The organism is Pseudomonas sp. D3-10 (assembly GCF_051132175.1).
Lineage (GTDB): Bacteria > Pseudomonadota > Gammaproteobacteria > Pseudomonadales > Pseudomonadaceae > Aquipseudomonas.
In genome coordinates this window covers 57,672-113,967 of record NZ_CP071668.1, presented here as the reverse complement: position 1 = coordinate 113,967, position 56,296 = coordinate 57,672, and the positions used below count along the sequence as shown (strand labels likewise).

Sequence of the window (56,296 nt, the reverse complement as noted above, 5' to 3'; positions counted from 1 at the left end):
CGACTGTCAGCTCTGTACATAACCCACGAACCGGTAAACCATGATGGAGTCGATCCGTATGGCAATGCCTGATCGACTTCAGGCTATCTAGTAAACGTTTGCTGACCTTCTGTGTTTGCTCGTCGAAGTAGCGCGGAAAATCATAAGTTTCGAGTATTACCTTTAACGCGTTGACGTCGGCCAGCGATAGGTAGTTAAGCGACATGTTGCTGATGAGCTTCCAGAGGAAGTCATTATCCAAGGGGGGCGCAAAGCTTGGCGTAACGGGGCCAATATTGCGGAAACTTAGCGATTCCGGGTTTTTTTCACCTGGCTGGTTGATATCGCCCGGCTTCAGCTGGCACGGCAGGTTCCGGTTGGTACACATCAATTCTATGGAAAGGGTTTCGTCAGCTGGGTTGTGCCGGCCACCAAAGCCCAGGCAAGTGTCCAGGCCACCGTGAAGAACGGACGGGCGCTGCCGGACGCTGTAATAAGCGCGCTTGCCAGAAGCATCAGAACTGGAGTCGTGCTCGAAAGACTCGAACGGCAAATAAGTGTCGTAACCCAGGCCACCGGGACTCCAACCAACGACGCTCTCGACTGAAAATACCCCGCAGTGTTCCGGGTTGTATTGAGCGGGCAAAAGGAGATACTCGTCCTGTTTTCCATCCAGACGAATCGGCTGAGCGTCATGTTTGAAAAGATTGACGATAGGCGTGCAGTAGAGCTTCACATTGTCCTTAGTCGGACGTAACCGCTGGGCGCCACTCCTACCGATATCGAAACGCAGGTCCAATCCTCGCATCTGCTTCAGCGCGTCCTGCGGCAAAGCGTTGAGTACGTCTAGACCATTGACATCGACGAATAGAAACTTGTCCTGGAAGGCATAGTATTCCTGCAGATACCGGTAGCCGCGAAAAGTATTTAATGGATAGGGTACCAACGCATGCTCTTCCGCAAACCCCACCGGGTGGACTTTATTGGCGCAGATGCTGAATGTCAGCGGGACTCCGTTCATGTCGTTTACGACATGCCCTTCCCCATCCAGTGGAACCAACTGGATGCTTTTTAGATTGCGCAACAGATTGAAATAGAGCATCTGGCTGACATAACGCTCGCCGGCCAGGTGAAGGCGCAAATGACTCAACTTCAATTCGCCCAAGTGGCCGTTGCATTGCATTTGCAGACGCAGGTTTAACAATGAACCCTCGCCTTTAATCGAGTAGCTGAGCCCAGTCAGGTCTAGCGAGAGCACCTCGGTTGGGTAACACGTACGGAAACGACAACGCACCTCCTGGACAGGGACGCTTTCGACCGGAGTATCACGCTCCACATGTGCTGCGGGGCCTGTTCGCTGCAGCGGATCGAACTGCAACATGCTGAAAGCTGGTAGGGGCCGCATGTAATTCGGCCACAGCAACTGCATCAGGGAATGGCTCAACTCCGGTAGCTCATCATCGAGCTTCTGGCGCAAGCGCCCGGTAAGGAAAGCGACCCCTTCGAGCAACCGCTCGACATCAGGATCACGTCCCGCCTGCCCCAGGAACGGTGCCAGAGCGGGATTTCGCTCGGCAAAACGCCGGCCCAACTGCCGAAGCGCAGTGAGTTCACTCTGGTAGTAATGATTGAATGACATGCTGTCTATCCTTGACTGACCTTGACTTGTCCGCTGCCACTCAAACAGGCGGAAAAACTCACTTGCCGCCTCAACCCTTCCACGTTCAACAGGGCATCGATGCTGAAAAACAGACTGAGTCGCTCGGCATCGCCAGACCTGGCAGTCACACACACATTGCTCAGGCGCGGCTCGTAAGTCCTGATGAATGCCTGAATCGCATGGCAGGCCTGACTATGCACATCGTGCAAACTAAGGCGCATGTCGTTGAGGTCGGGTAATCCGTAGTCAGGCGCTATTGGCACGCTACCGGCACGAGTGCCAAGCATCTTCGCCAGATGAGCAGCCACTGAAGCCACGATGCAGTCATCGCGGCTCATGAATGCGCGTGTTTCGACGTCGCCGTTCAGCCGCTCGAAAAAGCTGCCGTATCCAGTCATGAGCTAGGCTCCGCTCACGCTTTGTCCAGCTTGCCAACCAACGACAGGGTAAAGTCGGCGCCCATGTACTTGAAATGTGGGCGTACGTGCAGGCTCACGCGATACCAGCCGGGCTCACCTTCGACATCGGTGACGATGACCTGGGCAGCCCGCAACGGCCGGCGACCACGGACTTCAGCACTCGGATTTTCTTGGTCGGCAATGTACTGGCGGATCCACTTGTTCAGCTCCAGTTCCAGATCAGTACGTTCTTTCCATGACCCGAGCTGCTCTCGCTGCAAAACCTTCAAATAATGAGCCAGGCGGTTGACGATCATCATGTATGGCAGCTGCGTACCTAACTTGTAGTTCAGCTCATTCATCTTCCCTTCAGCACTGATCCCGAAAAACTTTGGTTTCTGTACCGAACTGGCAGAGAAAAATGCGGCGTTATCGCTACCTTTGCGCATCGTCAGCGAGATAAAACCTTCTTCGGCCAGCTCGTATTCGCGTCTATCCGAGACAAGAACTTCGGTAGGAATCTTGGTTTCGATTTCGCCCATGCTTTCAAAGTGATGCAGTGGAAGATCTTCCACTGCCCCTCCGCTTTGGGGACCGACAATATTTGGACACCAGCGGAATTTGGCAAAGCTTTCGCTAAGACGAGTACCAAACGCGTACGCCGCATTCCCCCATAGATAATGCTCGTGACTGTTGGCGACGACTTCCTTGTAGACGAAAGACTTTACCGGGTTTTCCTGAGGATCGTAGGGACTACGCAGGAGAAATCGCGGTACGGTCAGCCCCACGTAGCGCGCATCTTCCGATTCACGGAAGCTCTGCCATTTGGTGAATTGCGGGCCTTCAAAATGATCCTTCAAGTCTTTGAGATCAGGCAATCCAGTAAAACTCTCCAATCCAAAGAATTCCGGACCGGCCGCAGCGATAAAAGGCGCATGCGCCATGCTTGCTACGCAGGATATATGCCGCATCAGCTTTACATCGGGTGAGCTTGGAGACAGGAAGTAATTCGCGATAATCGCGCCAACCGGCTGCCCACCGAATTGACCGTACTCGGCGGTGTATACATGTTTGTACAGGCCCGACCGCATGACTTCCGGAGAGTCCTCAAAATCATCCAGCAAATCGCTTTTGGATATGTTGAGCATTTCAACTTTAATGTTCTCGCGAAAGTCGGTGCGATCCACTAACAGTTGCAAACCACGCCATGCTGACTCCAATGCCTGGAAGGCGGGATGATGGAGGATCTCGTCAACCTGCCGGCTGAGCTTCGCGTCGATGTCGGCGATCATGCGGTCTACCATTGCCTTCTTGACCGGCTCGCGGTTGTGCTGAGGCTTGAGAAGCTCCGCGATAAATGCGGCCAGGCCCCGCCTGGCAATGTCGTAAGCATCGTCCCGCGGTGTCAGTCGGGTTTCGGCGATGATGCTTTCGAGGATGCTGCACTCGCTATCGTCGCGGACAACTTGCTGCGCTATTGAGGTGTGCATGTGTGTCTTCCTTGGCTCAGTGAATCAAACAGCCTGCGCTGAAGTCGGCAGGCCTAGTTCGTCCAATATGCGACTGCGTGATTTGTCGTCTGCAAGCACGCCTTCGATAGCTTTGCGAAAGGCGGGGGCATTACCCAACGGACCTTTGAGCGCTACCAACGCATCACGCAGTTCCATCAATTTCTTGAGCTCAGGTACCTGCTCGACGAGGCTAGCGGGGTTGAAATCCTTCATCGAGTTCAAGCGCAATTGAACCGCGAGCTCGTCTATGTCACCTTCTGGTTGGAGGCGATTCGGTACACTCAGGACCAGATTCAACTCCTGCTTGGCCAGCACTTCGTCGAAGGTCATCTTGTCGATGCTGATCGGTTTACGATCCTCAACCTTGCGCCCATCCTGACGGTGGGTGTAATCGCCAACTGCGAGCAGTTTTAGCGGCAACTCAATTTCTTCCTGAGCGCCCCCGGTTGCGGGCTTGAACGTGACGTTGATGCGCTCCTTGGGAGCGACAGAGCCTTCTTTGGCCATGCTTTCTTTCCTTACTATGGGGCCCGTAGGCCTATTCGATTACCCGTTCCAGGTCGAGGTGACATAAGCGGCGGTAAGTTTCATCCCTGCATTCGCGCACGAGATGGTTCTGAGGCAATAGCTCGCAGCAGCGATACAACAGGTGCAGCACCTGCAACGCGAGATCGGGCTCCCATTCGTTCAAATCTGCGCCCAGCAACGTCTGATCGAGCACCTCGAGCTGGGCTTTGGCGAGCTCGTATTTCTTGGCCGAGAAGCACAAACGAGCCATCGCGAACCGCCAAAGGAAGCGCGTACGTCCGCCGTATGTGTTTTGCATTGCCTGGCTGAGAAACTGCACCGCAGACTTGAGACTTTCGTTGCGTAGCATCACCTGAGCTTCTTCCAAAGCTCGTTCCCAAGGCATGTGGTTGTCGTTCACATCGGTTCGGGGCCCAGCGTCTGGAAGATCCAGACGAGGCATGACATGGGCGGCTATCCATGCTCGAGTGGACGGATCCGCGAACGGTTCGCCATCGTGCCAACGCAACTCGATGACTCCGGGCAAACGTTGCAGGAACAATGCGAAATGGATTTCCTGCTCGCGCATGGCAGGCTCCGCACCCAGCCCTTGTAAACACTCCCAGGCGAGCCTCTGGCCATCAAACCAGAAAGGTGCCTTAGCCAAGCTGGCCTCTATTTCAACCAGAAGATTTGCGTAGTTACTTTGCTGGAAACTTTCCCGGTACGCCCTGAGCTTATCCGCAGGAAGCCCACGCAAAAGGGTTTTTAGCTCTACATCATGCTCTGGAACGGCATCGATACTCAGCCAGAGCACGGTACGGTTCAGCCGCAAAGCCCGAGCATCGGTCGCCTTTTGCTTGAGCCACCATGTGCATAACGAACGAGCGCTTTCCTGCTGGGCGCGCAGAGCCCGATGGGCGTCCTTTTCATTTTCGATTGAAACATCGGCAGTGAATAGTTGAGTAGCAGTTTGCTTCACCTGCGCTACTATCGCTTCAACGGCGCTCGGCGGCGGCTTATTATCGATGGAACGCTGCACCAGACTCCTGAGGCGCCGACACAGCGGGAGTAATAGAGGTGCGTCATCGCCCAAGTGATCGGTGAACACCACGTCAAGATCTTCGAGTTGTTCAGCCAGAATCTGGAATAAGGTCAGTTGTGTTTTAATCGCGACATCATCACCCAATGCCTCCTCCAGGCGCGGAAGGAGCCAACTGAGACTGGCCGCACGTGTCCGAACCTTCAAAGGGTACAGCTCAGCCCAATGATTCTTGCAGAGGTATCGCAAGAGACCCACCCCGGCGAGCAGCCCTTGGAACGAGTCTCGCTGATACAACGCCCAAGTCATCCACGCCGCCACTCGTAGATCCTTCGACTGGGTGCGCAACAAAGCTTCCCCTCGCTCCAATATATTCAACCAGTCGACTCGACCGTTTTCATGCACCGACTGGGCTTTGCCAAGCTCCACTTCCAAAACTTCGTATTCGTCTGAAAAACGCATATCCGCGCCCGCGAAATTCCCGTTGGAAATAGGCGTTTGGGCTAGTTTTAAATAATACTCGGACAGTTCTTCAGAATAAGACATGTGTAGCCTTTGATAAGCTTTGGTCGTATAGATCTAATTGTTCCGGAACGAAGGGTAAATTCGATGCGCAGCTATAGAAAACTTAACTCCATGATGATTCTCTGCGAAAGCTGCATCGACATGGCTTTCCGATCGGCGTGAAGCATGCCAAGTTCTAAACGAAAAAAATGTAGGACGTTTCGCTAAATGCGAACCGAGAATGAAAAAAAATGATACCAACACATTTTCTTGCTCGACCGAAGATGGCTACTATTTTTTAGTAATTTTGCCTATAGATGCCGAGCAGTAATTTAGTTCAAATAGTTTCTCCCTCCGAGTGGCTTAACAAAGGTTCGTACGGAAGCTTGAGAGCTCAAAACAAAAAACGCCGATTCGAGATGATGTTCGTGCGAGCAAACACATCTAACAAAGCGGCGTTCTTATGCGCGATACGTTCCTTCCGTTTGGGAGGGCTTTTCTGTTGTCGCCATCAAACCTGATGGCGACACGCTGATCGATCTCATCATCCAGACCAGCCGATTCCCGTGTGACCTGGAGGTGCGCCAGCATTGCCTTCTGGCACGAGTGGCCTACGGCCTGTTCGTGTGGTAGCCAAATACTGAATTAAGGTCATCAAACGGATGGCCATACGGCTACCGAGACAAGGAATTTTTTTCATGTAGATGAAGGTAAGGGGCCGGTGAACACACCTTCCAAGCTCCGCCAACAAGGGTGATTGTGTCCGCGTATTCTTAAGCGGACGCTATTATCATTGAGCTGCCACTCGGCGAGCAATTGATCACCGTGAAGTGGCCAATCTCAGACCCTGACGGATGCGCCCGCTTCGTCCGAGGGCTTGCTCTGTGATCCGCATTGACCATCTGGCTCGCCACCGAGCCGATGGACATGCGAGCGGGCACCAACACCGCGCTGGCCAGGGTGATCGCGGTGTTCGGTGCGGCGAAGCCGCACTGTGCGTATCTATTTGCCAACCGCCGCGCCACGCGCACGAAAGTTCTGGTGCATGACGGCTTCGGGGTCGGGCTGGCGGCTCGGCGTTTGAACCAAGGCAATTCAATTGGCCAGGCATTCACCAAGGCTCTGAAATGGAGTTGGATACCGAACACCCCTGAACATTTTCGCGCTTTGGCGAACGGTTATCGAGAAGCTCACACACGAGATCGCACAACTCCCATGTGGCTGCGTACTCAAGCGTATCGGTAAGGACGTCAGCGAAAAGCTGGACTACACGCCCGGCGTGTTTACCGTTGAGCGCCATATCCGTGGCAAGTGGGTCTGCGATGACTGCGAAACGCTGATCCAAGCGCCGGTTCCGGCGCAGGTCATCGACAAGGGATTCCCGACTGCCGGGTTACTTGCCCACGTCATGATCGCCAAGTTTGCTGACCATCTGCCGCTTTACCGTCAGGAATCGATCTTCGGCCGTGCGGTTTGGCGATTCCACGTTCAACTTTGGCTCAATGGGTTGGTGTGACCGGGGTGCAGTTGCAACCTCTTGTCAATGCACTGCGCGACGTAGTGTTTGGGCAGCAGGTTATTCATGCCGATGAAACACCCGTGCAGATGCTCGTGCCGGGCTCAAAGAAAACTCACCGCTCTTATGTTGGGCCTACGCCACCAGCCAGTTCTCGAATTTGGCAGCGGTGGTTTACGACTTCAGCCCCAGTCGCGCCGGTGAGCACGCTCGCAACTTCTTGCAAGACTGGAAGGGCAAGCTGGTGTGTGATGATTTTGGTGGCTACAAGGCCAGTTTCGAACTCGGAGTGACCGAGATCGGTTGCATGGCCCATGCACGGCGCAAGTTCTTCGAATTAAAACTCCACTAGAATTTCTAGCAATGACAATTTAAGATTATTGTCTGAAGAGGTGCGCAGAGAAATAAGAATGCCGCACTAGGTTTAACAGGCGGCTATGGACTCAACGCGCCTTGTCGAGCTTCCGCTAATGCCGCAAGCAGCCAGCAATCCAGAAGCGCCCCATCAACCCGGCCTGCTACTCCCGATCGTGAAAGAGATGGATAACGGATGCCTGCTGGCCAACTTCTACGAAACCCTCGCGTCGGATCATGCGATGGTGAGTAACCTGGCCTTCGATTTGGAAGGCTCGCCCCACCGCTTTCTATTTGGCGAGCTCTCGCAACGCGGCGAATATCCGGATGACACTAATCGCAGTGTTATGCTCAACTAGACGTTGTTTGTAGCGATCGTATCCGTTGGCGGCTCTGTACGTGGCGTCTGTACCGCCTTGGATAATGTGTAGTGTTTTGCGTACCACCCCCCGGTATCTAATAGCGAGAGATGAGTACCAAGCTCAACTATTGTGCCGTTATCCATAACGATAATTTTATCCGCCTTGCTAGCCTCCACTAAGTCGTGAGTTATTATTATTCGTGTGACACCATTAAGAGCAGCATAGATAGCTGAGGAAAGAATTTTCTTAGTTGCTTTGTCAAGTGAAGAAGTAGGCTCATCTAAAACTATGACGTTTGGGTATCTAGCTATCGCGCGAGCGAATGAAACTCTTTGCTTCTCACCTCCGGACAAGCCATGGCAAGCGTTGCATTCGAGCAACCCCTTATCATCATCAATTCCACTTACCCTCAATATGCGAGGAATCTCCGCCTGATCAAATAATAAATCCCCAAACACATTATCCTTGACAGATCTATCAAACAAAAATGTGTCTTGCGGCACGTAGCCTACATGTTTCCTCAAAGCCCTTATTGCCTCACCCGAAAGTTCCTGCGAATCATATTTAATCACGCCAGCACTCACTTCAACCAAACCAAGCAAAGCTTTAGCCAACGTTGACTTTCCAGCGCCTGAGTTACCCACTACCGCCAAACTGCTCCCACTTTCTATCACGACGCTTATGTCTTTTAGGAGAATTTTCCCGTCAAGTGAATGTATACAAACTTTATTCAACGTAATCACTGGCGGTGGCAGTGGCTGAACTTCTTTCGGGTCGTCGATCAACACGCACGGCTGCACCAGGTGTTCCGCATTTTCGGCTATGGTGACCGAAGTCCTTTTGATGGCGCTCAAAACCATGCCTACATAGCTAACCGGCAACACGAACTGAAGCACATATGCGTTGATTTGCACGAAATCTCCAGCCGTAATAACCCCCCCCGCTAGATCCCTCGCGGCAAACACTGTAATTGCTGTGAGTCCAGCGCCTAACACCATAATTTGCAGGGAGCTTATGGCTTGTGAAAAATTGACGACTCCGATCGCCGATTTTGTAGATGCTAGTAGAGCCTTCTCGATGTGCTTGAACTCCGCCCTCTCGTCTGCGTGGGCAATAATTATAGTGCGGTTTTTTAAGGCATCTAATATTCGCCAATAAGTTGACTGCGCTGACAAATTCGAAAACTTTTGTCTTTCGCCAATACCTTTGTAGCTAAATAAAGAAATTACAACAAAGATCAAAACTGTAGCCGCTAACAGCGAAGCGTAAATTAAAGATGAAAAATGAACAAGCACTGACACCGACAGGATAAGCCTTACCAATAACGGGACGATCTGCCAAACCACACCATCTATGAACATGGGAAGCGCATTGTTGGTTTGACTTAACCTTGTAGCAAAGACTCCACTTGGACTCTCCTTTAGTTCCACCTCTAATTTAAAAATTGAGTTAACACAGAATCGTTTAGTGGCTTCAAATTTAATTTTCTCCACTACGATGGCCGCAAGAACTCCTCTCAGACGAAGTAGTAGTTCTGCGCCCAACCATGTGGCACCATAAACAGCGCCTAACCAGGCGACCTCCGCAACGGCTTCCTTGGCGCTCAGTGAATCAATTAATATCTTAAGTACAGCAGGCGCGGCCACCGACATGAATACTGTTATTAAATCCAACAGGCAGGCCGCTAAAAATGACAACTTAACGCTCAAACTAGCGTTAATTAAGATATTCCAGCAAGCTTTAACGGCGCTTAAAAAATCCTTATCAAGCATTTCCGCTTCCACCAATAGACACTATCTTAGCCAACTCCATGGGTAATTCCTTTCTATCATAGACAACGCCGCTTTCACCTTCGACCCAAGCATGAGAAATGAAAGGATGCGTTTGAACACCGACTATAAATTTACATTTCACATTATGGCTAAATGCGATACGGGCAACTGCGTAAGCAAACTCCAAGCACTTGACCTTACGCCATAGGCAAAATACGGCTAGGTTTACATTGCACGCAATTTTATGCAATTCGGCTTCGTCTGCCGCCATACTATCGGGAGGAAACCGCCGCAGGTCCTGAAGTATTATATGAAGCTTTCCTTTGTCTGAGTTCTTTTTTGCGGATGATAGAAATATCATGGCCCTTATGAAATACTTCGGCCTGAAATCTGATAAGTCGACTCTGCTTTCACCTAACGGCCAGTCGCATTCAAAAGCTCCCTTAGAAATTTTCTCATCTTGAAAAAATTCCTTTGGCAGTTTTTCTCCTAAGCGAATCAAACCTTCGGAAACCAAGTCATTAAGCGAGCCAACCTCGTCCTCTGAGAGTTTCGAAGAGGGCGCACCGAGGATCGAAAACAGCAGGCTGCTTTGTATGTCATCAAAGAATATCAACTCATTAGACGCCTCGTTAAGAGCTGTGATTTTTCCGTTATAGATGGCTGCCGTTACTCCCTTACCCCACTGTACAAATCCCTCCTTTTGCTGTTCAAAATTCATCAACATAACCCTTCCAGTGATTGATATAAATGTTTGCAGTGAATAAATTAATTAGTGACCCTGGACACTTTACAACTCCAGCCGCAACCTCATCTATCAGCCGACACATACCATCTACGTTCACTATATCTGCTCGAACCAAGTAGCCTTCCGTTATGAAACTTTTAATCTCTGATTTGTAATGCAAAAAACAGCGCTGCGTAAGTCCTGCTACGCCACCCTTCCGCCTATACCAAAATTCGTCTGATTGATACTTATCCGCGGCGCGCTTGCGGATGCTGTACCTGTCTATCCCATATTTTAAAAGTTGATCCGAAGGAGTAGCTAGGCCTGTACTTAAAATGTCTGGAGCCAAAAACGGACAAATATAGCGACCTGCAAAAGCAGCCATCGGGGACGATTGCATTTCATATCTATTTACTGCTGAATTCAGGTGTCGCTCAAGCGTACTGACTTCCCTACAGTGGGGATGGGCTGGAATATCAACCTTAAACTCACGAGCACAGTGGCCACTTGCGACAACTTTATTTATACCGTTACTGTTTGCAAAAAAACGTCCAGGATCGTCTAATTTCATTTGCATACATCTATATTCCTCAAAGCTCTCTTTGATGGCGTGTATAAAAGGCGAACGCAAATAATTAGAAATACATAGTGAACTTTTAAACGCTCCAATAACGTCTCCTTTCTTCAATAGCTCAACTGGCAATCCTTTTTGAGGGGCGGCACAAAAAATTGAATCTCCGCCTGCGCCGTTAAATATGGCCGTGCTCTGCGACGAAAGCAGGTGAGACGAGTAGTCTAAGTATCCGATATTCACAAGTCCCGGATGAGGGAAATTTGGCTTAATATTTGAACAGGTGGTGACCTGAAAGGGTTTGAGATCTTCTACGTCTAGAATCGTCAGATCGCAACGATGTTTAGCCGCTAGACTCTTTACGCGCTGCAAGTCATCTACCTGACCGCTAGCAAAGTCAGTGAGGTGAATCAGCTGTAAATCGCCATCAGGCATTACTTCTAAGAGAGAATGCAGCAGTATGCTAGACTCGAGTCCGCCAGAGTATTCCAACATAACTGTTCGAACACCAGCCAGTCTCTTTCTTAACCCATCCTCCAAAGTCTCTAAAACTTCTATTTCTCTAGGGTCAAGCTCCTCCCCCAAATCAACATGCATATCTGAAGAGCTTAATACGCTACCTGGAGGCAAGTAAAAAACATCCAAGAACGGAGTGTGCACTCTTGGCGTTGCACCGCACGCGATATACTCAATGAAATAATTAATATTTGGGGTTGTTCTGCTTTTTTTACAGGAAAGAAGCAGCTCCAAACTGGAGGAGATCAGTAAATTTCCGCACTTTTCCTTATAAACAAACACTTGATGCTCGGAAAATATACTGACTGAAAGTTTGCTCGCACAAAAAGTTAGCAGGCCAACACCCTTAAATTCCAATGTACTGCTTGATCTATGTTGTTCATCGCTACTTAATAGGTATTCGCCATTATTTCCAGAGGGCGAGAATACAAATTCAAGAGAGCCTTGATTTGAAGCTTGTAAAATAAAATCCATAGCACTCTAATCCTTGAGAAAAGGAAGCAGCCCTTCGCCAGCGACTGCATCCACGCTGCTATAGTGTATTAGCTATTTATTGCGTACCTCGACCAGTGCGGCATCTCCAAGTCTGCGAAACCTGGTGCTCCTTGAATATTTGGTGACGCAGGTAGTTTAATCAAGTTTTTGAACATTTCATGCTTTCCTTGTGCTAGTTCGGTTAAAGCCAGCGACAGCTGACTGATATGGAGATTGCCAAATTTAAAAAAATAAAAAAGTAGGACGCTTCTCAAATAAATTGTCTTTTGAAAAAATCAGAATGATCCGTAGTCTTTTGTTCAAACAACTGTTGGATTCGGGCGGTGCCGCTAGCGAATTAGCGGGAGGCGGTGGAAGTTTATCAGCAAGCTATATCCGGCTCTTCAGACTGCAAAAATGCGGGAGTTCGTAGTTTATGAAGCCTATGCGTTCAAAGGAGATCAGACAGTTTTCATGCAATTAGAACTTTATTGATCTGCGGCCAAAGCTTAGGTGGAGCAGTCGCATTGCTGCTCGCGGAAACGCTGCTCACAAGCGCCGTCATAGGTTGACGCGCTCGGCTGGCGGCGCTGAGTACTTTGCTGGTCACCGCCAAGGGACGTTTTCGGGAGCCGGCTGCATGAGTCTCATCAGTCAGGCATTGCCTGCACTCGATGGCGGTTGTGCGCATGGCGCCTTCGGGCGCGCCGGGTTCCGTTGCCTCTACCGGTCTACTAACTTGCGCACAGCTGCCTCCTTTCGTTTAGTAGCGAGACGGTTGCGGCCTACTAAATCAGAGGTAGCGTAACGATGTTCAAAATAACTCCGAATCCTCCAGAAGCAGATCCCAACTCTCCGTACCTCGACGGCCCCAACGCCAAGAAACACGACGAAGCCGCCAAGCACACGCTGGATTATTACCTGGCGCCCAAACCGGGAAAGCCCGAAGAACCCCCTCAACCTGGCCAGCTGTTCACCGTCGTAAAAGACATGGGCAACGAATGCCTGCTGGCCAACCTCAGCGAAACCCTGGCCTCCGCTGACGCGATGGTCAGCACGCTGGCCGTCGACTTGGATGGCGCGTACCGCCACTTTCTCCTAGGCATTCAGCAACTGATCGAGCTGAGTTCGTTACTGGCGAACCGAGTGTTGAACAACGTCGATCCGCGCTAACCGCTGCGCCACGGTTTACTCAGGCACAAAAAAGGCATACCGATCACCATCGGTATGCCTTTTTGTTGCCGCTTCCTTCCCTCGTCAGAGGTACTCGCCGCGATTACGGGTTAACGCTGTCCTTCAAGGACTTGCCCGGCTTGAACGCAACGGTGTTGCTGGCCTTGATCTTCACTGGCTCGCCGGTTTGTGGGTTCTTGCCGGTGCGGGCGCCGCGGTGGCGTTGCAGGAAGGTGCCGAAGCCGACCAGGGTGACGCTGTCCTTGCGGTGCAGGGCGCCGGTGATTTCTTCGAGGACGGCGTTGAGGACGCGGTTGGCTTGTTCTTTGGTGAGGTCTGCTTTTTCCGCGATGGCGGCAGCGAGTTCTGGTTTACGCATGAATGAAGCCCCTTTGACGGTTTTTTTGTTGTTATGTCCGGGCTGTTCTCTTCGGAACACCCCCTAAGGCGCCGCAGGCTCTACTCTGCGGCAGACGGGAGTGAGGATGGCACGGGGCCGCAACCGGCGCCAGTGGCCGGCGGGGGTTTGTGCCCTCAAAAGCAGGTTATTTGTGACAGAACGGCCAGTATTTACGCCAGCAGGGCTGGAAGCTGCTTGTTCAACGCCAGTTTTTCCATCACCGCCGCACCGGTCAGGGCGTAGCCCAGCAGATTGCCTTGGGCGTCGCGGCACAGGGCCTTGATGTCGGCGCCTTGCCCTTCGACGCTCCACACGCCTTCGCTACCCCGTGGTGGCGGCGAAACCACCAATGGGCACACCGGGGTTTTCACCGTGATCGGCATGGCGCCGTAGCCTACGGCGGTGGGGTTGCCGGCCAGGGTTTGGGCCAGGGCGCGCGCGCAACTCATCAGCGGCATCACGTAGAGCAGGTTCAAGCCATCGACTTCGGCGCAGTCGCCCAAGGCGTAGATATTGGCGTGGGAAGTCTTCAGATGACGATCCACCACGACGCCGCGATTGACCACCAGGCCGGCGGCGGCCGCCAGGTCGATGCGCGGGCGCAGACCGATGGCCGAGACCACCAGGTCGCAGGCGATCACTTGGCCGTCCGATAGGTGCGCTTCCAAACCGTCGGCCACCCGTTGCAGGCGATTGAGCACCGGGCCGAGGTGGAACCGCGCGCCAAGGCTTTCCAACCCGGCCTGTACCGCTGCGGCGGCCGCCGGGTGCAGCAGCGTCGGCATGACTTGCTCGCATGGGGCGACCAGTTCTACTTCATAGCCACCCAGAATCAGGTCGTTGGCAAATTCGCAGCCGATCAGGCCGGCGCCTAGCAGCAGCACCCGGCGCTTGCCAGCGGCGGCGGCGCGAAAGCGGGCGTAGTCTTCCAGGTCGTTGATGGGGAAGATCAGGTCCGCCGCGTCGCCTTGCACCGGCACGCGCACGGTTTCAGCGCCCCAGGCCAGAACCAAATCGCGATAGCTCACTGCTTCTTCGCCGATCCACAGGCGCTTGTGGCCCGGGTCGATGCCGCTGATGCGCGTGTGGGTGCGTACCTCGGCATTCAGTTGCTCGGCCATCGCGCCTGGCTCGGCCATGCTCAGGCCATCGGCGTCTTTGTTCTTGCCGAAGCCCGTGGAGAGCATCGGCTTGGAGTAGGAGCGGCCGTCGTCCGCGGTTATCAGCAGCAACGGGGTTTCGCTGTCGAGCTTGCGAAATTCCCGGGCCAGGTTGTAACCGGCCAGGCCAGTGCCGACGATAACGACAGGTGCGCTCATGTTGCTCTCCGTTTGGTGAAACGATCAGTTGATTTCGATCATTTCGAAATCCATTTTGCCGACGCCGCAGTCCGGGCACAGCCAGTCTTGCGGTACGTCTTCCCAGCGAGTGCCGGGCGCGATGCCATCGTCAGGCCAACCGTCAGCTTCGTTGTAGATCAGGCCACAGACAATACATTGCCACTTCTTCATTCCAATACTTCCTCAAGATGTCAGGCTTGGCCGGTATTTTCCGGCTCAGGGCCGTTTTGTACTGATCGGTCGCGACAGATGCAAGCGGCATCGGCGGGACGGCGGGTTGGCTCGGCCAAAATCGCCGACCGGCATGGTAAGCTCGCGGCCTCATTTGCTGCCATTCAAGACCCCTGTGCCGCCTACAAATTCGATATTTCCTACACTCCAATGGCTGCCCCAACACCTGCTGTCGCCCCGCCCGGATGCGTGCGTCATGGACTGGCTGTTTGACGAAGGCTCCCTGACCCGGCGCCTGACCGGCCTGTCGGACGATCACTTCAGCGTGACGCCGCTGTTCGAAGGCTGGCAGCCGTTGCGCGCCGATGAGTGTGCCGCGCTGGACCTGGCCGAGGGCAGCGAGGGCTGGGTGCGCGAGGTGTACCTGCGCGGCCACGGCCAGCCTTGGGTGTTTGCCCGCAGCGTGGCGGCGCGCAGCGCGTTGCAGGGCGACGGCTTGCAGATGGACGAACTGGGCAGCCGCTCGTTGGGCGAGCTGCTGTTTTGTGACCAGGCGTTCCAGCGTCGGGCGATCGAGGTCTGCCACTACCCGAGCGAATGGTTGCCGGCAGAGGTTCGCGCCACCGCGTTGTGGGGCCGTCGTTCACGTTTTGATCGCGGCACGTTGAGCGTACTGGTGGCGGAGGTGTTTCTGCCGAGCCTGTGGACAGTCGCTCGCGCCTATTCGGAGAATTGCTGATGTACGTGCAACTGCTCAAATCCTTGAACCGCCTCAATCCGCGGGCCTGGGACTTCGTGCAACTGACGCGCATGGACAAGCCCATCGGTATTTATCTGCTGCTGTGGCCGACGTTGTGGGCGCTGTGGATCGCCGGTGAGGGTTCGCCATCCCTGGCCAACATCGTGATTTTTATTCTCGGCGTGGTACTGACCCGTGCCGGCGGCTGCGTGATCAACGACTGGGCCGACCGCAAGGTGGACGGCCACGTCAAGCGCACCGAACAGCGTCCATTGGTGAGCGGCAAGATCAGCTCCAGGGAAGCGCTGGTGTTCTTCGCGGTGCTGATGAGCGTGAGCTTCCTGCTGGTGCTGTGCACCAATGCGCCGACGATTCTGTTGTCCTTGGGCGGGTTGGCTTTGGCCTTCAGCTACCCGTTCATGAAGCGCTATACCTATTACCCCCAAGTGGTGCTGGGCGCGGCGTTTTCGTGGGGCATGCCGATGGCCTTCACCGCCGAAACCGGCCATCTGCCGGCGGCCGCCTGGTTGCTGTACATCGCCAACCTGCTGTGGACGGTGGGCTACGACACCTATTACGCCATGACCGACCGGGACGATGATTTGAAAATAGGCGTGAAATCCACGGCGATCCTGTTCGGCGATGCCGACCGGGTGATCATCCTCACGCTGCAAGGCCTGGCCCTGGCCTGCCTGTTGCTGGCCGGGTCGACATTCAAGCTCGGTGGCTGGTTTCACCTGGGGTTGGTGGCCGCTGCCGCGTGTTTCGCCTGGGAGTTCTGGTACACCCGCAGCAAGGATCGGATGCGCTGCTTCAAGGCGTTCTTGCACAACCATTGGGCCGGGTTGGCGATTTTCGTGGGGATTGTGCTGGACTATGGGTTGCGCTGAGGCGACTCGCTTATCCATAGAACCCGCCCAATGGCACTGGCCGCAATGGCAATCAACGAATACTGTATGCACATACAGCTTTCGGAGTATTGCCCATGTCCGTCCCTCTTCCGCCCCGTGGCCGCGGCACCGCCACCAATCCGCATAACCGTTTCGCCCCAAGCCGTTCGGTGGCCGAGGATGATGGCTGGTACCAGGAAGTACCGCCGACCCAGGGCACCGAAGTACGCATCGAAACCGCCAAGACCATCATCACCCGCAACACTTCCACCGACATCCCTTTCGATCGCTCGATCAACCCCTACCGAGGCTGCGAACACGGTTGCATCTATTGTTATGCCAGGCCCAGCCATGCCTACTGGGACATGTCGCCCGGGCTCGATTTCGAAACGAAGCTGATCGCCAAGACCAACGCCGCCGACGTGCTGGAGCAACAATTGGCCCGGCGCGGCTACCAGTGCGCGCCGATCGCCCTGGGTTCCAACACCGACCCGTACCAGCCGATCGAACGCGAGCAACGCATTACCCGGAGGATTCTTGAGGTGTTGTTGCGTCATCGGCACCCGGTGACCATCGTCACCAAAGGCTCGTTGATCCTGCGGGACCTGGACCTGTTGACCGAACTGGCCCAGCAACGCCTCGTACACGTGATGATCAGCCTCACCACGCTGGACGATGAGCTCAAGCGCATTCTCGAACCCCGCGCGGCCGCGCCCAGCGCACGGCTTCGGGCCATAAGGGTCATGCGCGAGGCGGGTATCAAGGTGGGGGTGCTGTGTGCGCCAATGATTCCGATGATCAACGACAGCGAGATCGAAAGCCTGCTGGCCGAAGCCCATGCCGCCGGCGCGCAGACCGCCGCCTATGTCATGTTGCGCCTGCCACTGGAAGTGGCGCCGCTGTTCGAGGAGTGGTTGCAGGCGCACTACCCGCAGCGCGCCGCCCATGTGTTGAGCCTGGTGCGCCAGAGTCGCGGCGGTGAGCTGTACGACAGCCGGTTTGGCGTACGGATGCGCGGCGAAGGCCCGTTTGCCGATCTGCTGGCGCAGCGTTTCGCTAAAACGATTAAGCGGTTGGGAATGGATCGGCGCGACGGTTACGATCTTGATTGCGATGCCTTCTGTCCGCCGGGGCGACAGATGTCATTGATTTAAATACAGTTCGCTTTAAATTGATCTTTGGAGATGGCGCGGCGCAAACATCCCTGGCGCTTTGTTTACGCCTCGTAATATGCGTTCTAGAGCCTTCCATTCAGTTTGAGTTAAGTTTCGGCCGCTACCTTGTTCATCGAGTGACTGACGGGTCGAGCCTTTCGACCTGGATGTTTTTTAACCAGCCACTGGCGTCTCAAAGAGGATGAATCATGAGTGACAAGGATAAACAGCCGTTGGCTGCGTCGGCTTCAGCCCAACCCCAGGCGGAAACCGCCGATGCAGCGCTGCAGCACATTGTTGACGGCTTTTTGCATTTCCATCACGAGATCTTTCCCCAGCAGGAAGAGCTCTTCAAGAAACTCGCCACCGCCCAGAAGCCCCGGGCGATGTTCATCACCTGCGCCGATTCGCGCATCGTGCCCGAGTTGATCACCCATAGCTCTCCTGGCGACCTGTTCGTGACCCGTAACGTCGGCAACGTCGTTCCGCCTTACGGCCAGATGAACGGCGGTGTTTCCACCGCCATCGAATACGCCGTGCTCGCCCTCGGCGTGCAGCACATCATCGTCTGCGGCCACTCCGATTGCGGCGCCATGCGTGCCGTGCTCAACCCCGATACCTTGGAAAAAATGCCGACGGTCAAGGCCTGGCTGCGCCACGCCGAAGTCGCCAAGACCATGGTCCATGACAACTGCCCGTGCGGTGACGAGAAGCAGACCATGCCCGTCCTCACCGAAGAGAACGTGATCGCGCAGTTGCAGCATTTGCGAACGCACCCCTCGGTGGCTTCTCGCATGGCCAGCGGCCAGTTGTTCATCCATGGCTGGGTGTACAACATCGAGACCAGCGAGATCAAAGCCTTTGACGCGGACCGGGGCTGTTTCCTGCCGCTCGATGGCAGCCATCCGATACCGGTGGCGACGCCCAAAGCGCGCTTCTAAAACCACTCCTAATCATCCTTGTATGGTTCAGCCTTACCGCTATTTAGGCGGTAGGGCCTCGCCATGCCTGAAGAAACTTCGGGAGAGTCGCCATGCGTGCTGCTCAATTAAAAGCTGTTCTGCCACGGGAGCTGTTGGCTTCGGTGGTTGTATTCCTCGTGGCGCTGCCATTGTGCATGGGCATTGCCATCGCATCAGGCCTGCCACCGGCCAAGGGCCTGATTACCGGGATCATCGGTGGTTTGGTGGTGGGTTTTCTGGCGGGCTCCAAGCTGCAAGTCAGCGGTCCGGCCGCCGGGTTGGCGGTGTTGGTTTTCGAACTGGTGCGCCAGCACGGCGTGGCCATGCTCGGGCCGATCCTGTTGTTGGCCGGCCTTCTGCAACTGTTGGCCGGACGCTTTCGCCTCGGGTGCTGGTTCCGGGTCACCGCGCCTGCGGTGGTGTACGGCATGCTCGCCGGTATCGGCGTGCTGATCGTGTTGTCCCAGGTCCATGTGATGCTCGACGCAGCGCCCAAGCCTTCCGGCCTGGACAACCTGGCGGCATTCCCTGCGGCAGTCGCCCAGGCCTTGCCGTCGTTCGGCTGGCAGGCCGGCTTGCTGGGCCTTTCGACGATCGCGGTGATGTGGCTATGGGAAAAGTTCCGGCCCCATAGCCTGCGCTTCATTCCTGGCGCGCTGCTGGGCGTCGGCCTGGCAACCGTCGCGAGCCTGCTGCTGGCGTTGCAGGTCAAGCGCGTAGAAGTCCCGGAAAACATGGCCGAAGCCATCGACTGGCTGCGCCCGGCGGATCTGCTGAACCTGGCCGATCCAACGCTGCTGATCGCGGCCTTCGCGGTCGCCTTCATCGCCAGCGCCGAAACCCTGCTGTCGGCGGCCGCCGTGGACCGCATGCACAGCGGCGAACGGGCGGATTTCGACCGGGAATTGTCGGCGCAAGGTATCGGCAACATGCTCTGCGGCCTGCTCGGCGCCTTGCCCATGACCGGCGTGATCGTGCGCAGCTCGGCCAATGTCCAGGCCGGCGCGACCACGCGGATGTCGACGATTTTCCACGGCTTGTGGTTGCTGCTGTTCGTGCTGTTGCTGTCGAGCGTGCTGCAAAGCATTCCGGTGGCGAGCCTGGCGGGTGTGCTGGTCTATACCGGTTTCAAGCTGGTGGACATCAAGGCGTTCCGCAGCCTCGGTCGTTATGGGCGGATGCCCATGTTCACCTATGCCGCGACGGCACTGGCGATCATCTTCACCGACCTGTTGACCGGTGTACTGGTCGGTTTCGGCCTGACCCTGGTGAAGCTGGCCTGGAAAGCTTCGCGCCTGAAAATCAGCCTGATCGACCTGCCGCAGGAAGGCGAGATGGAACTGCGATTGGTGGGTGCGGCAACCTTCCTCAAGGTTCCGGCCTTGACCCAGGTAATGGGTACCATTCCCGAAGGCGCGACGGTGCATGTGCCGCTCAATAATCTGAGCTACATCGATCACTCGTGCCTGGAGTTGCTCGAAGAATGGGGCCGGGCGAACGCCAGCAAGGGTTCGAAGCTGCTGATTGAATCCCGCGGGCTCAAGCGCCGGTTGGAAGGGCGGTTGCGCACGACGGTGGGGGTTGGCGCAGCCTCTGCCTGACAGCTCACTCCCAAAGGAGCTGGGTGTAGGGCAGATAATTCTTGAAGACCACAAACTCAATGTGGGAGCGAGCTTGCTCGCGATGGCGGCGTGTCAGTCCACTACACTGTGGCTGACCCAATGCAATCGCGAGCAAGCTCGCTCCGACAGGGGAGTTATGCGTCCCCGATAGATCAAGCCGCCGGCTGATCCAGCTCCAGGCCCACGCCCAAGCGACGGGACATGCACGGCCAGCGCTTCCAGGCCGCGCCGGTCTCCGGGCTGCTGAGCTTCTCGCGATAGGCTTCCACCGACTCCAACGCAAACGTCTCGTCGTTGAGCATCTCATCGAACGTGTGATGCACCACTTCATCGAGCTGGTTGGCAAACGCCTCACCGATCAATTGGTGGGCGATCAGGTTGGCGACCGTCATGTCCAACGGAATCAGCGGCTGGCCGAAATGCTTGATGTAGAGGTCGTTCACCTCTTCGACGAACCGGTGCGCCAGATAGGCTTCGTCGAGCAGGCTGTTGAGCCCGACATGCCCGGCCGTGATGGTCGGTGGCTGGAGAAAGTACTGCTCGGCAATTTTCAGTACGGGTTTGATTTGCGACTCGATACCCGCCTCCCTGGCAACGACATTGGCTGCATCCAGCAGGTCAGGCACTTCGTTGATGTAGGCGGCGACAAATCTCGCCAGGACGTCATTGGCGTTCGCATCCGGCAACTGAATGGCGGGGTGCAGCGTTGGTAACTGCGCCGTCAACTGACGGCTCAACAGGCCGGTCTCGGCCTCATGTTGCAGGGCTTTTTGGATCTGCTCGCGCAATGCGGCGGTGTTCATGACAACTCCAGGAAAACAACAGGCAATGAAATAGGAATGACATAACTTAGCTGGCGCGCATTGACTCCTAAGACCTATTTTTCATAACCGCCCCTTCCCTGATACGTCGTCGTTATATCGGTTTGCCATCACTCAGTACGCATCCTTCTCCATTCATGGGCTCTAGCGCAAGCCCCGGCTGTTTCAAACGATTTACGCCGTCGCGTTGCGAGGTTGCAGGTGCTGTCTATACTCGGGTTGGAATGGAGTTAGCTGATGACACCCGATTGCATGTGCAGCAAGGCGCGGCGAGTCAATTAAGCAGTCTGAAAAGCCGATCCCTTGCCGCAGGCGTTACGCCTACGGGATAACAAGAACGATAAGGGGAACCCGCAATGACGCGACATCCACACGTATGGATGGGCCTCCTGTTGTGGTCGATTTTCAGTCAGGCGCAAGCGGCCTGGACTGTGAATATGGCGCCTGGAGCGACACAGATCAGCAATGCAGTGTTCGACCTTCACATGACCATTTTCTGGATCTGTGTGGTCATCGGCATCATCGTCTTCGGCGCCATGTTCTGGTCGATGATGATGCACCGCCGCTCAACCGGCCAGAATGCCGCGCACTTCCACGAAAACACCCGCGTCGAAATCCTCTGGACCATCGTGCCCTTCCTGATCCTGGTGCTGATGGCGATCCCCGCCACAGCCACGCTGATCAAGATGTACGACTCCAGCGAGTCGGAGATCGACATCCAGGTCACCGGCTATCAATGGAAGTGGCACTACAAATACCTGGGCCAGGACGTCGAGTTCTTCAGCAACCTGGCGACCCCCGCCGAACAGATCAACAACCAGAGCGCCAAGGGCGAGCACTACCTGCTGGAAGTCGACAAGCCGCTGGTGCTGCCGGTCGATGCCAAGGTGCGCTTTCTGGTGACCTCCGCCGACGTGATCCACTCCTGGTGGGTGCCGGCCTTCGCGGTCAAGCGCGACGCTATTCCAGGGTTCGTCAACGAAGCCTGGACCCGCGTCGACAAGCCCGGCATCTATCGTGGCCAATGCGCCGAGCTGTGTGGCAAGGACCATGGCTTCATGCCGATCGTGGTAGAGGTCAAGACCAAACCCGACTACGAGAAATGGCTGGGCGAACGCAAGGCCGAAGCCGCGCAGCTTAAAGAGTTGACCAGCAAGGAGTGGACGCGCGAAGAACTCGTCGAGCGTGGCGACAAGGTCTACCACACCACATGCGTGGCATGTCACCAGGCCGAAGGCCAGGGCTTGCCGCCGATGTTCCCGGCGCTCAAGGGCTCGAAAATCGCCACCGGGCCAATCAAGGATCACTTGAACATCGTCTTCCATGGCAAGCCCGGCACCTCCATGGCGGCGTTCGGCAAACAGTTGTCGGAAGTCGATATCGCGGCGGTCGTGACCTATGAACGCAACGCCTGGGGCAACAACAAGGGCGACATGGTCACGCCTAAAGAAGTGCTGGAACTCAAACAGGCAGAAAGCCAATGAGCCGGCCTGACGTCTGTTCCCGCAACCGGTCGGGGCGCGTTGCCCCGCGCCGTCCAGCCCATTGGTTCGAAGGAGAAAGGACATGAGTGCTGTGATCGATGACCACGGTCATGCCGACCACGCCCACGGCCCCGCCAAGGGCCTGATGCGCTGGGTGCTGACCACCAACCACAAGGACATCGGTACGCTGTACCTGTGGTTCGCGTTCTCCATGTTCCTGTTGGGCGGCTCGTTCGCCATGGTGATCCGCGCCGAGCTGTTCCAGCCCGGTTTGCAGATCGTACAGCCGGAGTTCTTCAACCAGATGACCACCATGCATGGCCTGGTGATGGTCTTCGGCGCGGTGATGCCGGCCTTCGTCGGCCTTGCCAACTGGATGGTGCCGCTGATGATCGGCGCGCCGGACATGGCCCTGCCACGCATGAACAACTTCAGTTTCTGGCTGTTGCCGGCGGCGTTCCTGATGCTGGTCTCGACGCTGTTCACACCGGGGGGTGGGCCGAATTTCGGCTGGACATTCTATGCGCCGCTGTCCACCACCTATGCGCCGGAAAGCGTGACGTTTTTCATCTTCGCCATCCACCTGATGGGCATCAGCTCGATCATGGGCGCGATCAATGTGGTCGCCACTATCCTCAACCTGCGCGCCCCCGGCATGACCCTGATGAAAATGCCGCTGTTCGTCTGGACCTGGCTGATCACCGCGTTTTTGCTGATCGCGGTCATGCCGGTGCTGGCCGGCTGCGTGACGATGATGCTGATGGACATCCACTTCGGCACCAGCTTCTTCAGTGCCGCCGGCGGCGGTGACCCGGTGCTGTTCCAGCATGTGTTCTGGTTCTTCGGCCACCCCGAGGTATACATCATGATCCTGCCGGCCTTCGGTGCCGTCAGCTCGATCATCCCGGCGTTCTCGCGCAAGCCATTGTTCGGCTACACCTCGATGGTCTACGCCACGGCCGCCATTGCGTTCCTGTCGTTCATCGTCTGGGCGCACCACATGTTCGTGGTCGGCATCCCGCTGGTGGGCGAGTTGTTCTTCATGTACGCGACCCTGCTGATCGCCGTGCCCACCGGGGTGAAGGTGTTCAACTGGGCCAGCACCATGTGGCAGGGCTCGCTGACCTTCGAGACGCCGATGCTGTTCGCCGTGGCGTTCGTGATCCTGTTTTCCATCGGCGGCTTCTCCGGGCTCATGCTCGCCATCGCCCCGGCGGACTTCCAGTACCAAGACACCTACTTTGTGGTCGCGCATTTCCACTACGTGCTGGTGCCCGGCGCGATCTTCGGGATTTTCGCCTCGGCGTACTACTGGCTGCCGAAATGGACCGGCCACATGTACGACGAAACCCTCGGCAAGCTGCACTTCTGGCTCTCGTTCATCGGCATGAACATGGCGTTCTTCCCGATGCACTTCGTGGGCCTGGCGGGCATGCCCCGGCGGATTCCCGATTACAACCTGCAGTTCGCCGACTTCAACATGGTTTCGTCCATCGGCGCGTTCATGTTCGGCACCACGCAGATCTTCTTCCTGTTCATCGTGATCAAGACCATCCGCGGCGGCGAGCCAGCCCCGGCCAAGCCGTGGGATGGCGCCGAAGGGCTGGAGTGGAGCGTGCCGTCGCCGGCGCCCTATCACACGTTTACTACGCCGCCGGAAGTGAAATAGATGACACCGGGGCCTTGTGTGGGAGCGAGCCTGCTCGCGATAGCGGTGTGTATGACACACCGAGTCGCCGCCATCGCGAGCAGGCTCGCTCCCACAGGGTTCTCGGGGAGGAGCGGGAACCATGGCTGATTCAATCTCGCTGAAGAAACTGGTCACCCGCCTGCTGCTGGTAGTGGTGGCCATGTTCATCTTCGGGTTTGCCCTGGTGCCGATCTACGACGTGATGTGCAAGGCGTTCGGCATCAACGGCAAGACCGGTGGGCAGTACGAAGGCGTGCAGACGGTGGATGAATCACGGCAAGTGCGGGTGCAGTTCCTGTCGACCAACGCGGTGGACATGGTCTGGGATTTCTACCCCAAGGGCGATCAATTGGTGGTCAAGCCGGGGGCAGTGAACGAAATGGTGTTCGTCGCCCACAATCCCACCGACCGGCCGATGAGCGCCCAGGCAGTTCCGAGCATCTCGCCGAGCACGGCGGCGGCGTATTTCCACAAGACCGAATGTTTTTGTTTTACCCAGCAAGTGCTGCAACCCGGCGAACGCATCGAGATGCCCATGCGCTTCATCGTCGACCGGGACATGCCCAAGGAAGTGAAGCATCTGACGCTGTCCTACACGCTGTTCGATATCACTGCTCGTCATCCTCCGGTGGCTCTAAACACTGACCGATAGCGTGCCCGATAAGGAGAACAATAAATGGCAACTCATGAGCACTATTACGTTCCGGCCCAGAGCAAATGGCCGATCATCGCCACGGTCGGGATGTTCGTCACGGTGTATGGGCTGGCGACCTGGTTCAACGACCTGAAGGCGGCACGCCCGGACTCCAACGGCCCGCTGATCTTTTTCGTCGGCGGCCTGTTGGTGGCCTACATGTTGTTCGGCTGGTTTGGCGCCGTCATCAAGGAAAGCCGCGCCGGGCTGTACAGCGCGCAGCTCGATCGCTCGTTTCGCTGGGGCATGAGCTGGTTCATCTTTTCCGAAGTGATGTTCTTCGTCGCGTTCTTCGGCGCGCTGTTTTATGTCCGGGTGGTGTCGGCGCCCGGCCTGGCCGGTGAAGGCAGCAAGGGTTTGTCGGAGATGCTGTGGCCGAACTTCGAATATGTCTGGCCGTTGTTGAACAACCCGGATCCCAAACTCTTCCCACCGCCCAAGGACGTGATCAGCCCTTGGGGCTTGCCGCTGCTCAATACCATCCTGCTGGTCAGTTCCAGCGTCACCGTGACCATCGCCCACCACGCCCTGAAAAAAGGCCATCGCGGCGCATTGAAGGTGTGGCTGGCGATCACCGTGCTGCTGGGTTGCGCGTTCCTGGGCTTCCAGGCCGAGGAATACATCCACGCCTATAAAGAGCTGGGCCTGACGTTGGGCTCGGGGATCTACGGCGCGACGTTCTTCATGCTCACCGGTTTCCACGGCGCCCACGTCACCATCGGCACGATCATCCTGTTCGTGATGCTGATGCGCATCATGCGGGGGCACTTCGACAACGAGCATCAGTTCGGCTTCGAGGCCGCGAGCTGGTACTGGCACTTCGTCGATGTGGTGTGGATCGGCTTGTTCTTCTTCGTCTACATACTCTGAGGCAGCCATTATCAGGGCGACTCTTTACCAAGGAGCATGCGACACCAACTGGCCGCTGAAAAAGCCCCAGGCAATCAAGCCGACGGTCACAGCGGCCAAGGCCACGCGAATTGCCAGGGCGATGACCAGGCGATTGGAATCGCTTTGGTCCTTGACCAGAAAAAACAAGCCGCTGAACAGGCTGGCAACCGTGGCGATCAGCATCAGGGCGATGGCTGCTTTGAGCATTGGAAACACTCCGGGGGGACGCGATGCACGTGAGTATAGCTATCCCGTTCATTAGCCTTAGGGCGGCGCCATGAAAGGCTTCCGGCCGGGCATCGTGCCGTCACTCGTGGTGGCCGTGCTGGTGCCGGTGATGGTGTGCCTGGGGTTCTGGCAAATGAGCCGGGGCGAACAGAAACGTGTGCTCATGGACACTTATGCCGAGCGCCGCGTGGCCAAGCCGATGGACAGCGTCGAGCTTTCGGATACGACGGATCCGGCCTTTCGACCGGTCAGCCTGCGTGGCCAATTCGACGCCGAGCACAGCCTGCTCCTGGACAACCGCCAGCACGACGGCAAGGTGGGCGTCGAACTGCTGCAGCCGTTCCTCGATCACGCCAGCGGGCTTTGGCTGCTGGTCAATCGTGGCTGGCTGCCCTGGCCGGATCGCCGCACCCCGCCAGTCTTCAGCACACCTGAACAGACTGTCGACCTTCAAGCCTGGGTCTACGTCGCACCCGGCGCCACGTTCCAACTTCACGCCGACCCGGCAAGCGCACCGTGGCCGCGGCTGGTCACCACCATCGAACCGCAGAAACTCTGGGCAGAACTGGACCGTGGCGGCTTCGCTTACGAACTAAGACAACAAAGCGGCCCCGGCGCCTACCAGACCGATTGGCCGGTGGTTGCCATGGGTCCGGAAAAACACCTCGGCTATGCCGTGCAGTGGTTCGCCATGGCGGCGGCGCTGTTCGGCCTTTTCCTCTATCTCGGATGGCACAACGCAGGGAGACACCATGGGAAGCACCATGAATCCAACCAACACGTCTGAAGCGCCCGATGCACGCAGCCGCCGCAAGGGCCGCGTGCAATTGCTGTTGATTGTGCTGGGCGTGATCGGCCCGATGATCCTCGCCACCGGCATGTACAAATTCCAGTTCTGGGTCCCCGACAGCCGCAGCTACCACGGCGAGTTGATCGGCAACGGCCAGTCCCGCGCCGACATCGGCGTGCAGGCCGACGAGCAGCGCTGGCAGATCCTGGTGACGGCCCCTCAAGAGTGCTCGGTGGACTGCCGCCAGCTGGTCTACCTGGCCCGGCAAGTGCAGATCGGCCTGGGCCGCGAAGCCGGCCGCGCCAGCCATGCCCTGGCCATCGCGCAACCACTGGACAGCGAGTACGACGCCCAGCTGCAGCGCGAATATCCCCAGCTGCAACGCTACCCGCTGGATCTGCCTGCCTATCAGAAAGGCGCCCAGGGTTCCGGCGGCGCCCAGCTGTGGATCATCGATCCCCACAGCAACCTAGTGCTGCGCTACGACGCCCGGGTCAAGGGCAAGGATTTGCTCAACGACCTGCGGCACCTGCTGAAACTGTCGAACATCGGATGAGGACATCGACATGGCCAAGCCTGGATTTCGCCTCGCGCTGTTCGCCACGTTGCTGGCATTGATTGTCGTACTGTTAGGCGCCTACACCCGCCTGACTCACGCCGGCCTCGGTTGCCCCGACTGGCCGGGTTGCTACGGATTCATCAGCGTACCCAAGGGCGAAGCCCAACTGGCCCATGCCGAATTGCATTTCCCCGACGCCCCGGTTGAGGCCCATAAAGGCTGGAACGAGATGGTCCACCGGTATTTCGCCGGTGCCTTGGCGCTGATGATTGCCGCGCTGGCCGCCCGGGCCTGGACGAACCGTCGTCACCCTGGCTTGCCATTGAAATTGCCACTGTTTCTCCTCGCCGTTGTGTTCGCGCAAGCGGCGTTCGGCATGTGGACCGTGACGTTGAAGCTCTGGCCGCAAGTGGTCACCGGTCATCTGCTGGGCGGGTTCGCGACGTTGAGCCTGTTGTTTCTGCTTACCCTGAGATTGTCCGGCGTGTTGCCGGCGCTGACCGTGCCCAAGCGCCTGCAACATTGGGCCACGGCCGGGCTGCTGCTGGTGATCGGCCAGATCGCCTTGGGCGGCTGGGTCAGTTCCAACTACGCCGCGGTGGCCTGCATCGACTTCCCCACCTGCCATGGTGAATGGATGCCGCCCGCCGATTTCGCCAACGGCTTTCACCTGACCCAGCACATCGGCCCGAACTACCTGGGCGGGCAACTGGACAGCGACGCCCGTACCGCCATCCATGTGACCCATCGCATCGGCGCGTTACTGGTGACTGTTGTGCTGCTTGGGCTGGCTTGGCAACTGAAGACGGTGGGCATGACCCGACTGGCGGGGCTGGTCCTCACCGCGCTGGTCGCGCAAATTACATTAGGTATAAGCAACGTCGTGTTTCATCTGCCGCTGCCGGTGGCCGTGGCCCACAACGCCGGGGGCGCCGCCCTGCTGCTGACCCTGGTGCTGGTCAATTATCACGCCCGCACCAGCCTGGTCCGGGTACGGCACCACGCCCCGCTGCGCTGGCGCTTCAATCCGCCCGAACACGGCGTCGCCCCCATTACGATTAAAGGAGAGATGCCATGGCAACCTTGACCGGTGAACGCCACAGCCAGGCGATCTGGCGCGATTACCTGGAGCTGACCAAGCCCAAAGTGGTGGTATTGATGCTGATCACCTCGCTGGTCGGCATGTTTCTCGCGACCCGCGCCGGAGTGCCGTGGACGGTCCTTGTATTCGGCAACCTGGGCATCGCGCTGTGCGCAGGTGGCGCGGCCGCGGTGAACCACGTGGTGGATCGGCGTATCGACGCGGTGATGGCCCGCACCCATAAGCGGCCGCTGGCCGAAGGGCGGGTCTCGCCCGCCGCTGCACTGACTTTCGCCCTGGCACTGGCCGTCGCCGGGCAAGCCATGTTGCTGATCTTTACCAACCCACTGACCGCCTGGCTGACCCTCGCCTCGCTCCTCGGTTACGCCGTGATCTACACCGGCTTCCTCAAGCGGGCAACGCCGCAGAACATCGTCATCGGCGGCCTCGCCGGCGCCGCTCCGCCGCTGCTGGGCTGGGTGGCGGCCACCGGACACGTCAGCGCCGAACCGCTGTTGCTGGTGTTGATCATCTTCGCCTGGACACCACCGCACTTCTGGGCCCTGGCGATTCATCGCAAGGAGGAATACGCCAAGGCCGACATTCCGATGCTGCCGGTGACCCACGGCGAGCACTACACCAAGATCCATATCCTGCTGTACACCTTGGTGCTGCTGGCGGTGAGCCTGATGCCATTCGTGATCCAGATGAGCGGGTTGATCTACCTGGTTTGTGCGCTAGTGCTGGGTGCCCGGTTTCTGCAATGGGCCGTGGTGTTGTACCGTGGCAGTCGGCCGCACGCGGCGATCAATACGTTCAAGTACTCTATCTGGTACTTGTTCCTGCTGTTCATCGCCCTGCTCGTTGATCACTACTTACTGTTGAGCCTATGACTCGAACCCAGAAAACCGTCTTCATCCTCGCGGCCGTGATCGCACTGATCCTCGGCCTGACCATCAACAAGGTGCTGTCCGGCAAAGGCCAGGGCGACCCGACCGCATTGATCGACGCCGGCATCATCCTGCTGCCGCAAAGCCGCAACCTGCCGGACGTGAAAATGACCGACCAGGACGGCCAGCCCGTGGCGATGGATGGACTGAAAGACAAGTGGAGCCTGCTGTTCTTCGGCTACACCTTCTGCCCGGACATCTGCCCAACCACCCTCGCCCAACTGCGCCAGATCAAAAGCGAACTGCCGCCCGAGGCTGTGGCCAAGTTGCAGGTCGTATTGGTAAGCGTCGACCCGAACCGCGACACCCCTAAGCAACTCAAGCAATACCTGGGCTACTTCGACCCGCAGTTCAAAGGCCTCACCGCCGCCTCGGTGGAAGACCTGCAGAAACTGGCGAATGCGGTGAGCATCCCGTTCATCCCGGCGGACACCAGCAAACCCAACTACACCGTCGATCACAGCGGCAACCTTGCCGTGATTGGACCGGACGGCAAGCAACGCGGGTTTATTCGGGCGCCGTTGAATAATCAGAAATTGGTGGCGCAGTTGCCTGAGATGCTCAAGCGCAAATGAAGCCAAGGCGAGGCCACTTGCTTCCTGATAATGCATCTCCCCGTGGCGAGGGAGCTTGCTCCCGCTCGGTTGCGCAGCGACCGCAAAACCGAACGATGCGGTTTGCCTGAGGAAATGCAGGGGCCTGCTGCGCAGGCCAGCGGGAGCAAGCTCCCTCGCCACAGGGGTTAGTGTCGATCCGAACATCCAGCCCAACGCCACGTACTGTGGGAGCGGGCTTGCTCGCGAAAGCGGCGGGTCAGCTTGCATCAATATTGAATGTGGCACCCTCCTCGCGAGCAAGCTCGCTCCCACACCGGGCGGCGGTGAACAGAGTATCTGCAACAGCCTCAATCCCCTGTGGGAGCGAGCCTGCTCGCGATGACGCCAGCCCAGACACCGCCCGTGGCGAGGGAGCTTGCTCCCGCTCGGCCGGTCCGACGTCTCGGGCGCAGCAGTCGCAAAACCAGACGATGCGGTTTACCTGAAGAAATGCCGAAATCTGTGGGAGCAAAGCTTGCTCGCGATTGGGGCAGGTCTGTCGATACAGGTTTGGCTGGTCTCCACTATCCGAGCAAGCTTTGCTCCCATGGATGTCGCCAGGGACGCTCCACGTTCCGCTTCTGATCAGAAATCAATAGTCCCCGAAAACTTCACCAACCGCGGATCACCCTGCGAAAGATAGCCGCCGTTCGCCGAGGCCCAGTAGTTCTTGTCGGCAATGTTTTCCACATTGACGCGCAACGTCAGGTCTTTCTCTACGAATTTCATCTTATAACGTGCGCCAGCATCGAAACGGTTCCAGGTAGGCAAGCTCAGATTATTAGCCTGATCAGCGTACTGCCCGCCAGTGCGCAACATTCTGGCGCTGAGCGCGGCGCCTTCAATGCCTGGGACATCCCAATCCACGCTGGCATTGAGCTGGAACGTTGGCACGCCAATGGCGTGGTTGCCATCGTTGAAACCGCCCGCAGTGTTTTTGAGTTCGGACGTCATTCGGGTGCCGCCGGCCATCAACCGGAGACCTTCGATGGGCTCACCGAATACGCTGATCTCCAACCCTTTATTGACCTGCTCACCGTCACGCACATAGAGGTTCTGCGCGTTGTCGACGTAGCCATCGGAAGGTTTCTCGATACGGAAAACACCCACGTTGGCACCGAAGGTTTGCATGTCCAGCTTGATGCCCGCTTCCAACTGTTTTGTGCGGCCCGGGGGAAAGGCTTGGCCCAGGTTGGTGATGCCTGAACCGGACGCCACTGGCCCTTTAGCAAGGCCTTCGATTCGGTTGGCGTAGAGCGACACGCTCTCCACAGGCTTGTAGACAATGCCGTAGACAGGCGTGGTAACGGCTTCATCGTAGGGCGTGCTACGACTGCCATCGTTTGCTGGATTGGCTACACCGTTTGAGGTGGTGCCATCGTACTTATAGTTTTCGACACGCAACTGCTGACGACGGACACCATAAGTGACCAGCAATTTGTCATCGAACAAGCCCAACGTGTCGGAAATCGCTAGGCTACGGTTGCGGGTTTTGCCGGTCACCCCGGGATCGCCCATTTCACCGCCGGTGCTGGACACCGCGGTCGGCTTGGGTAGCGTTGGGGTGTCGTAGAGATTGCTGTTGCCGGTAACGGGACGATAGAAGGTGTAGGCGTTTTCCTGCTCGGTCCAGATCGTTGAGCCGCCGATCGCAACCTGGTGGGAAACAGGTCCCGTGTTGAAGCGCCCGTTCAGCCCGCCACTGAACGATGTGTTGTCTTCGTTGTGTGGAATTTCTGAGCCACCGATCGTCGCGACACCGTTATTGCCGACCAGCGTCGGTGTGGCGTATACCCCAGTTTCTCGGGTGTGCTTTACACCGCCAGCCAGGTAGGCGGTCCAGTTTTCGTTCAAGTCCCAATCGCCACGAACCATGCCGAAGGTGTCTTCGGTTTCGGAGTAAGTCCAGTCCTGTCCATAATTGTGACTCGCATCCGGAGCCGTGGGAATGCGCGTGGCGTTGCCGATGTTCACAGAGTTACGCAGTCCATTGATACGCTGTTTCTGGTAGCCGAAATCGGTGGAAACGCGGAAGTCATCACCTCGATAGTCCAAGCCAGCAACGAACAACTTTGTGCGCTGATCCTGGTTGTCGATCGCTGTTTCACCTTCGCGCTGGCTCAGGTTCAACCTGGCGCCAAACCGATTGTCCTCGCCGAACCGCTGCCCGATATCCAAATGCTCGCCCATGCGGCCATCGGTGCTGATGTCCTGCGTATAGCGACGAGTCGGGACATCCTCCGCGCGCTTGGGCTGCAAATTGACACCGCCCCCAAGACCCGAACCCGTCGGGCTGACGCCGTTGATGAACGCGTTGGGCCCCTTGAACACCTCGACGCGCTCAATCGCATCCGTCGACAGAATTTGGCGCGGTAAAACACCGTACAGCCCGTTGTAGGAAATGTCGTCGCTAGCAAGCGGCAGGCCTCGAATCACGAACACCTGGGATTGGTTACCAAACCCATAGGACTGACGCACCGACGGATCATTGAGCAGCACATCACCCACGTCTTCCGCTTGCTGATCTTCAATCAACTGCGAGGTGTAACTGGTCATCACGAACGGGACATCCATGTTGTCCTGATTGCCCAGCACCCCCATCTGGCCTCCCCTCGCCACCTGCCCCCCCGCATAGGGCGCCGATAACGTGTTGGAATTGGTTTTAATCGCATCGGCAGTAACGTCGGTCACGCCCAATTCAATAGGCGCTGCCGCCTGGGCAAGAAAACTGACTGAGCAGCACGCAGCGAGCAACGTAAGGCGAGATGGAAATAGCATGAGTGAGTACCTGCGGGGAAACGGTCAATGCCGCTAATGCTAATGATTCGCAGATAGATTATCCATACCAACGGGCATGTTGCTATAAAGATCCGGAAGAGGTTCTGTCGGCATCAAGCGCCTTAATCGCCACAGGGACTGGCTACCAGGAAGGGGAAATTTGCTCTCACTTCCACGCGAGGGGGGATGTGTCGAACCGAACACCGAGCCCAACGCCGCCCACTGTGGGGGCGAGCCCGCAAAAAGCGCCGACCGCTGTCGCTCGGCGCAACTGCGACATGACGTTCCCCGCCGTAATCACCGCTACGGGCGACATTGGGCAGTTGCTCGCGGCCAGCGCCTCTGCGACCCAGGTATTGCAGGTATAAAACAGCGAATAGTGACCCTCGGCCTGGTAGAACCGGCTCTCTCCATACAGGCCAGGCCCGAGCACCACCAAGGTGCCCGTCGCTGAGCGGGTGAAGGTCCCGGCCACGAACGCGAGCAGTCGTCGGTAGCCGTCCTCCGTCACCCGCACCTCGATGACCTCGCTTGCGGTGAAACGCCGCCTCGGGTCCCCGTCAATCTTGACCGCATGCAGCACGGTTGCCGTCGACCCGAACAAGGCTCCCAGGGCGAGGCTCAAGGTGGCTTGTGGGGCTCGGTAGAAATCCTCGTCACCCCAGCCGAACTCAACGAAGTCGCCTTCGCTGAATGCTTCGACCAGTGCGGGAAGCACTTGAAGCAGATCGGAGCGCGCAATCACCAACCCAGTATGCAGGCCATGATTCACCACATAGAAGGACCGCCAACCGCCACCCTCGCCCCTCGGCGGGTCCGACGCGCTAGCGCAGCCGAACAGCGTGAGGACCAGGGCCAACACTGCAATGCGCATACACAGGGACCACTTAAGGGAACGGATTTATTACCTGATATTAATCCATCCGTCATCCCCCCTCAGCCAACCTCCTCAAACCGCCGCCGCTTCATGAACAACCCCATCCCTATCACCACGGCAAAAACCGACAGCAACCCCAGATCAAACCCCAACACGCGGGTCTGACCTGCCACAAAGCAGCCAACCACACCCGCAGCCATCAACGCCACGCCCAGCCACTTGCGTAGCAGATAAGGTTTGAGGAATCGATCAAGCAGAAAGGACAACACCAAGGCAATGACCAATTGAGTAATTTCGGACATGTATGTCTCCGGTCAGGTCTTGGTGATCAGTATCGAGAGGGTGCGTTGGGGGCCGATGCTGAAGCGGTGAAAGCCTATCAGTAAGCAGCCAGACAGATCGTGTTGGCTGCTTGATGGGCTGGTATTGAGAATGCGGTGGGCTTTTTGGTGAGTGCTGCGCACTGGAGCGCCAGCCCGGTCAAGCGGGAGCAAGCTCCCTCGCCACAAAAGCAGTTTTGTGTGGATTCAGGGCTGGCGATCCAGCTTCTTGAGGAACACGGTCATTTCTTTTTCAGCCTGTTTGTCGCCATGGGCTCGGGCGGCTTCCAGGCCTTGTTCCCAGGCTTGGCGCGCTGCGGCGGCGTCGCCTTGGCCTTGGTGGGCCTTGCCCAGTAGTTTCCAGGCTGCGGAGTACTTCGGGTCGAATTCAACGCAGCGTTGGAGGTGTTCGGCGGCGCGGGGGAATTCGCCTAGGTCTAAGTAGCCTTTGCCGAGGCCGAAGCGCAGGAGGGCGCTGTCCATGCCCTTGGCGAGCATTTTTTCCAGGGAGTCGAGCATGGGGGCGTCCTTATCGGTGTGTCAGGGGTTGATCAGTTGGCTGTTAGATAGCTTTCGCGAGCAGGCTCGCTCCCACAGTGGATCTCGGTCGATCACAATATTTGTGAACGACAGCGAGCCTTTGTGGGAGCGAGCTTGCTCGCGATGAGGCCATGACTGCCACCGCACAGCCTGGATCAGAAAAAGCTCAACCCCACATGGAACAGCTTTTCGACGTCGCGAATGTGCTTCTTATCCACCAGGAACAGGATCACATGGTCGCCGGTCTGGATCACGGTGTCGTCGTGGGCAATGAGCACTTCTTCGTCGCGGATGATGGCGCCGATGGTGGTGCCGGGCGGCAGGCCGATGTCGCGGATGGCTTTGCCGATGACTTTGCTGGATTTGGCGTCGCCATGGGCGATGGCTTCGATGGCTTCGGCCGCGCCGCGGCGCAGGGAGTGGACGCTGACGATATCGCCGCGGCGCACGTGGGCCAGCAAGGTGCCGATGGTTGCCAGTTGCGGGCTGATGGCGATGTCGATGTCGCCGCCCTGGATCAGGTCGACGTAGGCCGGGTTGTTGATGATGGTCATGACCTTCCTGGCCCCCAGGCGCTTGGCCAGGAGCGAGGACATGATGTTGGCTTCGTCATCGTTGGTCAGGGCCAGGAAGATGTCGGCGTCGGCGATGTTTTCTTCCAGCAGCAGGTCGCGGTCGGAGGCGCTGCCCTGCAGCACCACGGTGCTGTCGAGGGTGTCGGAGAGGTAGCGGCAGCGTGCCGGGTTCATCTCGATGATCTTGACTTGGTAGCGGCTTTCGATGGCTTCGGCCAGGCGTTCGCCGATCTGGCCGCCGCCGGCGATGACGATGCGTTTGTAGTTTTCGTCGAGGCGGCGCATTTCGCTCATGACCGCGCGAATATTCGCTTTGGCGGCGATGAAGAAGACTTCGTCATCGGCTTCGATCACGGTGTCGCCCTGGGGCAGGATCGGCCGGTCACGGCGGAAAATCGCTGCCACGCGGGTCTCGACATTGGGCATGTGCTCGCGCAATTGGCGCAGTTGCTGGCCCACCAGCGGTCCGCCGTAGTAGGCCTTGACCGCCACCAGTTGCGCCTTGCTCTCGGCAAAATCTATCACTTGCAAGGCACCGGGGTGTTCGATCAGGCGCTTGATGTAGTTGGTCACCACCTGCTCGGGGCTGATCAGCACGTCCACCGGGATCGCTTCGTTGTCGAACAGGTCGGCGCGGGTCAGGTAGGCCCCTTCGCGAACCCGGGCGATTTTGGTCGGGGTGTGAAACAACGTGTGGGCGACCTGGCAGGCGACCATGTTGGTTTCGTCGCTGTTGGTCACCGCCACCAGCATGTCGGCGTCGTCGGCGCCGGCCTGGCGCAATACCGTCGGCAAGGAGCCGCGCCCTTGTACCGTACGAATGTCGAGACGGTCGCCGAGGTCGCGCAGGCGTTCGCCGTCGGTGTCGACCACGGTGATGTCGTTGGCCTCGCTGGCGAGGTGTTCCGCCAGCGAGCCGCCAACCTGCCCTGCACCCAGGATGATGATTTTCATCCAGTCACTCCTATCGAATCGGTTTTAACCGCGTGCGGCGGCGATTTTGATCAGCTTGGCGTAATAGAACCCGTCGTGCCCGCCTTCCTGGGCCAACAACTGCCGGCCATGGGGCTGCTTGATGCCAGCCTGGGTGGCAATGTCCAGCTCACGGGCACCCGGCGTGCGAGCGAGGAATGCTTCGATCACTTCGGTGTTTTCCGTCGGCAAAGTCGAGCAGGTGGCGTAGAGCAGCATGCCGCCCACGTCCAGGGTCGACCACATGGCATCAAGCAGTTCGCCTTGCAACACGGCCAATGCGGCAATGTCGTCCGGCTGCCGGGTGAGCTTGATGTCCGGATGGCGACGGATCACGCCGGTGGCCGAGCAAGGCGCGTCCAACAGGATGCGCTGGAACGGCTTGCCGTCCCACCACGCAGCCGTGTCGCGACCGTCGGCGGCGAATAGTTCGGCGTCCAGGCCCAGGCGCTCAAGGTTTTCCTTCACTCGCACCAGGCGCTTGGCTTCCAGGTCCACGGCCACCACGCCGGCCAGTTTCGGCTCGGCCTCGAGGATGTGACAAGTCTTGCCACCCGGCGCGCAACAGGCGTCCAGCACCCGTTGGGCGGGCGCCAGCTCCAGCAGGTCGGCGGCCAATTGCGCGGCTTCGTCCTGGACGCTGATCCAGCCCTCGGCGAAGCCCGGCAGTGCGCGCACATCGCCCGGGGTTTCCAGGACGATGCCGTCGCGGCTGTACTGGCACGGGATGGCCGGGATGCCCGCCTCGCCCAGCAACGCCAGGTAGGCATCGCGGGTATGGTGGCGACGGTTGACCCGCAGGATCATCGGCGGGTGGGCATTGTTCGCCGCGCAGATGGCTTCCCATTGCTCGGGCCAGAAGGCCTTGAGGGATTTCTGCAACCAGCGCGGGTGGGCGGTGCGCACCACCGGGTCGTGTTCCAGTTCACCCAGCAGGGTTTCGCTTTCCCGTTGGGCGCGGCGCAGCACGGCATTGAGCAGGGCCTTGGCCCAGGGCTTTTTCAGCTTGTCGGCGCAGCCCACGGTTTCGCCGATGGCGGCGTGGGCGGGGACGCGGGTGTAGAGCAGTTGATAGAGCCCCACCAGCAGCAGCGCTTCGACGTCGGCATCGGCGGCCTTGAACGGCTTCTGCAACAGCTTGGCAGCCAGGGCCGACAGCCGCGGCTGCCAACGGGCGGTGCCGAACGCCAGGTCTTGGGTGAAACCGCGATCACGGTCCTCAACCTTGTCCAGCTGCGCCGGCAGGGAACTGTTCAGCGAGGCTTTCCCGCTGAGTACAGCGGCAAGTGCCTTGGCGGCAGCCAGACGCGGATTCATGAAGCGTCCGCCGCTTGGCCGAGGACGGTGCCGATGGCAAATTTCTCACGACGGCTGTTGAACAAGTCGCTGAAGCCCAGCGCCTTGCCGCCGGGCAATTGCAGACGTGTCAGACACAATGCTTGATCGCCACACGCGACAACGAGGCCGTCCTTGCTGGCACTGAGGATTTCTCCCGGTGCGCCCTTCCCTTCGGCGCAACTGGCCGCCAGCACTTTCAGGGCTTCGCCGTTCAAGGTGCTGTGGCAGATCGGCCAAGGGTTGAAGGCGCGCACCAGCCGTTCCAGCTCAACGGCCGGGCGGCTCCAGTCGATGCGGGCTTCGTCCTTGTTCAGTTTGTGCGCGTAGGTGGCGAGGCTGTCATCCTGCACTTCGCCTTCCAGCGTGCCGGCGGCCAGGCCGGCAATGGCCTGGACCACCGCTGGCGGGCCGATCAGCGCGAGGCGGTCGTGCAGGCTGCCACCGGTGTCTTCGGCGCCAATGGGGGTGCTGACCTTGAGCAGCATCGGCCCGGTGTCCAGGCCTGCTTCCATGCGCATGACGGTCACGCCGCTCTCGGCATCGCCCGCTTCCACCGCACGCTGGATCGGCGCGGCACCGCGCCAACGCGGCAACAACGAGGCGTGGCTGTTTATGCAGCCCAGGCGCGGGATATCCAGCACCACTTGCGGCAGGATCAGGCCGTAGGCAACCACCACCATCAAGTCGGGCTTGAGCGCCGCCAGTTCTGCTTGGGCCTGGGCATCGCGCAGGGTCGGCGGTTGCAGGACTTGCAAGCCGTGCTCCAAGGCAAGCTGCTTGACCGGGCTGGGCATCAGTTTCTGTCCGCGACCGGCAGGACGATCCGGCTGGGTATAGACCGCGACAATTTCATGGGGGCTGGCCAGCAGGGCCTTGAGGTGTTCGGCGGCAAATTCGGGAGTGCCGGCAAAGACGATGCGCAGTGGCTCAGTCATGGGAAGCTCTCAGTTACAAAGCAGTCGCAAAAAGAAAAAGGCTTGCCGCGGCAAGCCTTTGAAGAGGGGCATCAAGCGTTCTGGCGATGGATCTTCTCCAGTTTTTTCTTGATCCGGTCACGCTTGAGATTAGACAGGTAATCGACGAACAGCTTGCCGTTGAGGTGGTCGCATTCATGCTGGATGCACACCGCCAGCAGGCCTTCGGCGATCAGCTCGTAAGGCTGGCCGTCGCGGTCCAGGGCTTTGATCTTGACCTTCTGCGGACGGTCGACGTTTTCGTAGAAGCCCGGCACCGAGAGGCAGCCTTCCTGGTACTGCTCCATCTCGTCGGTGAGCGTTTCGAACTCGGGGTTGATGAACACCCGGGGCTCGCTGCGGTCTTCGGAGAGGTCCATGACGACGATACGCTTGTGCACGTTGACCTGGGTCGCGGCGAGGCCGATGCCTGGCGCCTCATACATTGTTTCAAACATGTCATCGACCAGCTGACGCACTTCGTCGTCCACTACGGCCACCGGTTTGGCGATAGTGCGCAGGCGCGGGTCCGGAAATTCGAGAATGTTCAAAATGGCCATAAGCTTGATAAATGCACGTGTGAAGTAAAGTCGGGTGGCTTGCCTGGCGTGTATTGGGATGCAGGCTACCGTTGTAAAACGTTGCTCTTGAAACAGAGCGAGCCACGGGGGCTCTGGCGTTTTACGCGAACGCACATAATAAAGGGATTCACCGCATGAGGAAATCACTACTCGCCCTGCTGCTCCTGGCTTCGGCCGGTATCGCGCACGGGCAAGTGCAACTTCGGGAAGGTTTTCCCCAGCAATACACAGTGGTGACGGGGGACACGCTGTGGGACATTTCCGGCAAATACCTGCGCGAACCATGGAAATGGCCCGAGCTGTGGCAGGCCAACCCGCAGATCGAAAACCCCAACCTGATCTACCCCGGCGACACCCTGTCGCTGGTCTACATCAACGGCCAGCCGCGCCTGACCCTCAATCGCGGCACCTCACGCGGCACCATCAAGCTGTCGCCTCGCATTCGCAGTTCACCGGTGGCTGACGCGATCCCGAGCATCCCGCTGCAGGCCATTAACAGTTTTTTGCTGAGCAACCGCATCGTCGACACGGCGGAAGATTTCAACAAGGCACCCTACGTCGTTGCAGGCGACGCCGAACGAGTGCTCAGCGGCACCGGCGACCGGATCTTCGCCCGCGGCGACTTCGACACGAGCCAGCCGGCCTACGGCATCTTCCGCCAGGGTAAGGTCTACACCGATCCCGAGACCAAGGAGTTTCTGGGCATCAATGCCGATGACATCGGCAGCGGTGAAATCGTTGCCACCGAAGGCGATGTCACGACACTGGCCCTGCGACGGACCACGCAAGAGGTACGCCTGGGCGATCGCCTGTTCAGCGGCGAAGAGCGCTCGATCAATTCGACTTTCATGCCCAGCGCGCCGAAATCGGACATCCAGGGGCTCATCCTCGACGTACCCCGTGGCGTAACGCAGATCGGCGCGATGGACGTGGTGACGCTGAACAAGGGGCGGCGCGACGGGCTGGTTGAGGGCAACGTTCTGGCCGTGATGAAGACCGGCGAAACCGTGCGTGACCGTATCACCGGTGCACCGGTGAAGATCCCGGACGAACGCGCCGGCCTGCTGATGGTATTCCGCACCTACGACAAACTCAGTTATGGCCTGGTGCTGTACGCCTCGCGATCGCTGGCGATACTCGACAAGGTGCGCAATCCGTAACGTGTCTCACAAGTTACCAACAGAGTTATCCACAGCTTGTTCCCGCTTGAACGGGGCTATAACGATCAAGGATTGATCACATGCCATTGCCTGAATCTGCTTCGGTTCCGCCTGCGGAACTGGAGGCCCGTCTGCGCTTGCATCGCTTGCCGGAATTGGGGCCTAAACGTTTCATGACCCTGATGGAGGCTTTTGGCTCAGCGTCCAAAGCCATCAGCGCACCGGCGAGCGCATGGCGGGCGCTGGGGTTGCCGGCCACGTGCGCCGAGGCCCGACGCGCCCCGCAAATACGCGACGGTGCCGCCCACGCATTGGCCTGGCTAGACGGTCCGGCCCAGCATTTATTGATGTGGGACCAGCCTGACTACCCCGCTTTGCTCGCCCAGATCAGCGACGCGCCCCCGCTGCTGATGGTCGCGGGCGACGCCTCGATCCTGGAAAAGCCGCAGCTGGCCATGGTCGGCAGTCGCCGGGCATCCCGCCCGGGCATGGATACGGCGGCGGCGTTTTCTCGAAGCCTGGCCGGCGCCGGTTTTGTCATTACCAGCGGCCTGGCCTTGGGCATCGACGCCGCTGCCCATCAAGCGGCATTGGATGTCGGCGGGCAAACCATCGGCGTGCTGGGCACCGGCCTCGAAAATTTTTATCCACAGCGCAATCGACGGCTGGCGGAGGCGATGATTGCCCAGGGCAGCGCGGTGATATCGGAGTTTCCGCTGGACGCAGCGCCTAACGCCGGCAACTTCCCGCGTCGAAACCGGATCATCAGCGGCTTATCCCTCGGCGTGCTCGTGGTCGAAGCCAGTGTCGCGAGCGGTTCGCTGATCACCGCCCGGCTGGCGGCGGAACAGGGTCGCGAGGTGTATGCCATTCCAGGGTCGATTCATCATCCTGGGGCCAGAGGTTGTCACCAATTGATCCGCGACGGGGCGGCGCTGGTGGAAACTGTCGAGCACATTCTCGAAGCATTGCGCGGTTGGCAGCGGCTGCCGCTGGCCGCCGAGCCTGTGCCCGTGACCCATCCGCTGCTGCGCCTGCTGCATGCCGCACCGCTGAGCAGCGAGGCGTTGGCCGACGCCAGCGGCTGGGGTCCGCCCAAGGTGCTGGCGGCGTTGACCGAGCTGGAAATGGAGGGACGCGCCATTTGTGACAGCGGTCGTTGGTTCGCACGCTAGGTTTTATGGGGAAGATCGGTAAACTGCCCACAGCCTTATTTGCGTTGCGGAGAATGTTTCATGGTCAACAGTTGGCGTGTGCAACAAGCCGCGCGAGAAATTCGCGCCGGGGCGGTGATTGCCTATCCAACCGAAGCGGTCTGGGGCCTGGGTTGCGATCCGTGGAACGAGGATGCGGTGGAGCGTCTGTTGGCTATCAAGTCCCGAAGGCCCGACAAGGGCTTGATACTCGTGGCTGACAACATTCGCCAGTTCGACTTTCTGTTCGAAGACTTCCCCGAAACCTGGATGGACCGCATGGCCAGCACCTGGCCGGGGCCCAATACCTGGCTGGTGCCGCACCAGGATCTGTTGCCGGAGTGGATCACCGGCGTGCATGACACCGTTGCGCTGCGGGTCAGCGATCATCCAATCGTCCGTGACTTGTGCTCGTTGATCGGCCCGCTGGTCTCCACGTCGGCCAACCCACAAGGCCGGCCGGCGGCGCGCACGCGCATCCGCGTCGAACAGTATTTCCGCGGCCAGCTCGATCTGGTGCTGGGCGGTAACCTGGGCGGGCGCAAGAACCCGAGCGTGATTCGTGATTTGGCGACGGGCAAGGTGGTGCGCCCGGACTGACTTTTTGTCAGCACACAATCAACTGTGGGAGCGAGCCTGCTCGCGAAGGCGTCAGGTCAGCCAGCATCAATGTTGGCTGATACACCGCTTTCGCGAGCAGGCTCGCTCCCACAGGGTTTTGTGTTCACGCAGTATTTATGAACACCACAAAGCAACTGTGGGAGCGAGCTTGCTCGCGATGGCGTCAGGTCAGTCAGCATAGATGTTGACTGATACACCGCTATCGCGAGCAAGCTCGCTCCCACCGGTCTTTTAGCGGCCACTGGATCAGGGCAGGAGGATCGTCGACCCCGTCGTCCGCCGCGCCGACAATTCGGTATGCGCCTTGGCCGCTTCAGCCAGCGGGAATCGCTGATTGATATCCACGCTGAGCTTGCCACTGGCGATCATCCCGAACAGCTCATCGGCCATGCGCTGCAGGTTTTCGGCATTGTTGGCGTAGGTCGCCAGGGTCGGGCGGGTGACGTACAGCGAGCCCTTGGCCGAGAGAATCCCCAGGTTCACGCCGTCCACCGCACCGGAGGCATTGCCGAAGCTCACCACCAGGCCACGCGGCGCCGTGCAGTCCAGGGAGGTCAGCCAGGTGTCCTTGCCAACGCCGTCATACACCACCGGGACTTTCTTCCCGTCAGTCAATTCCAATACGCGCTGTGCGACGTTTTCCTTGCTGTAGTCGATGACTTCCCAGGCGCCATGGGATCTGGCGATGGCGGCTTTTTCCGCCGAGCTGACGGTGCCGATCAGCTTCACGCCCAAGGCCTTGGCCCACTGGCAGGCCAAGGAGCCCACGCCACCGGCGGCGGCGTGGAACAGAACAGTCTCGCCGCCCTTGAGCTCGTAAGTCTGACGCAGCAGGTATTGCACGGTCAGGCCCTTGAGCATCACCCCGGCGGCCTGTTCGAAACTGATGGCCTCGGGCAAGTGGACCAGATTGGCCTCGGGCAATACGTGGACATCGCTGTACGCCCCCAGCGGACCACTGCCGTAGGCGACGCGGTCACCGACCTTGAAACGCGTGACGTCCGAACCAACGGCCTCGACCACACCCGCGCCCTCCGCACCGAGCCCCGACGGCAAGGCCGGTGGCGGATAAAGGCCACTGCGGTAATAGGTGTCGATGAAGTTCAGGCCGATGGCCTTGTTGCTCACGCGGACCTGTTGCGGACCGGGCTCGGCGGGCTGGTAATCCACGAACTCAAGTACGTCTGGGCCGCCGTGGGAACTGAACTGGATGCGTTTGGCCATCTTCACTTTCTCCTTATCGTGGGACTTTTACCAAGCCTGCTATCGGACTCCTAAGCTTGATCCACGTCAACTGTGGTGTGGGCGGATGCGGTGTTATCCTGTGCGCCCATTTTGCCGGCGGCCTTGTACGCCGAGCAGCGTAGCCCTGATCAAGGTGATGTCATGACTACTCGCACCGAGGCCGTGAAAGCCTATCTGCTGGACCTGCAAGACCGCATCTGCGCGGCACTGGAAACCGAGGACGGTGGCACTCGCTTCGTCGAGGACGCCTGGACCCGGCCAGCCGGAGGTGGCGGTCGTACGCGAGTGATCGAAAACGGCACGGTGATCGAAAAGGGCGGCGTCAACTTTTCCCACGTCTTCGGCAGCGGTCTCCCACCGTCAGCCAGTGCCCACCGGCCTGAGCTGGCCGGGCGCGGCTTCGAAGCCCTGGGCGTGTCACTGGTTATCCACCCCCACAACCCCCATGTGCCGACGTCCCACGCCAACGTGCGCTTTTTCATCGCCGAAAAGGAAGGCGAGGAGCCGGTCTGGTGGTTTGGCGGTGGCTTCGACCTGACGCCTTATTACGGCGTGGAAGAAGATTGCGTGCATTGGCACCGCATCGCCCAGCAAGCCTGCGAACCGTTCGGCCCGGATATCTATTCGCGCTACAAGGCTTGGTGCGACAGCTATTTCCACATCAAGCATCGCAACGAGCCCCGAGGTATCGGCGGCCTGTTTTTCGATGACCTGAACGAGTGGGACTTCGACACCAGCTTCGCCTTCATGCGCGCCATTGGCGATGCCTACATCGATGCCTACCTGCCTATCGTGCGTCGTCGCAAGCACGACCCGTTCACGGCCAAGCAACGGGAATTCCAGGAGTTCCGCCGTGGACGCTACGTGGAATTCAACCTGGTCTATGACCGCGGCACGCTGTTCGGCCTGCAATCGGGCGGGCGTACCGAGTCGATCCTGATGTCCCTGCCGCCGCAGGTCCGCTGGAGTTATGACTGGAAAGCCGAACCGGGCAGCGAAGAGGCTCGCCTGACCGAGTACTTCCTGCAGGATCGCGATTGGCTGGCCACGGTCTGAACGGGGATTATCAATGGACCGCTACGTTGTAATGGGTAACCCGATCGGCCACAGCAAGTCGCCAATGATCCATCGCCTGTTTGCCGAGCAGACCGGGCAGGTGCTGGACTACAGCACGTTGCTGGCACCCTTGGAGGATTTTGCCGGTTGCGCCCGGGAATTTTTCCGCGAGGGCCGTGGGGCGAACGTCACCGTGCCGTTCAAGGAAGACGCCTTCCGCCTGGCTGACAGCTTGACCGACCGGGCGCAGCGCGCCGGGGCGGTCAACACCTTGAGCAAACTGGCCGACGGCCGCCTCTTGGGCGACAACACCGACGGTGCGGGGCTGGTGCGGGACCTGACCGTCAACGCCGGTTTCAGCCTCAAGGGCAAGCGCATCCTCTTGCTCGGCGCCGGCGGTGCGGTGCGCGGCGCCTTGGAACCGCTGCTGGCCGAAGCACCGGCGTCGGTGATCATCGCCAATCGGACGGTGGAAAAAACCGAGTTGCTGGCTGAGCTGTTCGCCGACCTGGGCCCGGTCTCGGCCAGTGGTTTTGATTGGTTGAAGGAGCCGGTAGACCTGGTCATCAACGCCACGTCCGCCAGCCTGACGGGCGATGTACCGCCGATTGCCGCAAGCCTGATCGAGCCGGGCCAGACGTTCTGCTACGACATGATGTACAGCAAGGAGCCGACATCCTTCTGCCGCTGGGCCCGAGAACATGGCGCGGCGGTGGCGATGGACGGCCTGGGCATGCTGGCCGAGCAGGCGGGCGAAGCGTTCTACCTGTGGCGCGGGGTACGCCCGGATACGGCGCCGGTGCTGGCCGAGTTGCGTCGTCAGTTGGCGCTATAAGACTGACAGACCCTCTAGGGCTGCTTTGCAGCCCAGCGGGAGCAAGCTCCCTCGCCACTGAGTATGTCTGCCTTGTGTCCTATTCTTCGAAGTGAATCGGGCACGCCTGCGCTCCTTCCAGTTTCAGCAGTTCCTCCACCACCTGCGGCCTTGCCCCACGCAAGGTCAGGCTACGCCCCTGGCCGCGCAACCGCCGGGCTTCCTGATGGAGCATTTCCACGCCCGAATAATCGATGAAGTTGATCTGCTGGGCGTCGATCACCACCCGTTGCGCCTGCATACGCTGCAAACGCACCTGCAAATAATGACTGGCGCCGAAAAAGATCGAGCCGCCCACCCGCAAGATGTCCGCCTCGCCTTCGCGGCTATGGTGCACACGTGGCTGGGAGGTGCGCTTGAGGTAGAAAAACAGCGAGGCGAGTACGCCGGCGTAGATAGCGGTTTGCAATTCCAGCAACAGCGTGGCCAGGCAGGTCAGGCCCATGACCAGGAATTCGGAGCGACTCACCCGGTACAACGCCCGGATCCCGCGATGGTCCACCAAGCCCCAGGCGATCAGCAGGATGCTGCCGGCCATGGCGGGAATCGGAATGTGCGCGATCAATTTCGCGCCGGCAACGGCAAACAGCGCTACCCACAATGCCGAAAACATCCCGGCCAGGGGCGAGCAGGCGCCAGCCTCGTAGCTGAGGCCCGAGCGAGTGAAGGAACCGGCTGACAACGATCCTGCGAAAAAACCTCCAACAATATTGGAAAGACCCTGCGCCCTCACCTCCTGATTCGCATCGAGCAACTGCCCGGAGCGGACCGACAGCGACCGGGCAATGGACAGACTGGTCACCAGCCCGAGCATGCCCACCGCCACGGCACCGGGCAACAGGCGCAAGATCAATTCCAGGTCCAGCGGCAGCGGTGTGAACGGCGGCAGGCGCCCGACAAAGGCGCTAACCAACGCCACATGCCCGAACATCGCCGGCCACACCCAGACCACCAGGCTGCTGATGACCAAAGTTATCAACAGGCTTGGCCAGCGTGGCAGCAAGCGCTTGAGCACAATGCCCAGCGCCAGGGTGCCCAGTCCCAACAACAGCGAAGGCTTATCCACAGCTGCGATGTGGTTGAACAACATAAGCAAGCTTTTCAACGCCGTGGCTTCGTTCGGCAGGTCCAGGCCCAGCAGGTTCGGCAGTTGCCCCAAGGCAATGACCACCGCTGCGCCCAAGGTGAAACCCAGCACCACCGAATGCGAGACAAAATTGACCAGCGCCCCGAACCGCAACAACCCGAGCAGCCATTGGAAAATACCCGCCAAGACCGTCAGCAAGAGGATCAGCGTGATGTAGTCCTGGGTTGCCGGAACGGCCAGGGGACTGACCGTGGCGTACAGGACAATGGAGATCGCCGCCGTAGGACCGCAGATCAGATGCCACGACGAGCCCCACAAGCAGGCGATCAGCACCGGCACGATCGCCGCGTACAGTCCGTACTCGGGTGGCAACCCGGCAATCAGGGCGTAGGCAATGGACTGCGGCAGCGCGAGAATCGCACCGCTGAGGCCGACAACCAGGTCACGGCCGACACTGGCGCGCGTCTGCCGGGGTAGCCAGCTCAGGAATGGAAACAGCGAATGGCGCGTGGGGATTGCCATGGGGCCTCAAGAATGGGGTTTGGCGCAAGAGTATCAGGTGAACCAACGTGGCGAGGGAGCTTGCTCCCGCTGGACTGCGCAGCAGGCCCGATTCTGCGGCCGCTGCGCGACCGAGCGGGAGCAAGCTCCCTCGCCACAAGAGCCCGGCGCAGCTGTCAGAGCTTGGCCTTCACCGCCGCCAGCGCGTCCTTACCGTCCACGGTCTTCACGCCATCCAGCCATTTATCCAGCACCGCCGGATTGGCCTTGATCCAGGCCTTGGCCGCGTCGGCGTTGCTGACTTTCTTGGTCACCACCTCAGCCATGATGCTGTTTTCCATTTCCTGGGTGAAGCTCAGGTTGGTCAGCAGTTTGCCAACGTTCGGGCAGGCCTGTGCATAACCTTTGCGCGTCAAGGTGTACACGCTGCCGGTATCGCCGAAATATTTCTCGCCGCCCTTGAGGTAGTGCATCTTCAGTTGCACGTTCATCGGGTGCGGGGTCCAGCCGAGGAAGGTCACGAACTTCTGTTTTTTCACCGCCCGGGAGACTTCCGCCAACATGGCCTGTTCGCTGGACTCCACCAGCTTCCATTCGCCCATGCCGAAATCGTTGGTCTTGATGATTTCTTTCAGGGAAAGGTTAGCCGGGGCACCGGACCCGATGCCGTAGATCTTCTTGTCGAACTTGTCCGCGAATTTGTTCAGGTCGGCAAAGTTATGCACGCCTGCGTCCCAGACATAATCGGGCACCGCCAGGGTGAATTCAGTGCCATCAAGGTTCTTGGCCAGTTGCGTAACATCACCGTTGGCCACGAATTTGTCATAGAAGCCCTGCTGCGCCGGCATCCAGTTACCCAGGAACACATCGACCTGACCATCTTTCAGGCCGCCAAACGTAATCGGCACGGCAAGCGTATCGACCTTGGGCTTGTAACCCATGCCTTCCAGCAGGAAACCGGTGATGGCGTTGGTCGCAGCGATGTCGCTCCAGCCCGGGTCAGCCATTTTGACCGTCTCGCAGCTTTGCTCGGCCCACGCCGAAACACTGCTCAACGCCAACAGCCCGGCGGCCAGTACTGTGGATAACTTTTGCATGTGCTTCCCCTTACGTTATTGGTTTATTGGCAGGGTTGTGGATAACGGGCCTTGCGCTCCAGATCGTCCAGATCGATGTGGTTGCGCATGTACTGCTGGCTGGCGTCCACCAGCGGCTGGTGATCCCAGCTCTTGAGTTTGCCCAGGGTCAGCGCATGGGCGACGAAACGTCGACGTCGCTGGCTGGCGAGTACCTGTTGATGAATCGTCGGAATGTCCCATTTGGCCCGCGCTTCGGCGAGAAAATCAGCGAACAGCGACTGATGTTCGGGCGATTGGCTGAGGTCTTGCTGCTCCTTGGGATCGTTGCGTAGATCGAACAGCAGGCATGGATCATCCTCGCTGTAGATGAATTTCCACGGGCCGCGACGGATCATCATCAACGGACTGATCGTGCCTTCAGCCATGTATTCGCCGAAGACCTCATCATGTCCGCCCTGCCCTTGCAGATGCGGCACCAGCGAACGGCCGTCCAGTGGCAGACCTGGCTCCAGCGTACCGCCGGCCAGTTCAACCAGGGTCGGCAGCAGGTCGGCGGTGGACACAGCCGCACCGACACGGCGATTGGCGAACTGCCCCGGGGCACTGATCAACAACGGTACCCGAGCGGCCATTTCGAACCAGTGCATTTTGTACCAAAGACCCTTTTCGCCGAGCATATCGCCATGATCGCCGGAGAAGACGACGATGGTGTCGTCGATCAGCCCGGTGTCCTCCAGGGTTTGCAGCAACTTGCCGACATTGCTGTCGATGTAGCTGCACGCCCCGAAATACGCTCGACGAGCATCGCGGATCTTATCCACAGGCAGCGGCTTATCCCAAAGATCATAGACCTTGAGCAGGCGCTGGGAATGCGGATCGAGTTCAGCCTGCGCCGGGGTTTGCGGCAGTGGGATCTCGTTGTCGTCATACAAATCCCAAAATGCCTTGGGAATCGTGTACGGATCGTGTGGGTGTGTCATCGATACCGTTAGGCAAAACGGCTGGTCGCCGTCCTCGCGGATGTGGTCGAACAAGTATTGCTGGGCCTTGAACACCACCTCTTCATCGAAGTCCAGCTGATTGGTCCGCACGCACGGGCCGGCCTGCAACACCGATGACATGTTGTGATACCAGCTCGGCCGCACATCCGGCTCATCCCAATTCACGGCCCAGCCGTAGTCGGCAGGATAGATGTCACTGGTCAGACGTTCTTCGTAGCCGTGCAGCTGGTCCGGTCCGCAAAAATGCATCTTGCCAGACAACGCCGTGCGGTAGCCGAGGCGGCGCAGGTAGTGGGCATACGTCGGAACGTCCCCTGGGAAATCCGCCGCGTTGTCGTAGGCGCCAATCTTGCTTGGCAACTGGCCGCTCACCAGGGTAAAGCGTGACGGCGCGCACAACGGACTGTTGCAATACGCGGCATCGAACACCACGCCCTGGTCGGCCAGGCGGGACAGGTTCGGCAACTTGATGGGCGACGGACCATAGATCGGCAACATTGGCGCGGCCATTTGATCGGCCATGATGAAAAGAATGTTCTTGCGCTTCATGTATTCGCGGCATTCCATAGTAGGCAGTTATGCGATAGTGCTGCGATTGAGCATGTAGCCCCTGAGTTTTGGGGTAAAGCCCATGCGAGACAATGACTAGGATAAGCACAGCTTATGTATGAAGCCTTGGGTGACCTCTCCCTGGACCTGTTCCGTGTCTTCGAATCAGCGGCTCGCCAGCAAAGCTTCACCGCGGCCGCGATCGAGCTGGGCACCACGCAGCCGGCCATCAGCCAGCAGATCAAACGGTTGGAAGAACAGCTGGGCACGCGGCTGTTTGACCGCATCTATCGAGGCATCGAGCTGACTGAAGCCGGCACGCTGCTGTTCGAGCAAGTCCAGACCGGTTTGCAAAGCATCGATGCGGGTCTGAATGCGATCACCGCCCAGCACCAGCACGAAGTGCTGCAAGTGGCGACGGACTTTGCCTTTGCCGCTTATTGGCTGATGCCTCGGCTGCATCGGTTTCACGCAGCCAATCCCCAGGTGGATGTGAGCCTGGTGACCAGCGAGCGCAACCACAACATGCTCCGTACCGATATTGACGTTGCAGTGTTGTTCGGCGATGGTCGCTTCAAACAAGGCGAAAGTCGCTGGCTGTTCAGCGAAGAAGTTTTCCCTGTGTGCAGTCCGCTGCTGCTCGGAGAACGTCCCCTGCCCTTGCCCGCCCAGGCCTTGGCGGAATTCCCGTTGCTGCACCTGCGCGCGGGCAACAGCAGCAACTGGTTCGACTGGAGTGGTGTGTTTCGCGAATTAGGCATCAACTCGCCGCCAGCGCCCGGGCAGTTGCGCTTCGACAATTACACGCTGCTCATCCAGGCGGCAATCGGCGGCCAGGGCGTCGCCATCGGCTGGCGACACCTTGTGGATAACTTGCTGGCCCAAGGATTGTTGTGTCGTCCGATCGCCCAAACGGTGCTGTCCCGGCTGGGGTATTACGTGGTCTTGCCCCAGCGCAAGCGCCGCGGTGTTCTTATCAAGTTGTTCGTGGATTGGTTGATGGAAGAACAGGCCAACAGCGCCGAGTCGCTCACTGGCTTGCCGCTGCCTTCCATCGCCGTTTGATACGCCTACACGGCCGTGACAAAACTGACGTGCTCGCCCACATGCAGGTTCAAGCGCAGCTCATCGGCGATGCCGACGGCCACGCGGTTGAGCCGCTCCAGGGTTTCGGCCAGGCCCGGCTCGAGGCTGGTACTGACCTGGCTGAAGTGTTCGATGCCCAAGCCTGGCGCGGCATAGGGCGCGTTGATCAGGGTCCACTGCAGCGTGCTGTTCTTCAGAGCATCAAGCACTTCTTCGGCGGCATGGCGCTGCAAGTCGTCGTCGGCTTGTTCTTCGTCGAGCACCGCGAAGTCACCCACCAAAAACAACCGTGAAATGTTCACCGCTTGCATGCCGGCAATCAACGCATCCACCGCCAGGACTTGCTCCACCGGGCCGGGAATCAATGTGCGCTCCACCTGCTCGCTGTTCATCGGCAATCCCGGTGCGTTCAACAGGCATACGACGGCGCTGACACCGGCGACGCTTTGCTTGACCCGCTCCGGGTCGAACAGATCGCCGGTCTTGGCCCGCAGTCCCGGGCGTGGGGCCAGGGCGGTAAGGTCATCCAGAATGGCGATTACTTCATGCTGTCGTCGCAGCAGTTCAGCCATCAACGCACTGCCGAGGCTGCTCATGGCACCATAAAGCACCACTTTGATAACCGGGGTTTCCGCGTTTTTCATGGCTGGTGTTCCTTTTTTCCCGCGTGTAAAGGCTCTGACCCGCGGAAAACCAAGAGGGTTCGCCTCTTTATCAAGGATTGACCGATGCAACGGATCAAGGGCTACCACGCCCACGTGTATTTGAATCTTTCAGCCTTCAAAGTGAAACGCTGATTGCTTTTGTGGCGAGGGGATTTATCCCCGCTGGGGGCGCGAAGCGGCCCTGAAACCTGTCATTGCGAAATTTCGAAAGAATGCGGTCTGCTCTTTTGGGCCTGCTTCGCAGTCCAACGGGAATAAATCCCCCGCCACAAAGTAACTTCATGCGTTGGTCATACGGTCGGCCTGCGAAAGGCTGCTGAAAGCTTGCGCGATTAGGATCGCCTCACCTACCGGCAACAGACCGGTGGCCTACAACGAGCTTGCTGATGCTCGTGCGGCCTTTTTAACAACAACAATGGTGATTCTGATGTCCGCTGCTACCCATCCCGTTGCGCCCACTCCATCCGTCCGCCCCGTGCTTTGCATCCTGCGCTGACCTGACCGGTTCGCCTTTGCCCGCCGCGCCACGCCTGGAGTATTTCCCATGCTGACTTTCCTTGGCTTTGCCATGGTCATCACGTTCATGTTCCTGATCATGACCAAGCGCCTTTCCGCGCTGATCGCCTTGATCATCATCCCGATCCTGTTCGCCCTGTTCGGCGGTTTTGCACCGAAGATCGGCCCGATGATGCTCGAAGGCATCACCAAGCTCGCCCCTACCGGGGTGATGCTGATGTTTGCGATTCTCTATTTCGCCCTGATGATCGACTCCGGCCTGTTCGACCCGGCCGTTCGCAAGATCCTCAAGCTGGTCAAGGGCGACCCGTTGAAAGTTTCGGTCGGTACCGCCGTTCTGGCGCTCGTCGTTTCCCTTGATGGTGACGGCGCGACCACTTACATGATCTGCGTGGCCGCGATGCTGCCGCTCTACAGCCGCATCGGCATGAGTCCAAGGATCATGGCTGGCCTGATCATCCTCGCCGGCGGCGTGATGAACATGACCCCCTGGGGCGGCCCAACCGCCCGGGCGGCCAGTGCGCTGCATGTGGATCCGTCCGACATCTTCGTGCCGATGATTCCCGCCATGTTGGCCGGCGTCGTGGCGATCCTGGCGATTGCCTACATGTACGGCAAACGCGAGCGTGCGCGCCTGGGTGAATTGCACCTGGCGGGCGACGAAATGGACCACAGCGAAATCAGCGTTTCCCAGTTCCCGGACGCCCGCCGTCCGAAGCTGATCTGGTTCAACGGCGCGCTGACCCTGGTCTTGATGTGCACCCTGATCGCCGGCCTGTTGCCGCTGCCCGTGCTGTTCATGGTGGCGTTCAGTATTGCGATGATCGTCAACTATCCGTGCCTGCAGCAGCAGAAGGACCGCGTTGCGGCCCACGCCGGCAGCGTCCTGGCGGTGGTCGGGCTGATTTTCGCGGCGGGGATCTTCACCGGCATCCTGTCCGGCACCGGCATGGTCGACGCCATGTCCAAGAGCCTGCTGGCGGTCATCCCGGACTTCCTCGGCCCGTACCTGGCGGTCATCACCGCGCTGGTGAGCATGCCGTTCACTTTCTTCATGTCGAACGATGCATTTTATTACGGGGTGTTACCAGTTCTGGCGGAAGCGGCCAGCCATTACGGCATCACTGGCGTCGAGATGGCCCGTGCCTCCATCGTTGGCCAGCCCGTCCACCTGCTGAGCCCGCTGGTTCCGTCGACTTACCTGCTGGTAGCCTTGGCCGGTATCGAATTCGGCGATCACCAGCGCTTCACCTTGAAGTGGGCAGTACTGGTTTGCCTGTGCATAATGTTCGCCGCCTTGCTGATGGGGATTTTTCCGCTGTTCAGCACTCTATAAAAGCAATGCCCGCTGCGTCGCCCCTATCGGTCAACCGAAGGCGCGACGCGGCCTAACACTCGCTCAAAGGAACTCACATGGAATGGCTGACCAACCCGGAAATATGGGTTGCCTTCTTTACCCTGACCGCCCTGGAAATTGTCCTGGGCATCGATAACATCATCATGATCTCGATCCTGGTCAGCCGCATGCCCAAGCACATGCAGGCGCGCACCCGGATTTTCGGCTTGGCGCTGGCGATGATCACGCGGATCCTGTTGCTGCTGTCGATCACCTGGGTCATGCGCCTGACCGCCGATCTGTTCGAAGTGTTCGGCCAGGGCATCTCCGGTCGTGACCTGATCCTGTTCTTCGGTGGCTTGTTCCTGCTGTGGAAAAGCTCCCAGGAGATGTACCACGCGCTGGAAGGCGAGGAAGAAAGCAGCGATGAGCCGTCGGTCAAGGGTGGCAACTTCATCTACACCATCATCCAGATCGCAATCATCGACATCGTGTTCTCCCTGGACTCGGTTATCACCGCGGTGGGCATGGTTTCCCATGTACCGGTCATGGTGGCGGCAATCATCGTTGCCGTCCTGGTGATGATGCTGGCTTCGGGCACCATCAGCACGTTCATCGACAAGCACCCGTCGCTGAAGATGCTGGCGCTGTCGTTCCTGCTGGTGGTCGGTACCGTGCTGATCGCCGAATCGTTCGACGTGCACGTGCCCAAGGGCTACGTCTACTTCGCCATGGCGTTCTCGCTGGCGGTGGAAGCGATCAACATCAAGATGCGCACAGCGATTGCTCGCAAGCGCAAGCAACAGGATCCGGTGAAACTGCGCAAGGATGTCCCGGGTCAGTAAAGATGTAGGGCAGTGAAACGAAGGGGCTCTTGTGAGCCCCTTTTTCATGCCTGCAAAAAACGCTCGAATGCAAAACCTGTGGGAGCGAGCTTGCTCGCGAAAGCGATCGCCTGAAACAAAGATGTTGGATGTGCTGCCGCCGTCGCGAGCAGGCTCGCTCCTACAGGGGGCGGGGTGTTTTCGAGGAAACTGTTTTATGACAGTTTTGTTTCAAACCCATCTTCAGCTGTGCAATGCTGGCGCCCGGACCATTCGGCAACTACAGCTTAAGTACAAGAAGTAAAACGATGTGGCACCGTCAATTTGTCCATCTGGGACGCTAACAGGGGGCTCCTCATGCTGACCCTGCTGAATCTACTTTCCGCCGTGGCCTTGCTGATCTGGGGCACGCATATCGTCCGGACCGGCATCTTGCGGGTCTACGGCTCGAACCTGCGCCATGTCATTGGCCAGAACATGTCCAGGCGCTGGCTGGCGTTCATCGCCGGCATCATGGTCACGGCCATGGTCCAGAGCAGCAATGCCACGGCGATGCTCGTCACTTCCTTCGTCGGCCAGGGCCTGATGGCATTGACCCCTGCCCTGGCGACCATGCTCGGTGCGGACGTCGGCACCGCATTGATGGCCCGGGTGCTGACCCTGGACCTGTCGCGGCTGTCGCCGCTGCTGATCTTCCTCGGAGTGATTTTTTTCCTCTCGCGCAAACAGACCCGCGTCGGCCAGATGGGCCGGGTCTCCATCGGCCTGGGCCTGATCATCCTGGCCCTGCAATTGATTGTCGAAGCCGCCGCGCCGATCACCCAGGCCCAGGGCGTGAAGGTGATTTTCGCCTCGTTGACCGGCGACATCCTGCTCGATGCCTTGGTGGGTGCGCTGTTCGCAATGATTTCCTATTCCAGCCTGGCGGCGGTTTTGCTGACCGCGACCCTCGCCGGCGCTGCGGTGATCAGCTTGCCAGTCGCCATCGGCCTGGTGATCGGTGCCAATATCGGCAGCGGCGTGCTGGCGTTCCTCAGCACCAGCATGCAGAACGCCGCCGGACGCCAGGTGGCGCTGGGCAGCCTGTTGTACAAGCTGATCGGCCTGCTGCTGATCATTCCGGTACTCGACCCGCTGGTGGGTTGGCTGGACGGCCTGGATTTCAGCCCCCAGGAAACCGTCATTGGCTTTCATTTGCTCTATAACACCGTGCGTTGCCTGGTGCTGTTGCCCAGCGTCGGACCGATGGCCAGGCTCTGTGCCTGGCTGCTGCCGGAACGACCGCAAGCCAATGGCAAAGCCACGTCACGGCACCTGGACCCCGCCGCCCTCGCCACACCAAGCCTGGCGCTGGCGAACGCCGCGCGGGAAACCCTGCGCATTGGCGACCTGATCGAAAACATGCTCGAGTCCATGCTCGGCGTCCTGCGAGGCGAGCAAACGGCGATCACTCAACAACTGCGCAGCATGAGCGATGACGTCGAAGCGCTGTGCAGCGCCATCAAGCTCTACATGGCGCAAATGCCTCGTGAAGATCTCAGTGAACAGGACAGTCGCCGCTGGGCGGAAATCATCGAGCTGGCGATCAACCTCAAACTGGCCAGTGACCTCATCGAACGCATGTTGCGCAAGGTCCAGCAGCAGAAGACCTCCCAACGCCGCTCGTTCTCTGACGTGGGCCTGGAAGAGTTGGCGGGGCTGCACAGCCATCTGATCGCTAACCTGCGCCTGGGATTGTCGGTCTTCCTCAGTGCCGATCGGGAAAGTGCTCGCCAATTGCTGCGCGAGAAACGGCGCTTTCGCGCGCAGGAACGACGGATGGCCCACGCCCATGTCAGCCGCTTGCAGCGCAAAGTCGTGCAAAGCCTTGAGACGAGTTCCCTTCACTTGGAACTGATCGCCGACATGCGGCGCTTGAATTCCTTGTTCTGCGGCAGCGCCTATGTGGTGCTGGAAACATCCGAGATCGGCGCCCTGTCCGCCGACGAAATGTCCGACATCACCCATTCGCCTTGAACGACTGGCGTCTCGGCCAGTCAACAAGTGTGTCCCCGGACCATGGATTTACAAGCCGCCAGGAAGCCCGCCATGCGTTGTCTGCTACTCGTCCTGCTTTTGTTCGGTTCCCTACCCGTCGTTGCCCAGGATCGCTTCCAGGTCGAGGGATATACGTTGCCCAACGGCATGCAGTTGTTGCTCAAGCCCGGCACGGAACGTGGACATGTGGCGATTCGGTTGGTGGTCGGCGTGGGCCTCGATGATTTCAGCTGCGCCGACAAGGAACTGCCACACCTGCTCGAACATGTGCTGTTCAGCGGCGTCGACGATACCGGCGAGGGCGGCCTGGAAGAGCGCATGCAGGCGCTGGGTGGCGAATGGAACGCCTTCACCAGCAACGCCGACACGACGTTTGTCATCGAGGCGCCAGCGCGCAATCAACG

General features: G+C 58.8%; 53 protein-coding genes and 1 pseudogene (2 of these 54 only partly in view). 28 read left to right on the top strand and 26 right to left on the bottom strand.

All coding sequences use genetic code 11. The annotated features are described in order from the left end of the window. The 5 genes in view from tssF to tssA are tightly spaced (at most 31 nt apart) and all read right to left on the bottom strand, a layout consistent with a single transcriptional unit that may run on beyond the window. Positions 1–1,618 carry the 5' portion of a type VI secretion system baseplate subunit TssF gene (gene tssF, locus J3P90_RS00525; RefSeq protein ID WP_434675650.1) on the bottom strand. Its footprint begins 170 nt before the window's first position, so the window shows 1,618 of its 1,788 coding nt (coding positions 1–1,618); the start codon lies at positions 1,616–1,618; its stop codon lies off the left edge, out of view. A 5-nt stretch (positions 1,619–1,623) separates the two neighbouring features. Then, entirely contained in the window at positions 1,624–2,037 is a 414-nt protein-coding gene (tssE, locus tag J3P90_RS00520; protein WP_434608575.1) for a type VI secretion system baseplate subunit TssE, read from the bottom strand. A gap of 14 nt (positions 2,038–2,051) precedes the next feature. Next, on the bottom strand, positions 2,052–3,527 hold the full coding sequence (gene tssC / locus J3P90_RS00515; RefSeq protein WP_434675649.1) for a type VI secretion system contractile sheath large subunit: 1,476 nt from the start codon (positions 3,525–3,527) through the stop codon (positions 2,052–2,054). Positions 3,528–3,551: 24 nt separating this feature from the next. Then, positions 3,552–4,055 (bottom strand): type VI secretion system contractile sheath small subunit, encoded by a 504-nt coding sequence (gene tssB, locus J3P90_RS00510; RefSeq protein ID WP_420765964.1) that lies wholly within the window; start codon positions 4,053–4,055, stop codon positions 3,552–3,554. 31 nt (positions 4,056–4,086) lie between these two features. Next, a complete protein-coding gene (gene tssA, locus J3P90_RS00505) occupies positions 4,087–5,643 on the bottom strand; it encodes a type VI secretion system protein TssA (protein WP_434675648.1) in 1,557 nt (518 codons plus the stop codon). Positions 5,644–6,522: 879 nt separating this feature from the next. On the opposite strand from tssA, the gene tnpB reads away from it, so the two are divergent. The 3 genes and pseudogenes from tnpB to J3P90_RS00490 all read left to right on the top strand — a co-directional run bounded on the left by tnpB (position 6,523) and on the right by J3P90_RS00490 (position 7,830). Continuing rightward, on the top strand, positions 6,523–6,846 hold the full coding sequence (gene tnpB / locus J3P90_RS00500; protein WP_434676609.1) for an IS66 family insertion sequence element accessory protein TnpB: 324 nt from the start codon (positions 6,523–6,525) through the stop codon (positions 6,844–6,846). Next, a pseudogene (gene tnpC / locus J3P90_RS00495) lies at positions 6,800–7,457 on the top strand (IS66 family transposase); the annotation flags it as partial. The gene tnpB and the pseudogene tnpC, both read left to right, overlap by 47 nt. Before the next feature lie 130 nt (positions 7,458–7,587). Next, positions 7,588–7,830, top strand: a complete 243-nt coding sequence (locus J3P90_RS00490) for a DUF6124 family protein (protein ID WP_434675647.1) — start codon at positions 7,588–7,590, stop codon at positions 7,828–7,830. Here J3P90_RS00490 and J3P90_RS00485 read toward each other — a convergent pair. From J3P90_RS00485 to J3P90_RS00475, 3 genes are read right to left on the bottom strand one after another with little or no spacing between them, the layout of a single operon-like run. Beyond that, positions 7,827–9,605 carry an ABC transporter ATP-binding protein gene (locus J3P90_RS00485; RefSeq protein ID WP_434675646.1) on the bottom strand — a complete coding sequence of 593 codons (1,779 nt, stop codon included), beginning with the start codon at positions 9,603–9,605 and terminating at the stop codon, positions 7,827–7,829. The genes J3P90_RS00490 and J3P90_RS00485 overlap by 4 nt on opposite strands. Then, complete coding sequence (locus J3P90_RS00480) at positions 9,598–10,326, bottom strand: lasso peptide biosynthesis B2 protein (RefSeq protein ID WP_434675645.1); 729 nt, start codon at positions 10,324–10,326, stop codon at positions 9,598–9,600. Before J3P90_RS00480 ends, J3P90_RS00485 begins: the two co-directional genes overlap by 8 nt. After that, positions 10,316–11,893 (bottom strand): asparagine synthase-related protein, encoded by a 1,578-nt coding sequence (locus tag J3P90_RS00475; RefSeq protein WP_434675644.1) that lies wholly within the window; start codon positions 11,891–11,893, stop codon positions 10,316–10,318. The genes J3P90_RS00480 and J3P90_RS00475 overlap by 11 nt, the downstream gene beginning before the upstream one ends. Before the next feature lie 810 nt (positions 11,894–12,703). Here J3P90_RS00475 and J3P90_RS00470 point away from each other — a divergent pair. Then, positions 12,704–13,066, top strand: coding sequence for a DUF6124 family protein (locus J3P90_RS00470; protein WP_434675643.1), 363 nt, complete (start codon positions 12,704–12,706; stop codon positions 13,064–13,066). 103 nt (positions 13,067–13,169) lie between these two features. On the opposite strand, the gene J3P90_RS00465 is transcribed toward J3P90_RS00470, so the two are convergent. The 3 genes from J3P90_RS00465 to J3P90_RS00455 all read right to left on the bottom strand — a co-directional run bounded on the left by J3P90_RS00465 (position 13,170) and on the right by J3P90_RS00455 (position 14,977). Beyond that, the gene (locus J3P90_RS00465) at positions 13,170–13,445 is read right to left on the bottom strand and encodes an HU family DNA-binding protein (RefSeq protein ID WP_003213368.1); all 276 of its coding nucleotides are present in this window, start codon (positions 13,443–13,445) and stop codon (positions 13,170–13,172) included. A gap of 191 nt (positions 13,446–13,636) precedes the next feature. Next, positions 13,637–14,785, bottom strand: a complete 1,149-nt coding sequence (locus J3P90_RS00460; protein ID WP_434561386.1) for an NAD(P)/FAD-dependent oxidoreductase — start codon at positions 14,783–14,785, stop codon at positions 13,637–13,639. 24 nt (positions 14,786–14,809) lie between these two features. Continuing rightward, the gene (locus J3P90_RS00455) at positions 14,810–14,977 is read right to left on the bottom strand and encodes a rubredoxin (RefSeq protein ID WP_420765972.1); all 168 of its coding nucleotides are present in this window, start codon (positions 14,975–14,977) and stop codon (positions 14,810–14,812) included. 175 nt (positions 14,978–15,152) lie between these two features. Between J3P90_RS00455 and J3P90_RS00450 the strand changes: the two genes are divergently transcribed. From J3P90_RS00450 to J3P90_RS00430, 5 genes are all read left to right on the top strand, one after another. Beyond that, positions 15,153–15,716: a chorismate--pyruvate lyase family protein gene (locus tag J3P90_RS00450; RefSeq protein ID WP_434675642.1), complete on the top strand. Its 564-nt coding sequence runs from the start codon at positions 15,153–15,155 to the stop codon at positions 15,714–15,716. Continuing rightward, the gene (gene ubiA / locus J3P90_RS00445) at positions 15,716–16,606 is read left to right on the top strand and encodes a 4-hydroxybenzoate octaprenyltransferase (RefSeq protein WP_434561390.1); all 891 of its coding nucleotides are present in this window, start codon (positions 15,716–15,718) and stop codon (positions 16,604–16,606) included. The genes J3P90_RS00450 and ubiA overlap by 1 nt, the downstream gene beginning before the upstream one ends. Before the next feature lie 95 nt (positions 16,607–16,701). Further along, complete coding sequence (locus J3P90_RS00440) at positions 16,702–17,760, top strand: PA0069 family radical SAM protein (RefSeq protein WP_434561392.1); 1,059 nt, start codon at positions 16,702–16,704, stop codon at positions 17,758–17,760. Between the two features lie 209 nt (positions 17,761–17,969). Further along, positions 17,970–18,701, top strand: a complete 732-nt coding sequence (locus J3P90_RS00435) for a carbonic anhydrase (RefSeq protein WP_420765976.1) — start codon at positions 17,970–17,972, stop codon at positions 18,699–18,701. Between the two features lie 92 nt (positions 18,702–18,793). After that, positions 18,794–20,323 carry a SulP family inorganic anion transporter gene (locus tag J3P90_RS00430; protein WP_434675641.1) on the top strand — a complete coding sequence of 510 codons (1,530 nt, stop codon included), beginning with the start codon at positions 18,794–18,796 and terminating at the stop codon, positions 20,321–20,323. A 173-nt stretch (positions 20,324–20,496) separates the two neighbouring features. Here the strand turns inward: J3P90_RS00430 and J3P90_RS00425 are convergent, their stop codons facing one another. Beyond that, complete coding sequence (locus J3P90_RS00425) at positions 20,497–21,147, bottom strand: hypothetical protein (RefSeq protein WP_420765978.1); 651 nt, start codon at positions 21,145–21,147, stop codon at positions 20,497–20,499. Between the two features lie 374 nt (positions 21,148–21,521). Here J3P90_RS00425 and coxB point away from each other — a divergent pair, with 374 nt between their 5' ends. The 4 genes from coxB to J3P90_RS00405 all read left to right on the top strand — a co-directional run bounded on the left by coxB (position 21,522) and on the right by J3P90_RS00405 (position 25,903). Next, on the top strand, positions 21,522–22,649 hold the full coding sequence (coxB, locus tag J3P90_RS00420) for a cytochrome c oxidase subunit II (protein WP_434675640.1): 1,128 nt from the start codon (positions 21,522–21,524) through the stop codon (positions 22,647–22,649). An 82-nt stretch (positions 22,650–22,731) separates the two neighbouring features. Then, positions 22,732–24,318 carry a cytochrome c oxidase subunit I gene (ctaD, locus tag J3P90_RS00415; protein ID WP_420765980.1) on the top strand — a complete coding sequence of 529 codons (1,587 nt, stop codon included), beginning with the start codon at positions 22,732–22,734 and terminating at the stop codon, positions 24,316–24,318. Between the two features lie 121 nt (positions 24,319–24,439). Next, a complete protein-coding gene (locus J3P90_RS00410) occupies positions 24,440–24,991 on the top strand; it encodes a cytochrome c oxidase assembly protein (protein WP_420765981.1) in 552 nt (183 codons plus the stop codon). Positions 24,992–25,015: 24 nt separating this feature from the next. Beyond that, the gene (locus J3P90_RS00405; protein ID WP_420765982.1) at positions 25,016–25,903 is read left to right on the top strand and encodes a cytochrome c oxidase subunit 3; all 888 of its coding nucleotides are present in this window, start codon (positions 25,016–25,018) and stop codon (positions 25,901–25,903) included. A gap of 24 nt (positions 25,904–25,927) precedes the next feature. Here J3P90_RS00405 and J3P90_RS00400 read toward each other — a convergent pair whose 3' ends face one another. After that, the gene (locus tag J3P90_RS00400) at positions 25,928–26,131 is read right to left on the bottom strand and encodes a twin transmembrane helix small protein (protein WP_420765983.1); all 204 of its coding nucleotides are present in this window, start codon (positions 26,129–26,131) and stop codon (positions 25,928–25,930) included. A 70-nt stretch (positions 26,132–26,201) separates the two neighbouring features. On the opposite strand from J3P90_RS00400, the gene J3P90_RS00395 reads away from it, so the two are divergent. The 5 genes from J3P90_RS00395 to J3P90_RS00375 are packed head-to-tail and all read left to right on the top strand — an operon-like array spanning position 26,202 to position 30,107. Next, entirely contained in the window at positions 26,202–26,939 is a 738-nt protein-coding gene (locus J3P90_RS00395) for an SURF1 family protein (RefSeq protein ID WP_434675639.1), read from the top strand. Next, positions 26,905–27,498, top strand: coding sequence for a hypothetical protein (locus J3P90_RS00390; protein WP_434675638.1), 594 nt, complete (start codon positions 26,905–26,907; stop codon positions 27,496–27,498). Before J3P90_RS00395 ends, J3P90_RS00390 begins: the two co-directional genes overlap by 35 nt. A 10-nt stretch (positions 27,499–27,508) precedes the next feature. Then, positions 27,509–28,588 (top strand): COX15/CtaA family protein, encoded by a 1,080-nt coding sequence (locus J3P90_RS00385; RefSeq protein WP_434561402.1) that lies wholly within the window; start codon positions 27,509–27,511, stop codon positions 28,586–28,588. Beyond that, a complete protein-coding gene (gene cyoE, locus J3P90_RS00380; RefSeq protein ID WP_420765987.1) occupies positions 28,576–29,475 on the top strand; it encodes a heme o synthase in 900 nt (299 codons plus the stop codon). The genes J3P90_RS00385 and cyoE overlap by 13 nt, the downstream gene beginning before the upstream one ends. After that, positions 29,472–30,107 (top strand): SCO family protein, encoded by a 636-nt coding sequence (locus tag J3P90_RS00375; protein WP_434675637.1) that lies wholly within the window; start codon positions 29,472–29,474, stop codon positions 30,105–30,107. Before cyoE ends, J3P90_RS00375 begins: the two co-directional genes overlap by 4 nt. Before the next feature lie 606 nt (positions 30,108–30,713). Here the strand turns inward: J3P90_RS00375 and J3P90_RS00370 are convergent. The 8 genes from J3P90_RS00370 to def all read right to left on the bottom strand — a co-directional run bounded on the left by J3P90_RS00370 (position 30,714) and on the right by def (position 39,041). After that, entirely contained in the window at positions 30,714–32,906 is a 2,193-nt protein-coding gene (locus J3P90_RS00370) for a TonB-dependent receptor (RefSeq protein WP_434675636.1), read from the bottom strand. A gap of 166 nt (positions 32,907–33,072) precedes the next feature. Continuing rightward, positions 33,073–33,780 (bottom strand): DUF2459 domain-containing protein, encoded by a 708-nt coding sequence (locus J3P90_RS00365; RefSeq protein WP_434608613.1) that lies wholly within the window; start codon positions 33,778–33,780, stop codon positions 33,073–33,075. A 62-nt stretch (positions 33,781–33,842) separates the two neighbouring features. Beyond that, positions 33,843–34,085, bottom strand: a complete 243-nt coding sequence (locus J3P90_RS00360; RefSeq protein WP_434608615.1) for a hypothetical protein — start codon at positions 34,083–34,085, stop codon at positions 33,843–33,845. 225 nt (positions 34,086–34,310) lie between these two features. Next, entirely contained in the window at positions 34,311–34,622 is a 312-nt protein-coding gene (locus J3P90_RS00355; RefSeq protein WP_434608617.1) for a tetratricopeptide repeat protein, read from the bottom strand. 176 nt (positions 34,623–34,798) lie between these two features. Next, positions 34,799–36,172: a Trk system potassium transporter TrkA gene (gene trkA, locus J3P90_RS00350; protein ID WP_420765993.1), complete on the bottom strand. Its 1,374-nt coding sequence runs from the start codon at positions 36,170–36,172 to the stop codon at positions 34,799–34,801. Between the two features lie 24 nt (positions 36,173–36,196). Further along, positions 36,197–37,507, bottom strand: coding sequence for a 16S rRNA (cytosine(967)-C(5))-methyltransferase RsmB (gene rsmB / locus J3P90_RS00345; protein WP_434675635.1), 1,311 nt, complete (start codon positions 37,505–37,507; stop codon positions 36,197–36,199). Beyond that, the gene (gene fmt, locus J3P90_RS00340; RefSeq protein ID WP_434675634.1) at positions 37,504–38,463 is read right to left on the bottom strand and encodes a methionyl-tRNA formyltransferase; all 960 of its coding nucleotides are present in this window, start codon (positions 38,461–38,463) and stop codon (positions 37,504–37,506) included. Before fmt ends, rsmB begins: the two co-directional genes overlap by 4 nt. 71 nt (positions 38,464–38,534) lie before the next feature. After that, positions 38,535–39,041, bottom strand: coding sequence for a peptide deformylase (gene def / locus J3P90_RS00335; RefSeq protein ID WP_053126951.1), 507 nt, complete (start codon positions 39,039–39,041; stop codon positions 38,535–38,537). Positions 39,042–39,196: 155 nt separating this feature from the next. Here def and J3P90_RS00330 point away from each other — a divergent pair, with 155 nt between their 5' ends. From J3P90_RS00330 to J3P90_RS00320, 3 genes are all read left to right on the top strand, one after another. Beyond that, positions 39,197–40,222: a LysM peptidoglycan-binding domain-containing protein gene (locus tag J3P90_RS00330; protein ID WP_434608623.1), complete on the top strand. Its 1,026-nt coding sequence runs from the start codon at positions 39,197–39,199 to the stop codon at positions 40,220–40,222. 80 nt (positions 40,223–40,302) lie between these two features. Next, positions 40,303–41,397: a DNA-processing protein DprA gene (dprA, locus tag J3P90_RS00325; RefSeq protein ID WP_434675633.1), complete on the top strand. Its 1,095-nt coding sequence runs from the start codon at positions 40,303–40,305 to the stop codon at positions 41,395–41,397. 60 nt (positions 41,398–41,457) lie between these two features. Then, positions 41,458–42,015, top strand: a complete 558-nt coding sequence (locus J3P90_RS00320; RefSeq protein ID WP_434561424.1) for an L-threonylcarbamoyladenylate synthase — start codon at positions 41,458–41,460, stop codon at positions 42,013–42,015. Between the two features lie 267 nt (positions 42,016–42,282). Here the strand turns inward: J3P90_RS00320 and J3P90_RS00315 are convergent, their stop codons facing one another. After that, positions 42,283–43,260 carry an NADPH:quinone reductase gene (locus tag J3P90_RS00315; RefSeq protein WP_434675632.1) on the bottom strand — a complete coding sequence of 326 codons (978 nt, stop codon included), beginning with the start codon at positions 43,258–43,260 and terminating at the stop codon, positions 42,283–42,285. 162 nt (positions 43,261–43,422) lie between these two features. Between J3P90_RS00315 and hemF the strand changes: the two genes are divergently transcribed. Next, the gene (hemF, locus tag J3P90_RS00310) at positions 43,423–44,337 is read left to right on the top strand and encodes an oxygen-dependent coproporphyrinogen oxidase (RefSeq protein ID WP_434608630.1); all 915 of its coding nucleotides are present in this window, start codon (positions 43,423–43,425) and stop codon (positions 44,335–44,337) included. Positions 44,338–44,350: 13 nt separating this feature from the next. After that, positions 44,351–45,172, top strand: coding sequence for a shikimate dehydrogenase (aroE, locus tag J3P90_RS00305; protein ID WP_434675631.1), 822 nt, complete (start codon positions 44,351–44,353; stop codon positions 45,170–45,172). Positions 45,173–45,251: 79 nt separating this feature from the next. On the opposite strand, the gene J3P90_RS00300 is transcribed toward aroE, so the two are convergent. From J3P90_RS00300 to betC, 3 genes are all read right to left on the bottom strand, one after another. Then, a complete protein-coding gene (locus J3P90_RS00300) occupies positions 45,252–46,820 on the bottom strand; it encodes a SulP family inorganic anion transporter (RefSeq protein WP_434608635.1) in 1,569 nt (522 codons plus the stop codon). A 155-nt stretch (positions 46,821–46,975) separates the two neighbouring features. After that, on the bottom strand, positions 46,976–47,896 hold the full coding sequence (gene choX, locus J3P90_RS00295) for a choline ABC transporter substrate-binding protein (RefSeq protein WP_420766003.1): 921 nt from the start codon (positions 47,894–47,896) through the stop codon (positions 46,976–46,978). Between the two features lie 23 nt (positions 47,897–47,919). Continuing rightward, positions 47,920–49,428 (bottom strand): choline-sulfatase, encoded by a 1,509-nt coding sequence (betC, locus tag J3P90_RS00290; RefSeq protein WP_434675630.1) that lies wholly within the window; start codon positions 49,426–49,428, stop codon positions 47,920–47,922. A gap of 114 nt (positions 49,429–49,542) precedes the next feature. Here betC and J3P90_RS00285 point away from each other — a divergent pair, with 114 nt between their 5' ends. Next, positions 49,543–50,493: a choline sulfate utilization transcriptional regulator gene (locus J3P90_RS00285; RefSeq protein WP_434675629.1), complete on the top strand. Its 951-nt coding sequence runs from the start codon at positions 49,543–49,545 to the stop codon at positions 50,491–50,493. A 5-nt stretch (positions 50,494–50,498) separates the two neighbouring features. Here the strand turns inward: J3P90_RS00285 and J3P90_RS00280 are convergent, their stop codons facing one another. Continuing rightward, the gene (locus J3P90_RS00280) at positions 50,499–51,158 is read right to left on the bottom strand and encodes an NAD(P)-dependent oxidoreductase (protein ID WP_434561436.1); all 660 of its coding nucleotides are present in this window, start codon (positions 51,156–51,158) and stop codon (positions 50,499–50,501) included. A 565-nt stretch (positions 51,159–51,723) separates the two neighbouring features. On the opposite strand from J3P90_RS00280, the gene J3P90_RS00275 reads away from it, so the two are divergent. The 4 genes from J3P90_RS00275 to J3P90_RS00260 all read left to right on the top strand — a co-directional run. Further along, the gene (locus J3P90_RS00275; protein WP_039593443.1) at positions 51,724–53,031 is read left to right on the top strand and encodes a CitMHS family transporter; all 1,308 of its coding nucleotides are present in this window, start codon (positions 51,724–51,726) and stop codon (positions 53,029–53,031) included. A 77-nt stretch (positions 53,032–53,108) separates the two neighbouring features. After that, positions 53,109–53,876, top strand: coding sequence for a TerC family protein (locus J3P90_RS00270; protein WP_420766007.1), 768 nt, complete (start codon positions 53,109–53,111; stop codon positions 53,874–53,876). 336 nt (positions 53,877–54,212) lie between these two features. Beyond that, positions 54,213–55,871 (top strand): Na/Pi cotransporter family protein, encoded by a 1,659-nt coding sequence (locus J3P90_RS00265; RefSeq protein WP_434675628.1) that lies wholly within the window; start codon positions 54,213–54,215, stop codon positions 55,869–55,871. Between the two features lie 72 nt (positions 55,872–55,943). Next, a protein-coding gene (locus J3P90_RS00260) for a M16 family metallopeptidase (RefSeq protein ID WP_434608643.1) crosses the window boundary here: on the top strand, positions 55,944–56,296 show its 5' portion. Its footprint extends 1,036 nt past the window's final position; only the first 353 of its 1,389 coding nucleotides appear in the window; it begins with the start codon at positions 55,944–55,946; its stop codon lies off the right edge, out of view.

Excerpts from the sequence above, each read along its gene's own strand:
- ctaD (WP_420765980.1), top strand. The coding sequence starts at position 22,732 with ATGAGTGCTGTGATCGATGACCACGGTCATGCCGACCACGCCCACGGC.
- J3P90_RS00465 (WP_003213368.1), bottom strand. The coding sequence starts at position 13,445 with ATGCGTAAACCAGAACTCGCTGCCGCCATCGCGGAAAAAGCAGACCTC.
- J3P90_RS00285 (WP_434675629.1), top strand. The coding sequence starts at position 49,543 with ATGTATGAAGCCTTGGGTGACCTCTCCCTGGACCTGTTCCGTGTCTTC.
- trkA (WP_420765993.1), bottom strand. The coding sequence starts at position 36,172 with ATGAAAATCATCATCCTGGGTGCAGGGCAGGTTGGCGGCTCGCTGGCG.
- J3P90_RS00370 (WP_434675636.1), bottom strand. The coding sequence starts at position 32,906 with ATGCTATTTCCATCTCGCCTTACGTTGCTCGCTGCGTGCTGCTCAGTC.
- J3P90_RS00365 (WP_434608613.1), bottom strand. The coding sequence starts at position 33,780 with ATGCGCATTGCAGTGTTGGCCCTGGTCCTCACGCTGTTCGGCTGCGCT.
- rsmB (WP_434675635.1), bottom strand. The coding sequence starts at position 37,507 with ATGAATCCGCGTCTGGCTGCCGCCAAGGCACTTGCCGCTGTACTCAGC.
- J3P90_RS00280 (WP_434561436.1), bottom strand. The coding sequence starts at position 51,158 with ATGAAAAACGCGGAAACCCCGGTTATCAAAGTGGTGCTTTATGGTGCC.
- J3P90_RS00360 (WP_434608615.1), bottom strand. The coding sequence starts at position 34,085 with ATGTCCGAAATTACTCAATTGGTCATTGCCTTGGTGTTGTCCTTTCTG.
- coxB (WP_434675640.1), top strand. The coding sequence starts at position 21,522 with ATGACGCGACATCCACACGTATGGATGGGCCTCCTGTTGTGGTCGATT.
- J3P90_RS00265 (WP_434675628.1), top strand. The coding sequence starts at position 54,213 with ATGCTGACCCTGCTGAATCTACTTTCCGCCGTGGCCTTGCTGATCTGG.
- J3P90_RS00480 (WP_434675645.1), bottom strand. The coding sequence starts at position 10,326 with ATGAATTTTGAACAGCAAAAGGAGGGATTTGTACAGTGGGGTAAGGGA.
- J3P90_RS00270 (WP_420766007.1), top strand. The coding sequence starts at position 53,109 with ATGGAATGGCTGACCAACCCGGAAATATGGGTTGCCTTCTTTACCCTG.
- J3P90_RS00375 (WP_434675637.1), top strand. The coding sequence starts at position 29,472 with ATGACTCGAACCCAGAAAACCGTCTTCATCCTCGCGGCCGTGATCGCA.
- J3P90_RS00430 (WP_434675641.1), top strand. The coding sequence starts at position 18,794 with ATGCGTGCTGCTCAATTAAAAGCTGTTCTGCCACGGGAGCTGTTGGCT.
- J3P90_RS00385 (WP_434561402.1), top strand. The coding sequence starts at position 27,509 with ATGGCCAAGCCTGGATTTCGCCTCGCGCTGTTCGCCACGTTGCTGGCA.
- J3P90_RS00300 (WP_434608635.1), bottom strand. The coding sequence starts at position 46,820 with ATGGCAATCCCCACGCGCCATTCGCTGTTTCCATTCCTGAGCTGGCTA.
- J3P90_RS00435 (WP_420765976.1), top strand. The coding sequence starts at position 17,970 with ATGAGTGACAAGGATAAACAGCCGTTGGCTGCGTCGGCTTCAGCCCAA.
- J3P90_RS00355 (WP_434608617.1), bottom strand. The coding sequence starts at position 34,622 with ATGCTCGACTCCCTGGAAAAAATGCTCGCCAAGGGCATGGACAGCGCC.
- betC (WP_434675630.1), bottom strand. The coding sequence starts at position 49,428 with ATGAAGCGCAAGAACATTCTTTTCATCATGGCCGATCAAATGGCCGCG.
- J3P90_RS00475 (WP_434675644.1), bottom strand. The coding sequence starts at position 11,893 with ATGGATTTTATTTTACAAGCTTCAAATCAAGGCTCTCTTGAATTTGTA.
- tssB (WP_420765964.1), bottom strand. The coding sequence starts at position 4,055 with ATGGCCAAAGAAGGCTCTGTCGCTCCCAAGGAGCGCATCAACGTCACG.
- J3P90_RS00320 (WP_434561424.1), top strand. The coding sequence starts at position 41,458 with ATGGTCAACAGTTGGCGTGTGCAACAAGCCGCGCGAGAAATTCGCGCC.
- J3P90_RS00425 (WP_420765978.1), bottom strand. The coding sequence starts at position 21,147 with ATGAACACCGCCGCATTGCGCGAGCAGATCCAAAAAGCCCTGCAACAT.
- tnpB (WP_434676609.1), top strand. The coding sequence starts at position 6,523 with ATGGACATGCGAGCGGGCACCAACACCGCGCTGGCCAGGGTGATCGCG.
- J3P90_RS00440 (WP_434561392.1), top strand. The coding sequence starts at position 16,702 with ATGTCCGTCCCTCTTCCGCCCCGTGGCCGCGGCACCGCCACCAATCCG.
- J3P90_RS00315 (WP_434675632.1), bottom strand. The coding sequence starts at position 43,260 with ATGGCCAAACGCATCCAGTTCAGTTCCCACGGCGGCCCAGACGTACTT.
- hemF (WP_434608630.1), top strand. The coding sequence starts at position 43,423 with ATGACTACTCGCACCGAGGCCGTGAAAGCCTATCTGCTGGACCTGCAA.
- J3P90_RS00470 (WP_434675643.1), top strand. The coding sequence starts at position 12,704 with ATGTTCAAAATAACTCCGAATCCTCCAGAAGCAGATCCCAACTCTCCG.
- J3P90_RS00275 (WP_039593443.1), top strand. The coding sequence starts at position 51,724 with ATGCTGACTTTCCTTGGCTTTGCCATGGTCATCACGTTCATGTTCCTG.
- J3P90_RS00390 (WP_434675638.1), top strand. The coding sequence starts at position 26,905 with ATGGGAAGCACCATGAATCCAACCAACACGTCTGAAGCGCCCGATGCA.
- J3P90_RS00395 (WP_434675639.1), top strand. The coding sequence starts at position 26,202 with ATGAAAGGCTTCCGGCCGGGCATCGTGCCGTCACTCGTGGTGGCCGTG.
- aroE (WP_434675631.1), top strand. The coding sequence starts at position 44,351 with ATGGACCGCTACGTTGTAATGGGTAACCCGATCGGCCACAGCAAGTCG.
- tssC (WP_434675649.1), bottom strand. The coding sequence starts at position 3,527 with ATGCACACCTCAATAGCGCAGCAAGTTGTCCGCGACGATAGCGAGTGC.
- tssE (WP_434608575.1), bottom strand. The coding sequence starts at position 2,037 with ATGACTGGATACGGCAGCTTTTTCGAGCGGCTGAACGGCGACGTCGAA.
- J3P90_RS00485 (WP_434675646.1), bottom strand. The coding sequence starts at position 9,605 with ATGCTTGATAAGGATTTTTTAAGCGCCGTTAAAGCTTGCTGGAATATC.
- J3P90_RS00455 (WP_420765972.1), bottom strand. The coding sequence starts at position 14,977 with ATGAAGAAGTGGCAATGTATTGTCTGTGGCCTGATCTACAACGAAGCT.
- J3P90_RS00400 (WP_420765983.1), bottom strand. The coding sequence starts at position 26,131 with ATGCTCAAAGCAGCCATCGCCCTGATGCTGATCGCCACGGTTGCCAGC.
- def (WP_053126951.1), bottom strand. The coding sequence starts at position 39,041 with ATGGCCATTTTGAACATTCTCGAATTTCCGGACCCGCGCCTGCGCACT.
- cyoE (WP_420765987.1), top strand. The coding sequence starts at position 28,576 with ATGGCAACCTTGACCGGTGAACGCCACAGCCAGGCGATCTGGCGCGAT.
- J3P90_RS00405 (WP_420765982.1), top strand. The coding sequence starts at position 25,016 with ATGGCAACTCATGAGCACTATTACGTTCCGGCCCAGAGCAAATGGCCG.
- fmt (WP_434675634.1), bottom strand. The coding sequence starts at position 38,463 with ATGACTGAGCCACTGCGCATCGTCTTTGCCGGCACTCCCGAATTTGCC.
- tssA (WP_434675648.1), bottom strand. The coding sequence starts at position 5,643 with ATGTCTTATTCTGAAGAACTGTCCGAGTATTATTTAAAACTAGCCCAA.
- J3P90_RS00490 (WP_434675647.1), top strand. The coding sequence starts at position 7,588 with ATGCCGCAAGCAGCCAGCAATCCAGAAGCGCCCCATCAACCCGGCCTG.
- J3P90_RS00410 (WP_420765981.1), top strand. The coding sequence starts at position 24,440 with ATGGCTGATTCAATCTCGCTGAAGAAACTGGTCACCCGCCTGCTGCTG.
- ubiA (WP_434561390.1), top strand. The coding sequence starts at position 15,716 with ATGTACGTGCAACTGCTCAAATCCTTGAACCGCCTCAATCCGCGGGCC.
- choX (WP_420766003.1), bottom strand. The coding sequence starts at position 47,896 with ATGCAAAAGTTATCCACAGTACTGGCCGCCGGGCTGTTGGCGTTGAGC.
- J3P90_RS00330 (WP_434608623.1), top strand. The coding sequence starts at position 39,197 with ATGAGGAAATCACTACTCGCCCTGCTGCTCCTGGCTTCGGCCGGTATC.
- J3P90_RS00460 (WP_434561386.1), bottom strand. The coding sequence starts at position 14,785 with ATGAGCGCACCTGTCGTTATCGTCGGCACTGGCCTGGCCGGTTACAAC.
- dprA (WP_434675633.1), top strand. The coding sequence starts at position 40,303 with ATGCCATTGCCTGAATCTGCTTCGGTTCCGCCTGCGGAACTGGAGGCC.